This is a genomic window from Synergistetes bacterium HGW-Synergistetes-1, from assembly GCA_002839185.1.
Taxonomy (GTDB): Bacteria; Synergistota; Synergistia; order Synergistales; family Synergistaceae; genus Caenicola.
Genome location: PGXO01000011.1, coordinates 1 through 57,671, shown reverse-complemented (window position 1 = coordinate 57,671; position 57,671 = coordinate 1). Strand labels below are relative to the sequence as shown.

Annotated in this window: 55 protein-coding genes (1 of these 55 running past the window's edge); 30 read left to right on the top strand and 25 right to left on the bottom strand. The window is 47.5% G+C overall.

Features of this window, described 5'->3' with window-relative positions:
• The 10 genes from CVV54_09545 to CVV54_09500 all read right to left on the bottom strand — a co-directional run.
• Positions 1-847, bottom strand: the 5' portion of a protein-coding gene (locus CVV54_09545; protein ID PKL03711.1) for an EamA/RhaT family transporter. 68 nt of this gene lie to the left of the window's left edge; 847 of the gene's 915 nt are visible here — the first part of the coding sequence; it begins with the start codon at positions 845-847; the stop codon falls past the left edge of the window.
• Positions 835-2,109, bottom strand: coding sequence for an MFS transporter (locus CVV54_09540; protein PKL03710.1), 1,275 nt, complete (start codon positions 2,107-2,109; stop codon positions 835-837). The genes CVV54_09545 and CVV54_09540 overlap by 13 nt, the downstream gene beginning before the upstream one ends.
• An 8-nt stretch (positions 2,110-2,117) precedes the next feature.
• The gene (locus CVV54_09535) at positions 2,118-3,053 is read right to left on the bottom strand and encodes a hypothetical protein (protein ID PKL03709.1); all 936 of its coding nucleotides are present in this window, start codon (positions 3,051-3,053) and stop codon (positions 2,118-2,120) included.
• 147 nt (positions 3,054-3,200) lie between these two features.
• Entirely contained in the window at positions 3,201-4,520 is a 1,320-nt protein-coding gene (locus CVV54_09530; protein ID PKL03708.1) for a hypothetical protein, read from the bottom strand.
• Positions 4,521-4,733: 213 nt separating this feature from the next.
• A complete protein-coding gene (locus CVV54_09525; protein ID PKL03729.1) occupies positions 4,734-5,846 on the bottom strand; it encodes a glutaconyl-CoA decarboxylase subunit beta in 1,113 nt (370 codons plus the stop codon).
• Between the two features lie 137 nt (positions 5,847-5,983).
• Positions 5,984-8,128, bottom strand: a complete 2,145-nt coding sequence (locus tag CVV54_09520; GenBank protein PKL03707.1) for an acyl-[ACP]--phospholipid O-acyltransferase — start codon at positions 8,126-8,128, stop codon at positions 5,984-5,986.
• A gap of 204 nt (positions 8,129-8,332) precedes the next feature.
• The gene (locus CVV54_09515; protein PKL03706.1) at positions 8,333-8,827 is read right to left on the bottom strand and encodes a rubrerythrin; all 495 of its coding nucleotides are present in this window, start codon (positions 8,825-8,827) and stop codon (positions 8,333-8,335) included.
• A gap of 94 nt (positions 8,828-8,921) precedes the next feature.
• Positions 8,922-9,449 carry a cob(I)yrinic acid a,c-diamide adenosyltransferase gene (gene cobO, locus CVV54_09510; GenBank protein ID PKL03705.1) on the bottom strand — a complete coding sequence of 176 codons (528 nt, stop codon included), beginning with the start codon at positions 9,447-9,449 and terminating at the stop codon, positions 8,922-8,924.
• Positions 9,449-10,231 carry a peptidase M48 gene (locus CVV54_09505; GenBank protein PKL03728.1) on the bottom strand — a complete coding sequence of 261 codons (783 nt, stop codon included), beginning with the start codon at positions 10,229-10,231 and terminating at the stop codon, positions 9,449-9,451. Before CVV54_09505 ends, cobO begins: the two co-directional genes overlap by 1 nt.
• Before the next feature lie 115 nt (positions 10,232-10,346).
• The gene (locus tag CVV54_09500; GenBank protein PKL03704.1) at positions 10,347-11,144 is read right to left on the bottom strand and encodes an NAD(+) diphosphatase; all 798 of its coding nucleotides are present in this window, start codon (positions 11,142-11,144) and stop codon (positions 10,347-10,349) included.
• Between the two features lie 88 nt (positions 11,145-11,232).
• On the opposite strand from CVV54_09500, the gene CVV54_09495 reads away from it, so the two are divergent.
• Positions 11,233-11,553, top strand: a complete 321-nt coding sequence (locus CVV54_09495) for a hypothetical protein (GenBank protein PKL03727.1) — start codon at positions 11,233-11,235, stop codon at positions 11,551-11,553.
• 107 nt (positions 11,554-11,660) lie between these two features.
• Here the strand turns inward: CVV54_09495 and CVV54_09490 are convergent, their stop codons facing one another.
• Positions 11,661-12,962 (bottom strand): O-acetyl-L-homoserine sulfhydrolase, encoded by a 1,302-nt coding sequence (locus tag CVV54_09490; protein ID PKL03703.1) that lies wholly within the window; start codon positions 12,960-12,962, stop codon positions 11,661-11,663.
• A gap of 335 nt (positions 12,963-13,297) precedes the next feature.
• Between CVV54_09490 and CVV54_09485 the strand changes: the two genes are divergently transcribed.
• The 3 genes from CVV54_09485 (at position 13,298) to CVV54_09475 (ending at position 15,176) form a co-directional block, all read left to right on the top strand.
• Positions 13,298-13,699, top strand: a complete 402-nt coding sequence (locus tag CVV54_09485) for a hypothetical protein (protein PKL03702.1) — start codon at positions 13,298-13,300, stop codon at positions 13,697-13,699.
• Positions 13,700-13,810: 111 nt separating this feature from the next.
• On the top strand, positions 13,811-14,512 hold the full coding sequence (locus CVV54_09480; GenBank protein PKL03701.1) for a DUF554 domain-containing protein: 702 nt from the start codon (positions 13,811-13,813) through the stop codon (positions 14,510-14,512).
• A gap of 103 nt (positions 14,513-14,615) precedes the next feature.
• A complete protein-coding gene (locus CVV54_09475) occupies positions 14,616-15,176 on the top strand; it encodes a biotin transporter BioY (protein ID PKL03700.1) in 561 nt (186 codons plus the stop codon).
• On the opposite strand, the gene CVV54_09470 is transcribed toward CVV54_09475, so the two are convergent.
• Positions 15,177-15,563 (bottom strand): DtxR family transcriptional regulator, encoded by a 387-nt coding sequence (locus tag CVV54_09470; GenBank protein PKL03699.1) that lies wholly within the window; start codon positions 15,561-15,563, stop codon positions 15,177-15,179.
• A 16-nt stretch (positions 15,564-15,579) separates the two neighbouring features.
• Positions 15,580-16,401, bottom strand: a complete 822-nt coding sequence (locus tag CVV54_09465; GenBank protein ID PKL03698.1) for an MBL fold metallo-hydrolase — start codon at positions 16,399-16,401, stop codon at positions 15,580-15,582.
• Positions 16,402-16,448: 47 nt separating this feature from the next.
• On the opposite strand from CVV54_09465, the gene CVV54_09460 reads away from it, so the two are divergent.
• Together CVV54_09460 and CVV54_09455 are read left to right on the top strand one after the other, a co-directional pair.
• A complete protein-coding gene (locus tag CVV54_09460) occupies positions 16,449-17,207 on the top strand; it encodes an integrase (protein PKL03697.1) in 759 nt (252 codons plus the stop codon).
• Positions 17,194-19,482, top strand: a complete 2,289-nt coding sequence (locus CVV54_09455; GenBank protein ID PKL03696.1) for an ATP-dependent helicase — start codon at positions 17,194-17,196, stop codon at positions 19,480-19,482. The genes CVV54_09460 and CVV54_09455 overlap by 14 nt, the downstream gene beginning before the upstream one ends.
• Here CVV54_09455 and CVV54_09450 read toward each other — a convergent pair.
• The 4 genes from CVV54_09450 to CVV54_09435 are packed head-to-tail and all read right to left on the bottom strand — an operon-like array spanning position 19,479 to position 22,467.
• Positions 19,479-20,246, bottom strand: coding sequence for an energy-coupling factor transporter transmembrane protein EcfT (locus CVV54_09450; GenBank protein PKL03695.1), 768 nt, complete (start codon positions 20,244-20,246; stop codon positions 19,479-19,481). The two genes, CVV54_09455 and CVV54_09450, sit on opposite strands and share 4 nt — an antisense overlap.
• A complete protein-coding gene (locus CVV54_09445) occupies positions 20,246-21,052 on the bottom strand; it encodes an ABC transporter ATP-binding protein (protein PKL03694.1) in 807 nt (268 codons plus the stop codon). Before CVV54_09445 ends, CVV54_09450 begins: the two co-directional genes overlap by 1 nt.
• Positions 21,049-21,888 carry an energy-coupling factor ABC transporter ATP-binding protein gene (locus CVV54_09440; protein PKL03693.1) on the bottom strand — a complete coding sequence of 280 codons (840 nt, stop codon included), beginning with the start codon at positions 21,886-21,888 and terminating at the stop codon, positions 21,049-21,051. Before CVV54_09440 ends, CVV54_09445 begins: the two co-directional genes overlap by 4 nt.
• A 9-nt stretch (positions 21,889-21,897) precedes the next feature.
• Positions 21,898-22,467: a hypothetical protein gene (locus tag CVV54_09435; GenBank protein PKL03692.1), complete on the bottom strand. Its 570-nt coding sequence runs from the start codon at positions 22,465-22,467 to the stop codon at positions 21,898-21,900.
• Positions 22,468-22,995: 528 nt separating this feature from the next.
• Here CVV54_09435 and yqeC point away from each other — a divergent pair.
• The 11 genes from yqeC to CVV54_09380 all read left to right on the top strand — a co-directional run bounded on the left by yqeC (position 22,996) and on the right by CVV54_09380 (position 34,331).
• Positions 22,996-23,787, top strand: coding sequence for a putative selenium-dependent hydroxylase accessory protein YqeC (gene yqeC, locus CVV54_09430; GenBank protein ID PKL03691.1), 792 nt, complete (start codon positions 22,996-22,998; stop codon positions 23,785-23,787).
• On the top strand, positions 23,784-24,362 hold the full coding sequence (locus CVV54_09425; GenBank protein PKL03690.1) for a hypothetical protein: 579 nt from the start codon (positions 23,784-23,786) through the stop codon (positions 24,360-24,362). The genes yqeC and CVV54_09425 overlap by 4 nt, the downstream gene beginning before the upstream one ends.
• Before the next feature lie 103 nt (positions 24,363-24,465).
• Complete coding sequence (locus CVV54_09420; GenBank protein ID PKL03689.1) at positions 24,466-25,839, top strand: xanthine permease; 1,374 nt, start codon at positions 24,466-24,468, stop codon at positions 25,837-25,839.
• A 214-nt stretch (positions 25,840-26,053) separates the two neighbouring features.
• A complete protein-coding gene (locus tag CVV54_09415; GenBank protein PKL03688.1) occupies positions 26,054-27,715 on the top strand; it encodes a glycosyl transferase in 1,662 nt (553 codons plus the stop codon).
• Positions 27,716-27,717: 2 nt separating this feature from the next.
• Complete coding sequence (locus CVV54_09410; GenBank protein PKL03687.1) at positions 27,718-28,887, top strand: UDP-4-amino-4,6-dideoxy-N-acetyl-beta-L-altrosamine transaminase; 1,170 nt, start codon at positions 27,718-27,720, stop codon at positions 28,885-28,887.
• Positions 28,888-28,890: 3 nt separating this feature from the next.
• On the top strand, positions 28,891-29,829 hold the full coding sequence (locus CVV54_09405) for a glycosyltransferase (GenBank protein ID PKL03686.1): 939 nt from the start codon (positions 28,891-28,893) through the stop codon (positions 29,827-29,829).
• Positions 29,813-30,697 carry a formyltransferase gene (locus tag CVV54_09400; protein ID PKL03685.1) on the top strand — a complete coding sequence of 295 codons (885 nt, stop codon included), beginning with the start codon at positions 29,813-29,815 and terminating at the stop codon, positions 30,695-30,697. The genes CVV54_09405 and CVV54_09400 overlap by 17 nt, the downstream gene beginning before the upstream one ends.
• 3 nt (positions 30,698-30,700) lie before the next feature.
• Complete coding sequence (locus CVV54_09395) at positions 30,701-31,729, top strand: bifunctional UDP-4-keto-pentose/UDP-xylose synthase (GenBank protein PKL03684.1); 1,029 nt, start codon at positions 30,701-30,703, stop codon at positions 31,727-31,729.
• Positions 31,726-32,610, top strand: coding sequence for a 4-deoxy-4-formamido-L-arabinose-phosphoundecaprenol deformylase (locus CVV54_09390; protein ID PKL03683.1), 885 nt, complete (start codon positions 31,726-31,728; stop codon positions 32,608-32,610). Before CVV54_09395 ends, CVV54_09390 begins: the two co-directional genes overlap by 4 nt.
• A gap of 2 nt (positions 32,611-32,612) precedes the next feature.
• Positions 32,613-32,984 carry a hypothetical protein gene (locus CVV54_09385; GenBank protein PKL03682.1) on the top strand — a complete coding sequence of 124 codons (372 nt, stop codon included), beginning with the start codon at positions 32,613-32,615 and terminating at the stop codon, positions 32,982-32,984.
• A gap of 15 nt (positions 32,985-32,999) precedes the next feature.
• On the top strand, positions 33,000-34,331 hold the full coding sequence (locus CVV54_09380) for a UDP-glucose 6-dehydrogenase (protein ID PKL03681.1): 1,332 nt from the start codon (positions 33,000-33,002) through the stop codon (positions 34,329-34,331).
• Positions 34,332-34,529: 198 nt separating this feature from the next.
• On the opposite strand, the gene CVV54_09375 is transcribed toward CVV54_09380, so the two are convergent.
• The 4 genes from CVV54_09375 to CVV54_09360 all read right to left on the bottom strand — a co-directional run bounded on the left by CVV54_09375 (position 34,530) and on the right by CVV54_09360 (position 39,282).
• Positions 34,530-35,744: an alcohol dehydrogenase gene (locus CVV54_09375; protein ID PKL03680.1), complete on the bottom strand. Its 1,215-nt coding sequence runs from the start codon at positions 35,742-35,744 to the stop codon at positions 34,530-34,532.
• A 394-nt stretch (positions 35,745-36,138) separates the two neighbouring features.
• A complete protein-coding gene (locus CVV54_09370; GenBank protein ID PKL03679.1) occupies positions 36,139-37,314 on the bottom strand; it encodes a serine/threonine protein phosphatase in 1,176 nt (391 codons plus the stop codon).
• The gene (locus CVV54_09365; protein ID PKL03678.1) at positions 37,295-39,037 is read right to left on the bottom strand and encodes a histidine kinase; all 1,743 of its coding nucleotides are present in this window, start codon (positions 39,035-39,037) and stop codon (positions 37,295-37,297) included. Before CVV54_09365 ends, CVV54_09370 begins: the two co-directional genes overlap by 20 nt.
• On the bottom strand, positions 39,034-39,282 hold the full coding sequence (locus CVV54_09360) for a hypothetical protein (GenBank protein ID PKL03677.1): 249 nt from the start codon (positions 39,280-39,282) through the stop codon (positions 39,034-39,036). The genes CVV54_09365 and CVV54_09360 overlap by 4 nt, the downstream gene beginning before the upstream one ends.
• A 392-nt stretch (positions 39,283-39,674) precedes the next feature.
• Between CVV54_09360 and CVV54_09355 the strand changes: the two genes are divergently transcribed.
• The 6 genes from CVV54_09355 to CVV54_09330 all read left to right on the top strand — a co-directional run bounded on the left by CVV54_09355 (position 39,675) and on the right by CVV54_09330 (position 45,992).
• Positions 39,675-41,372 carry a dihydroxy-acid dehydratase gene (locus CVV54_09355; protein ID PKL03676.1) on the top strand — a complete coding sequence of 566 codons (1,698 nt, stop codon included), beginning with the start codon at positions 39,675-39,677 and terminating at the stop codon, positions 41,370-41,372.
• 164 nt (positions 41,373-41,536) lie between these two features.
• Positions 41,537-42,400, top strand: a complete 864-nt coding sequence (locus tag CVV54_09350; protein ID PKL03675.1) for a branched-chain amino acid ABC transporter permease — start codon at positions 41,537-41,539, stop codon at positions 42,398-42,400.
• A 13-nt stretch (positions 42,401-42,413) separates the two neighbouring features.
• A complete protein-coding gene (locus CVV54_09345; GenBank protein ID PKL03674.1) occupies positions 42,414-43,322 on the top strand; it encodes a branched-chain amino acid ABC transporter permease in 909 nt (302 codons plus the stop codon).
• Positions 43,312-44,079, top strand: coding sequence for an ABC transporter ATP-binding protein (locus CVV54_09340; GenBank protein PKL03673.1), 768 nt, complete (start codon positions 43,312-43,314; stop codon positions 44,077-44,079). Before CVV54_09345 ends, CVV54_09340 begins: the two co-directional genes overlap by 11 nt.
• Positions 44,069-44,773 (top strand): branched-chain amino acid ABC transporter ATP-binding protein, encoded by a 705-nt coding sequence (gene livF / locus CVV54_09335; protein PKL03672.1) that lies wholly within the window; start codon positions 44,069-44,071, stop codon positions 44,771-44,773. Before CVV54_09340 ends, livF begins: the two co-directional genes overlap by 11 nt.
• Before the next feature lie 61 nt (positions 44,774-44,834).
• Positions 44,835-45,992, top strand: coding sequence for an ABC transporter substrate-binding protein (locus CVV54_09330; protein PKL03671.1), 1,158 nt, complete (start codon positions 44,835-44,837; stop codon positions 45,990-45,992).
• Positions 45,993-46,048: 56 nt separating this feature from the next.
• Here CVV54_09330 and sdaAA read toward each other — a convergent pair whose 3' ends face one another.
• Together sdaAA and sdaAB are read right to left on the bottom strand one after the other, a co-directional pair.
• Positions 46,049-46,927 carry an L-serine ammonia-lyase, iron-sulfur-dependent, subunit alpha gene (gene sdaAA / locus CVV54_09325; protein PKL03670.1) on the bottom strand — a complete coding sequence of 293 codons (879 nt, stop codon included), beginning with the start codon at positions 46,925-46,927 and terminating at the stop codon, positions 46,049-46,051.
• Positions 46,924-47,592 carry an L-serine ammonia-lyase, iron-sulfur-dependent, subunit beta gene (gene sdaAB, locus CVV54_09320; GenBank protein PKL03669.1) on the bottom strand — a complete coding sequence of 223 codons (669 nt, stop codon included), beginning with the start codon at positions 47,590-47,592 and terminating at the stop codon, positions 46,924-46,926. The genes sdaAA and sdaAB overlap by 4 nt, the downstream gene beginning before the upstream one ends.
• Before the next feature lie 197 nt (positions 47,593-47,789).
• Here sdaAB and CVV54_09315 point away from each other — a divergent pair, with 197 nt between their 5' ends.
• The 7 genes from CVV54_09315 (at position 47,790) to CVV54_09285 (ending at position 54,917) form a co-directional block, all read left to right on the top strand.
• Entirely contained in the window at positions 47,790-49,223 is a 1,434-nt protein-coding gene (locus tag CVV54_09315) for a Fe-hydrogenase large subunit family protein (protein ID PKL03668.1), read from the top strand.
• A gap of 405 nt (positions 49,224-49,628) precedes the next feature.
• A complete protein-coding gene (gene lysW / locus CVV54_09310) occupies positions 49,629-49,796 on the top strand; it encodes a lysine biosynthesis protein LysW (GenBank protein PKL03667.1) in 168 nt (55 codons plus the stop codon).
• Between the two features lie 17 nt (positions 49,797-49,813).
• A complete protein-coding gene (locus CVV54_09305) occupies positions 49,814-50,641 on the top strand; it encodes an L-2-aminoadipate N-acetyltransferase (protein ID PKL03726.1) in 828 nt (275 codons plus the stop codon).
• 208 nt (positions 50,642-50,849) lie between these two features.
• A complete protein-coding gene (argC, locus tag CVV54_09300) occupies positions 50,850-51,899 on the top strand; it encodes an N-acetyl-gamma-glutamyl-phosphate reductase (protein PKL03666.1) in 1,050 nt (349 codons plus the stop codon).
• A gap of 57 nt (positions 51,900-51,956) precedes the next feature.
• Positions 51,957-52,769, top strand: a complete 813-nt coding sequence (locus CVV54_09295; GenBank protein PKL03665.1) for a uridylate kinase — start codon at positions 51,957-51,959, stop codon at positions 52,767-52,769.
• The gene (locus CVV54_09290; GenBank protein PKL03664.1) at positions 52,754-53,884 is read left to right on the top strand and encodes an aspartate aminotransferase family protein; all 1,131 of its coding nucleotides are present in this window, start codon (positions 52,754-52,756) and stop codon (positions 53,882-53,884) included. Before CVV54_09295 ends, CVV54_09290 begins: the two co-directional genes overlap by 16 nt.
• Before the next feature lies 1 nt (position 53,885).
• The gene (locus tag CVV54_09285) at positions 53,886-54,917 is read left to right on the top strand and encodes an acetyl-lysine deacetylase (GenBank protein ID PKL03663.1); all 1,032 of its coding nucleotides are present in this window, start codon (positions 53,886-53,888) and stop codon (positions 54,915-54,917) included.
• 275 nt (positions 54,918-55,192) lie between these two features.
• Here the strand turns inward: CVV54_09285 and fsa are convergent, their stop codons facing one another.
• Both fsa and CVV54_09275 read right to left on the bottom strand, forming a co-directional pair.
• Positions 55,193-55,849 (bottom strand): fructose-6-phosphate aldolase, encoded by a 657-nt coding sequence (gene fsa, locus CVV54_09280; GenBank protein ID PKL03662.1) that lies wholly within the window; start codon positions 55,847-55,849, stop codon positions 55,193-55,195.
• Positions 55,850-56,022: 173 nt separating this feature from the next.
• Positions 56,023-57,396 (bottom strand): oxaloacetate decarboxylase, encoded by a 1,374-nt coding sequence (locus CVV54_09275; GenBank protein PKL03725.1) that lies wholly within the window; start codon positions 57,394-57,396, stop codon positions 56,023-56,025.
• Positions 57,397-57,671: the final 275 nt, after the last annotated feature.

Here is a 57,671-nt window from a genome sequence, read left to right as displayed (position 1 = left end):
TGACCAGCATACCGCCAACCGCTCCCTGTAGGTGGAATGGATCTTGCCCGCTGAGCACGGCAACCATATAACCGAAAAGGCCCTCCAGTGAAAAGATGACCGCAACATGTGATTCAGGTGTGATCCTCTGAGCTTTGAACTGGATGATGAAACACAATATCGTGTTTCCCAGTGAAACACAGAGCAGGGTCGCCCAGATATTCAGACCGAATGACCCTATATCGGGCAGTGGTTCGAATATGCAGGCTAATATGGTCATGACCGCTGCAAGCATAATTATGTGAAGGGCAACAAGGCGATATGGCTCGACCCTACGGGCACCAAACCCTGCGGCAAGTACCTGGAACGCATAAAAGATCGCCATTATGAAAGAAAGAAAATCTCCAATGTTGAATTCCATCCCCGGAGTAAAACCCATTACGAGCAGCCCTGCGGTAGTTATGCCAGCGCCTGCAAAGATCCATAAACTTGGCTTCGTCTTATAGATTATCCAAACAAAGAGAGGCACAAGAACTACATTCAACCCTCCGATGAAGGCCTGTTTGCTTGCAGTGCTGTATACCAGGCCAAATGTCATGGAAATAAATACCCCTGTAAGAACAGCAGTGAGAACAGAAGATATCGCCCACTCCCGCCTCGTCGAGGTAATTATTTTCTTTGGAAACATCAATACGAGAAAAAAGGCAGCCATCAGCATCCTTAACGCGACGGCCCACAGAGGGGTTATGCTCCTTGCCAGAAGAGCGCTCATCGGGATGCCCGCTCCCCATATGAAGGCGACGAGCACCAGAAGCATATCTGCCATCAATATCTGCTTTGCGCTGAATTCTGTTTTTAGTTCTCCCATTGCACTGCCTCCGGATCCTCAAGAGCTTTTGATATCTGGTCTTTGATCCTGTCGATCTTCCTAAGAAAATAATACGCGATCACTGCGCTTATGGATCCGCATATAAAAAGTGCCCAGTCAGTTCCGAGATGATCAGCCAGCCTCCCTGAAAGCAAACTGCCAAATGGCGGGATTCCAAGGATCGCCATCGTATAAAGCGCCATTATCCTACTCCTGTTGCCGGCAGGGACCATAGACTGAAGAAGCGTATTGCACGAGATCGTGCTTGTTACCATACAGAACCCGACAGGGGCGGCAAGTGCTATGCCGGCGTAAATATTTCCTGAAAGCGAAAAAAAGACTACTGAAACTCCAAAAGCAAGACATGCCCTTGTGCACCACCAGTAAAGCCTGTCCGAAGATTTCAGTGAGGCCATTATAAATGATCCCGCAAGAGCTCCTATCGCTACTCCCATAAGCAGGAAGCCAAGTGTCTCCGAGGTCCCGCCGAGAACGCTTTTTGCCATTGCAGGCATAAGGACGATGCTTGGGAAGCAGAAGAATCCCGTACTTGCGATCAGCATAAGGAGATAGCGGCTCGGAGCAAAATTTCTGGCCATCCTGAACCCTTCGGCAGTATCTTTTAAGGGCTGTGACCGGCTGCCGTCGCTTTTGCCGATCGGAGGACGCTCCATCTTCATCTTTTTTACCGCAAAAAGCGTTGAAGAATAGGCAAAGCCGTTTATAAGAAAGCAGACTCCCTCTCCAACTGCGTGTATAGCAAAGCCGGCGATCGTCGGCCCGATCATCCTTGCCACGTTGAAATTCATGGAATTGAGGGCAACCCCGTTCGGGACATCCTCTCTTCTGTCTACCATGTAGGAGACAAGAGAATATCTGCACGGCAGTTCAAAAGCATCCAGAAGCCCAAGCAACAGGCTCATAAAGATGACCATGTGGAAAGTAACAAGACCGGTAAGGGTAAGAAAAGCAAGTATAAACGCTACCATCATGCATCCGGCCTGACAGCAGAACAAAGTCTTCCTAAGATCCCATCTCTCGATCAAAGCCCCTGCAAATGGTGCAAATATAAAGACCGAAATGGAGGCTGCGAAATCAATTATACCAAGAGCGCTGTTAAGGCCGGTAAGCCTGAACACCAGCCAGCCCATTGCAACTCGGTGCATCCAGAGGCCGGTCAGCGAAATAGCCTGGGCCATAAAGAAAAGTCTGTAATTCCTGCTTCGAAGGGCACGCAGTGAATCAGGGACAACTATCCGCATAACGGCCTCTATAAACTCACTGTCACAGAACCTGAAATTATCATTACTACGCCTGCCCACTGGAGCCTGCTCAGTTTCTCTTTAAGCACAAAGTGACCGAAAAGAGCTGCTATAAATGGACTAGTAGAGGTGATCGCCGTAACTACAGCTACCGGCATTGAGTTGATACAGACTGCGTAAAATATGGAGCCCAAAGCAAGACCTATGACTGCAGCTAGCAGAAAATAGGTCCAGCCTTTCAAAGGAACCCCACTTAACGGCATGATCGCTCCAGGCCGGCATTTTATAAGCAGAAACCTGTAAGACCATGCCATTATAAGAAACGCAAGCGCCCTGTAGAAAGTTAATTCTACCGGGTCAAGACCAGAGGCCACCATTGCCATTTTTGTCAGGGGAGCTCCTATCGCCCAGCAAAGGCCCGCGCCTATGGCAAAGAGAAAACCTTTCATAAGATTTGAAAGGCCTATCTCTTTTGGGATCAGTCCATCTTTATCCATATCCTGCCTGTCTCCTCCAAATCTCAGCAATAACAGCCCTGAGATCACGATCACTATGCCTGACACTATCTGCAGGGTTATAGGTTCTCCCAGCATCAGCCATGACGTCACTACGACAAGAATGGGGTATGCGTTAGAGACGGGCACAGCAAGGCTGATACCGATCTTCCTGATGGCAATAAAATAGAGTACGTCCCCAACCATATAGCCCAAAAACACGTTCCCTGCAATGTACAAGAGAGCTTTCGGAGAGGAGACTAAAGGAATGCTGCCCTTTGTATATATCAGCGCGACAGCTAAAGTGAAAACAAAAAATGAAATGGAGCGGATTGGATTTATCTCATTTGAGGTACATTTGGACAGAGCCATTCCACGCGCAACCATAATCGGCGACGCAGCCCACATTACCGCAGTAACAAAACTAAGCAGAAAACCCCATAAGGGCATGTCATCACCCCTTGCCAAACTGATATATTGTATACACTATTTCTGTTCAAGACAATAGAATTATTTTGCTGCCGAGTACGTAAGCTCAGGCACATCGGACATCAGGAGCTCCTTAAGGGTGCTGGTTTCTTCATATTTGTCTGCTTTTCAAGAAAAGAAGTATAAGGATAAGGGAACAAGTATGAACATAGACATAACAATGCGCATCAAATAAATCACTGTCATTTGCCAGAATGTTACAGGGATCGAAGAGTGCCATACATGTATTCCTATTTCAGTAAGATTTATCAGGCCTACCGTTGCAAGACATATACAAAGAAATCTGGCCGATTCTGAAAAGAGCATCTGTGCATAGGCAACAGCGAGGTATTGATCAATAAAGGCAAATATCGCAGCTCCCCCGAGTATCGGCGCTTCCGGCACGCCTATGATCTCCAACAGCCATGACAGAGGATAAGCAAGGATGTCCAGGATAGGGGTCAGGTCCGCTATTACAAGAAGTACGGTCCCGAAAGTTATCATTAAGGGAATGGTCCCGAACAAGAGGGGTATCGCTATGGAAAGTGTTTCATAGAAGTATGATCCTGCATTCATGTGTCTTGCTTTATTTATACCTCTTGAAAGTGCCCAGTCAAAGAGGGAGTGACCATGCCTCACTTCCTGCTGGGGAACATTATAATTGTCAATGCCTCCATGGTACTTTTCCGGAATAGTAGTCAAGGGCCATATCCTTGGAAAGATGAGGGCAAGCAGAAACATCGTAAAATATACTGAAAACACTATCTGGGGAAAAGCATATCTGAAATCAAGAAGTGTCGCTATAGCATATATGTTATATATGCCCGTAAGCGAAAAGCTTGTGACCATCACAACTGCTTCCCTGTCATTATAGTAACCGCAGTGGTGCATTTTTGCAGTGATCACGACTGCCATTGAACTGCTGCCCAGCCATGAAGCGATACAATCGACAGCGGAACGGCCCGGGACTTTAAAGAGAGGCCTCATTATGGGACTTGCGTATACCGCAACGAACTGAACCAGGCCAAAGTCAAGGAGCATCGGAGCAGTCAGGGCCATTATGAAAGTGAGCACTATCAGTTTAGGAACAAGGTTGAGCACTATCAGCTGCGCGTCTTTAAGCAAAAGTCCGAACATATCCGGGCTTCCCCAGACTGCTGCCATTGCAATGGGAATACTGGAAAATCTTGCTGTGAACCAGAAAGGGTTGCAAATAAGATTTTCTCTGAATATCTGGCTTCTCATTATCCATTCAGGTCGGACCGAAGTCGCAATAACACTAAGCATCATAGTCAGAATAGAAACTATCAACACCAGATTACCAAGTTGATCTTTCAATAAAGCAAGTAAATATTCCTTGCAGTGCCCAATAAGAGTATTGACAGCACCGTGCCATTCAAAGGGAAGCAAAAAAGCACAGATACCAATCGAGGAAGGAATAATAAACAACGAAATATTTCTAGGTGTCCGTGGGAATCGCTCCACCTCCTAAACTTGCATAAGTATAACAGAATAATCAGACGTAATAAATAAATAAAATTTACGTTTCAATAATAAATGTAATAAATTTCACGCCGTTTATACAGACAGAAATAAAGCCTGAAATTACAAACCAGACCGAAAGAGAAAACAAAAAGAGAGCAGTGGAACAGTCAGTGAACCTTAGCCGCCCAGATATGCGAGAAGAACTCCTCCTGCAAGCACAGATCCGATCTGGCCGGCGACATTGGCGCCAACAGCGTGCATAAGAAGGTAGTTTGATGGATCAGCCTTCTGTCCAAGTTTCTGTATAGTCCTTGCTGACATTGGAAAGGCTGAGATGCCGGCGGCACCTACCATAGGATTGACCTTCTTGCCTGCCGGAAGAAAAAGGTTCAGGGCTTTTGCAGTAAATACCCCGCCGGCAGTATCAAGAACAAAAGCCATAAGCCCCATAGCGATTATTACCAGGGTGCTCATGTTTACAAATTTCTCTCCGGTCATTGTAGCTGAAATCGAAAAACCCAGAAGAATAGTGACTATATTTGCCAGCTCATTCTGTGCAGCCTGTGAGAGGCGTTCGGTAACTCCGCTCTCTCTGAGAAGGTTCCCAAACATAACAAAACCCAGAAGTGATACAGAAGCCGGGGCTATTATCCCGCCAAGCATTGTTATAGCTATTGGGAAAAATATCTTCGCCCTTTTGGTCACCGTCCTCGTAGGAGCAGGCATTCTCATGCGGCGTTCTTTTTCGGTCGTGATCGCCATTATGACAGGGGGCTGGATCATCGGCACCAAAGCCATATATGTGTACGCGGCGACCGATATCGGCCCTAAAAGATGAGGTGCAAATCTGGTCGCTACATATATCGATGTGGGACCGTCGGCAGCACCGATTATTCCTATGGAAGCAGCCTCATATACGTTGAACCCCAGAAGGAGGGCGATCCCCATAGTTAGGAATATTCCCATCTGAGCGGCAAGCCCGAAAAGGAAAACTTTAGGGTTAGCAAGGAGCGGTCCGAAATCACACATTGCTCCCACCGCTATCAGAATAAGCAAAGGGAGTATCTCAGTTGCAATCCCCATCCTGAAGAGCATGGACAGTGCTCCTTCTACGACCTCCGTTCCTGCCATCTGATCGAGCGCTGATGAGAGTGGAAGGTTCACAAGAAGGGTACCGAACCCCATTGGCAAAAGCAGTGTGGGCTCGAAGTTTTTTTCAATTGCAAGGTAGAGCAGAAAAGCACCGACAAGCATCATTACCATGTTCTGCCAGGTAACTGCTGCGATCATATTTGAAAAGAGATCCAACAAGATGCACCTCCGAAAATTTCTTATAGTTCAGGACAAAAGGATTCTATACCTAATCTTGACTTTAGTATCGATAAAGATACTTATCTCATCTCGACCTGTGGATCATAAGCTTTTGATCAGGAATCCGCATCTGTATCCTTAAGGATCTCTTCAAGTGAGACATAATCTATCTTGCCTGTTGAGAGAAGGGGGATATCTTCCATAAGCAATACTTTTTTAGGTATCGCTATTTCTGCTACGCCAAGGTCAGACAGTTTCTGGCGCAATTCGTCACGCTTAAGGTCCGGCCTTGAGGTTACAAGCGACAGGGTTTCCCCTCTCGGGCCCCCCTTTATCATAACTACGGCATGCTTCTCTTCAGGCCATGCTTCAGAAAGAACTTCCTCTACGGCAGCCAGAGATATCATCTCTCCTCCGATCTTTGCAAATCTTTTTGCCCGGCCCAGTATCCTGACAAAACCATCCTCATCTACACTGACAATATCTCCTGTATCGTACCAGCCATCCTTGGGAGGTTCAATAACTCCCGGGTTTGTAGCCCTGAGATAGCCAAGCATTATGTTCGGGCCTTTGAGCCAGAGCCTTCCGCCCTCATGGACCCCTTCAACAGGCTCTATCCTGTACTGCATTCCCGCAACGAACTGCCCTACTGTCCCGCTTTTATGATGCGCGTAGTAATTATTCGAAACGACCGGAGATGCCTCAGTAACTCCGTATCCTTCTGTGATCCTGATGCTGAATCGTTCGAACCAAAGCTCCTGGGTCGAATGTTTCAGCTTCTCCCCTCCCTGGACGAGCATACGTATCGTAGCGAAGTCATAGTTGTCGGAAGCAGCTTTCGCATAACCTCCAAGGAAGGTATCCGTTGCGAAAAGAAATGTTATACGTTCATCATAGCAAATTGTGGATATCGTCTTGTAATGAAGGGGAGATGGATAGAAATAGACAAAAATTCCCAGCGTAACAGGCATAAACACCCCGCAAAGCCCGAATGAGTGAAAAATAGGCATTGTGTTCAAAATCCTGTCAGACCGGTAGAAGTCGACTCTCGTATACATCTGGGCATGGTTGGTGTGAAGGTTTTTGTAACTCAGGACAACACCCTTGGGAGCCCCCTCTGATCCTGATGTGAAAAGGATCACTGCAGGCTTGTCTGTCTCTCCCTCTATGACCGGGTTTGATTTTATAAAGATCGTCCTGATCGCAGCTGAGATCTTTTTAATTTTGGTTATTCCCGGTGCCAGGTCCTCAAGCCATACGACCCTCAGTCCTTCTTCTTCAACAGCAGTGACGAGCGCTTCCAGTTTTCCGAGCTCAATAAACTTTCTCGATGTCACAACTGTTTTGACAGATGCAGTCCTGCAGCAGTTCACAAGTGAGCGGCCACCCAGTGAAAAATTGAGCATTGCCGGTATCTTCCCCATTTTCTGGAGCGAGTACATGGAAACTACCCCGCCCAAAGAGGTTGGGAGAAGTACTCCTATGTTATCACCCTCCAAGTCTGCGTTTTTCAGTACATCTTCGATAAGAAGGACTCTTGTTATAAAGCCGTTATAGGTTATCGGCCTCTGCCCGTGGTCGCAGAAAAGCCTGAACTTGCCTCCGTACTGTTTTCTTGCGTCAAGAAGTACGTCAAAGAAGGGTTTCTCCTTGACCCTGGCCGCGAGAGAAGCCTCGTCCATTATCTTTTCGAGGGCTCTGCCCGCAGATGCGGCCCTTTTCGGACCTGAAAGGTCATCCGGGATATCTATTCCTGTCGCGGGAAGTATTGTTATGGTTACTTTCGAAAAGAATCGCAGGCCCGGTTTGTGCTGTATGCGTGAAAAGGGGGTAAGCTCCGTGCCTTTTATGTTTATGGGGAGTATCTTTGCTTTGGTGTGATCAGCTATCATAGCCACACCCTGGGATACTTTCATTGGGTTGCCAATAGTTGTGGGCTGGAGTTCCGGAAATATAACACATCTTCCGCCGTTTTTAAGCAAATTTAAGAAATATTTCAGTGTAAGGGGGGCGTCAGCGTCGAGGATATGCGTCTCTGCGAGGGGCAGAAACAGGCCGATGAATCGTTTCTTGGTAAGCCTTCTCTCTATTGCGAAGGGGACCTTTTCAGGAAGAAATACCGCCAGGATCAGAGGATCTATGAAGGATACATAGTTTGGAGCTATCAATACTCCCTCTCCTGCTTTTTTCCAGTTTTCCCATCCCTTTATCTCTATGCTGAAAAAAAGATTCAGAAAAAATTTAACGATCATAAACCACATCGACTATTCCCTCATTCCCGAAACAAAGATAATAACTTATTATAGCATGGACAACCTCGGCCCAAAACCTGTCCTGTCGAATGGTTTCAACGTTTGCCCGCCCTTTCTCTTTATTTGAAAAGGAAAATATTAAGGCCGCGGAAATAGATCTTTCCGCGGCCTTATAAGGTTCTGATCCTGTTGTTTTTTAGTTTAAATATTTAACTAGAATTTCTTGAATATTGAGGGTTTGGCTCCGCAGATCGGGCAGGGGCTTGTTGACTCTTTGCCCTTGTGAATATAGCCGCAGATCGGGCAGAGGTAGTAATCCTGACCCTCAGGCTCATTGCCGAGGTTTGAAAGTGCCTCGTCATAAAGGCGCGCATGCACTTTTTCTGCTTCGTTGGCATAATGGAAAATGCGTGCTGCTTCGTTGTTGCCTTCGGCCTTTGCATCTTCGATCATCGGCGGGTACATCTCAGTGAACTCGTATGTCTCTCCGTCTTTTGCTGCGGTAAGGTTTTCCGCCGTTGTGCCTATTCCGCCCTTCGCCTTGAATTCAGCAAATGCATGGATGGTCTCTGCTTCCGCTGTTGCACGGAAAAGGCGTGCTATACTGTTAAATCCCTCTTTCTCTGCCTGGGCCGCAAAGCAGAGATATTTCCTGTTGGCCTGTGATTCTCCTGCAAATGCTGTTGCAAGGTTTTCATTTGTCTTCATTGCTTTTCCTCCCTGACTATTTATATTATATTTTTTGTTTAAATGGTTTAATTTAAAACTATTTTAGTTTAACTTATATAACATTCGATGTCAACTAAAACTCTACGCCTTTTCTTGCTGTTATGCCTTCTTTAAACGGGTGCTTCACCTCTTGCATCTCTGTAACAAGGTCGGCAAGTTCAACGAGATCCCTGTGAGCGCCTCTTCCCGTGAGAACAAGTTCCATACCAAATGGTTTGTTCTTCACCATTTCCATAACTGAGCCAAGAGTTACCAGTCCGTATTCAAGCGCCACATTTATCTCATCCAGTATAAGCATGTCGCACTTCCCCGAATTCATAATGCGGAGTGCTGTTTCCATGCCTCTTTTTGCCTCTTCATAATCCTCAGGCTGCTCTTTGCCTTTATATACATAGTCAGGTCTTCCTGTCTGGATCATTTCAAATCCCTCAAGCTTTGAGGCGGTGATCAGTTCACCATAATCCTTCCAGCCTTTCATGAACTGTATCACCGTAACTTGGGCTCCATGTCCCAGGGCCCTCATAGCAAGCCCCAGAGATGAGGTAGTCTTTCCTTTGCCGTTTCCGGTATATACGTGGACCAGGCCCTTTTCTCCAAACATCAGCTGTTTTGCTCCTCAGCTTTTGCTTTTGCTGCCTCTTCCTTTTTCATTCGCTCAATTGCTGCGTCTATGTCATACCCGCCTTTTTGGGCAGTCGTATTCTCCGGTTCACCTACAGAATGCGACTGCGGCTGCTGAACAGCTCCTTTTTCCGAGCCGTCAGGAAATTTTGCCTTGGGATTCAGGCTGAGTATCTCGTTCCTTAAATGCAGCAGTCTTCTCTCATCGGGCGGGTGTGAGTTGAAGCCGCTTGGCTCGCCCCGTTTCCCGCTTTTAGAAAGTTTGAGAAGGGCGCTGTATAGGCCCACTGGATTTTCTCCCATCTTATGTGCCAGGTGTACAGAATAGTCATCTGCCTCGACTTCCTGTTCCCTGCTCCATCCGGCATAAGCAAGGTTTGCTCCGACGCCTGCCGCTGTTTCAGCAATACCTCCGCCGAATAATTTCCCAAATAACGCTGCTGCCACAGACAGGCCTACTCCCCTTTTCACCGTGTTTTCATAATGGTTAAGTTTAGCGTGTCCGGCTTCATGAGACAAAACCCCATACAATTCGGCCTGTGTGTCAAGGAGTTCAAGCAACCCTGTAGTTACAGTCACGGAACTGCCGTTCGCCACCCAGGCGTTAGGTATTGTTTCCTGCTTAACGGTAAAGGGGAGATCCGTCAGCTCTGTCGCTTTAGCTACCCTTGACCAAACGGCCTTCGCATCCTCAGAACTAAGTCTTGCTTCAGAAAGGCCGGGTATGAGCAGCAAAAGGGTCAGCACTGCGAAAAAAACCATAATTTTATTTTTGCCGGCTAATGCCATCGGTATCGCCTCCATATTGCATCAATACATTTGTGTACCTGTATTTAGTAATATTGTCATATATTGAGGCTATAACCGCATCGGTAGTTTACGAATGGTTTTTGATAAAATTCTCTATCAGCTTCCAGGAAATGCTGAGTCCTCGAAAAACTTCCGGGATCTTGTCCGGAGCAAACCAGGATGCTTCAGTCACTTCCCGACCGTCAACCTCTATCTCACCGCTCTCCCATTCTGCAGTAAAGCCCAGCATCAGTGAACGTGGGAATGGCCAGGGCTGGCTTCCGAAATATCTTATGTTTTTCACCTTTATTTTGGTTTCTTCATACACTTCTCTGCTGACACACTCTTCGAGGTTCTCCCCGGGTTCTACGAAGCCCGCCAGCACACTGAATCTTCCCGGAGGAAAATTCACGCCATGCCCCATAAGAAGTTTGCCTTCTCTTTCAACCGCAACTATTATTGCCGGAGAGATAACGGGATAATATATCTCCCCGCAGCAGGGACATCTCATTGCCCCCTCAGCATGGTCATACGAAGTCTGGCTTCCGCAGACCCCGCAATATCTGTTGGCCCTCTGCCAGTCCATGAGGTGAAAAGCCCTGCCTGCCCTGAAAAACTCCTTCTCTTCAAAGGTTGGCCATATTGACCTTCTCTCCAGAAGCACATACTTATCCGGCAGCTCTGATTCGGGATCGAGCTCTGCCCACCTGTCACATTCACAAGCTCCTCTGTCGACGTCTCCGCTTGCCTTAAAAAGAGACTCAAGCTCATTGTCTGATGAGGCGTCCGGCAGTTCGGAGCCTCCGTTTTTCAGCAGGATCTTCCCATTGCAGAAAATATAATATTTACTCAAGATGTTTCCCCCATAATGTTTTTGTCGTTTCAATCAAACTATTCCATTGTACTAGACGTATGTGCAAAATAACACTATCATAATCAGACATTCAATTTTATCAGGAGGTCGTAACCAGATGATAGAAAAGCTCGAAAATGTTACAGCTATTGCCAAGGCGAACGTATACTTTGACGGGAAAGTCGTCAGCCACACCATCTACACAGCAGACGGAGACCGCAAGACTCTCGGACTTTTCCTGCCCGGCGATTACGAATTTGGGACAGGCGATGCAGAGATCATGGATATCATCGATGGAGTATGTCAGGTACGCCTCCCCGGGACTACGGAATACATTGAGATCAAAGCAGGAGAGAGCTTCAACCTGCCGGGCAACAGCAAGTTCGGATTCCGCTGCTATGTCCCGGTCCAGTATGTCTGCTCATACATCCCGCTTATCTAAGACTGCATAAGTAATAATTTCTTTGAATTTTTTCGAAAAAAACTGAAGATATGCGGAATGATCTTATCCTGCTTATCTTCAGTTTTTTGCTTATCAAAACAATAAATTTATTTAACGGATGCAGATGAAAGCGCAGATGAAAGATCTTCAATTATGTCATCAAGGTCTTCCAGTCCTACGCTCAGCCTGATCAGCCCTTCCCCGATCCCCGCAGCTTCCCTCTGTTGAGGTGTGAGCTGGCTGTGAGTCGTGCTTGCAGGATGGATGACTATCGTCCTCGAGTCTCCCAGGTTAGCCATATGTCCAATGAGATCAAGGGCTTCGATGAATTTCTTTCCTGCTTCGATCCCGCCTTTAACAGAGAATGCGATCATCCCCCCGCAGCCATCTTTAAGATATACCTTTGCCATGTCATTCTGCGGATGGCTTGAAAGTCCAGGATATCTTACCCATTCAACTGAGGGGTGTCTTTCCAGGAACTGAGCTGTCTCCAGAGCATTCCTGCTGTGCCTCTCCATCCTGAGGGGCAGTGTTCCGAGTGATAGGTGGAGCAGATAAGCATCAAAAGGAGACTGGCATCCTCCAAGATCGCGGACCATTGCCATGTGGAGCTTCGCGTAAAGGGCTGAGCTTCCGAATTTTTCAGCAAAGACGATATTATGGTAAGCAGGGTCGGGCTTGGCTATCCCGGGGAATTTATCCGGATAGGCGGACCAGTCGAAATTGCCCCCGTCAACGATCGCCCCGCCTATCACATTCCCGTTGCCTGAGATATATTTCGTCGTAGAGTGTATGACCGCATTTGCACCCCACTCTATTGGTCTGCAAAGAACAGGAGAGGCAAAGGTATTATCAATTATCAAAGGTACCCCTTGCCGTTTTGCTATCCTGGCAAGCGCTTCGAGTGGTGCAACGTTCATGATCGGGTTGCCTATGGTTTCAGTTATGATCCCGCGAGTCTCATCATTTACCGCCTGCTCCACCTGACAAGGGTGGTCACTGTCAACAAGTATGGTGTTTATGCCGAACCTGGAAAAGACGTTCTGGAGCAGCGTGAGGGTCCCTCCGTATATTTTTTTTGATACGACCATGTTGTCGCCGCTGGAGCATAAAGCTGCTATCAGATGTGTAAACGCAGACTGCCCGGAAGAAAGAGCGACACAGCCGCTTCCGCCTTCAAGTGAATTAAGCCCCTCTTCAAAGGCAGATACTGTCGGGTTGGAAAGCCTGGAATAAATATGCCCCTCCTCAGATAGGCTGAACAGTCTCGCTGCATGGTCTGTGCTTTTAAATTGATATGCAGAGGTGATATAGATCGGCAGTCCCGATGCACCCGTAGCCGGGTCGTTTTTCCAGCCGCTGTGAAGGGCCCTTGTCATCATCCCAAAGTTTTTTTTCTCTTCTGACATATGCATTCCTCCCCAAATATAGTAAAAGGCCGGATCCTAAGCAGATCCGGCCCGGTGAAAACAACTAAACTTTCTCGCCTGCATCATCAGGAAGGATCCTCTTGTATAATACATCATCATGATATTCCAAAATGTTCTGAAAAATGATCCTCACACAGGCACTTCCTTCCGCTCAGACTTGAGCAGTATTAGCGGAAATTCTAATCTTCGCATATAATAATGTCAACAAACAGCAATATTATTCATAAAGATGGTGGTTTTTTACTATACAAGCAAAGAATTTAAGATTATAGTATTGGCCATTCGATTAACATTATTAACGGGAGGCGTTTCTTATGCAGGAAAAAGTTTGGGTAGTAACTCACATACAGGGGCTTGAAGTAACTGATGCCAGCGTTTTCAACAACGAAGCTGACGCAGCGAATTATGCCCAGGAAATGGCTGAAGTAAATACCGGCAATTACCAGGTAACTGGATCAGTCATGAACAGTCGCGAAGCTATGGAAGAAGACTCGGCCCGTTGGGCGGTGCTGCCTGAATTCGATGCAGATTGCCTTGAATGCCTTGTCGAGGAAGTTGCGGAAGACATCGAAGAAGAATTTGACGAAGCTGCCTGTGCAAAATTCTTTGAAGAAAAGAAAGACGAACTCCAGAAAAAAGCAGACGAGATCGTCCACGAATATCTCCGCAAAGAGCTTAAAGATTACATCAACAATGAACGCGTCATCTTAGGCTAAAGCACTCAGATATCAGGGAGGCCGGCTGAAGCAGCCGGCCTCCTTTCTATGTACACATAAAACCTTTGGTTGTAAAATCATGGATCATTTTGTAGAAAAGGAGAATTTTTTTTGGAATTCATGACTGCAATACCTCTGTTTGGTAGTATCGCCAACGCGGCATTTATAATTTGCGGCGCTTTAATAGGACTTGCAGTGAGAAAGAAACTGCCCGGGAAAATATTGGAGCTTCCTGTACAGGGAATGGCAATATTTGTAGTATCCCTGGGTCTCTCAATGTCAATTAAAACAGAACAGCCGCTGATAGTTATAGCCAGTATAGCTGTCGGCTCTGTCATTGGGGAGCTGCTTGACCTTGAAGGGAGACTTGAAAAGGGTTGTGCCTCTCTGGAAAGCAGGATCGGAGATAACGCAAAAGGTTTCTCAGCAGGTTTTATTGCGGCAAGCCTCATATACTGTACGGGATCAATGGCTGTGTTGGGTTCTTTTGAAGAGGGGCTTGGAGGATACCCTTCACTGCTTTTGGCAAAAGGCCTTATCGACGGACTTACCTCTATAGCAATAGCAGCTTCGCTTGGTTTCGGTGTCATTTTTGCGTCGGTCCCTGTCTTCCTCTATCAGGGAACGCTCACCCTTGCTGCAGGGTGGATACAGCCCTTTATGTCACAGCCTGCGATCATTGAAATGAGTGCGACAGGGGGCCTCATGCTTGTGGGGATCGGCATAAATCTTCTGGGGTTTATGAAGATCCGTGTGATGAACATGCTTCCGGGGCTGGTGATAGCAGTCGTCCTTGTACAGCTTTTTATCTGATCACATTTACTGACATTGCGATTGCTACTGACTGAGAACGATTTGTCAACTATTTTATTTTTTATGGTTGACAAACTGCCCCATTAACTATAGTATCTCTTCCATGAAAACCCGCAGGCTGATATACATATCAATTTTTGCCATACTTACTGCCGTTGGAGCAAGGATAGCTGTCCCTCTTCCGCTGGTACCCTTCACGCTGCAGACTATGTTCTGCATGCTCGCTGGGCTTCTTTTGGGACCAAAGTACGGAGCTGCTTCTCAGGCTTTTTACATGTTTATGGGGCTTCTGGGGGTTCCGGTATTTACGGGAGGCGGCGGACTCTCCTCTATTTTCATGCCTTCTTTTGGATACGTCATCGGATTTGTGGCATGTGCATGGATCACAGGAACGATCTCCCAAAAGATATCCGACACAGGAAGGATCCCAAGGATCAGGGATTATCTGGCGGCTTCTCTTGCAGGGGTTGCCGGAGTCTATATATTTGGGCTACTGCATCTTTATCTGATAGTCAATTTTTGGATGCCGGGCAACGGAATGCCTCTCATGAAGGTCCTCTCCATAGGTTTTATCAGTACTATCGGCGGGGATATCCTGAAGGCGTTCCTCTCGTCGGTGATAGCTCTCAGGATCAGGAAGACATCTGTATTTTCAGGAATATGATCACCGGCTGCCCTCAGAACGGTCGGCTTTTCCATTTACAAATTCCTTGATCTTATTGAAGCTTGTTTCGCTTATCACATGTTCTATTCGGCAGGCGTCAATGTCGGCAGATGATTTGTCCACACCAAGTATGTCTACGAAAAATTTAGAGATTATCTTGTGTCTCTCATAGATCGCATTTGCCATATCAAGACCCTTCTCTGTAAGCACAAGTTCTCCGTTATGCTCCATAATGATGAGTCCATTTTTTTCAAGAAGCTTCACAGCCCTGCTGACACTTGGCTTAGCGTATCCAAGTTGATTTGCGATATCGATCGAACGTACTATTCCCTTCTTCTCCCTGAGGATCAGTATCGTTTCGAGATAATTTTCGCCTGATTCCTGCATGATCTTTCCACCTCTTTTATTCATAGTTGAGCTCGAACCCCGTACCAACTTCTTCAATTTTAAAAGATGCTCCAAGGTTGATTTTAGCCTCCAGGTCAGTACAATGGCAAGGGTGCATCAGATCCGGTGCTATCTTTTTTAGTTCCCTAACCGTATTTTCCATCTGATCATGTCCGGCATTTTGCAAATGAAAGCCGCCTATCACATCGACCACCCTATCAATGCCTGTCAATTTTTTTGCATGGTCGATCATGTTGCATATCCCCGAGTGGGAGCAGCCGGTTATTATTACCAAACCATTTTTTGCCTCATATGCGAGCGCTGAATCATCAAGACAGCAGTCATCAGTCCACTGGTCGTTGATCAGCGTTTTTCCAACAGGTTTGATTTCCCCGGTTTTTCTTGGAATCTCTCCCAGCCAAAGCAATTTTTCTGTAATCCGGACCGGACCTATGCATTTTGAGACCTTGAAATACTCTACTATCACATCTTCCCTGAGGATCATCCCTATTTCAAGTTTGTCGCAGCGTTTTCTTTTGAATGCGCCGGGATGCGCGATCATTTCAGGCCGATCTTTTTTCATCGTCCTGTCAAAGTGCTGGACCAGATGGTTCAGTCCCCAGGTATGATCATTATGGCCATGAGAAAGTACTGTCATATCGGCATCGTTTACATTGATGCCCATGATCGCGGCATTTTTAATAAATATATCTGAATAGCCGGTATCAAATAGTATCCTTCTTCCATCAGACTCTATCCAGAAACTCAAACCCGGTTCAGCTGTAAAATATCTGTCTATGAGTGTATTATTGTCTACCAGAACTCTTAACTTTAGCAAATCATCCACCCCCTGATGATTTTACATGATACGGAGGTCTCCTGCTTGTGGAAATGAATACTGCCTTTACGCTTCTCCTGATAATGCTTACAGGATTAGTCGCCGGATTTTTGAACGTGACAGCCGGCGGTGGGACCATACTTACCCTTCCCATCCTGAATTTCATAGGGTTGGATCTCGGTGTCGCAAACGCTACGAACAGGGTTTCGATCCTCTTTCAAAACCTCTCGGCAATCAGGCACTACCATCAAAACGGAAAAATAGACTGGAGAGAAGCCGCCACCTACATATTCCCTGCGATTGCAGGAGCCATCCTGGGAACTCTTTCCGCTGTTTACATGCCGCCGAGGGTCTTCCGTATCATTGCAGCTATTTCAATTTTTTCCATGGGGATCCTATTGGTAGCAAAACCCAAAATGTGGGATGCTCCCCAAGGCGAACCTCTTTCTCTGCCCAAAAGGATAGCCGCACTTTTCCTCGTTGGGATATACGGCGGGTTCCTTCAGGCCGGAGTAGGTTTTCTGCTTATCTGGGCTATTTCAGGGGGCTGTAAAAAAAACCTCCGAGAGGCCAATGTGCTTAAAATAACAATTGTTGCCTTCTATACGATGGCAAGCCTTGCTCTTTTTGCATCTTTCGGAATGGTAAACTGGACAGCTGCATTTGCTCTTGCTTTAGGCTCGGTCATTGGAGGCAATGCAGGAGCAAGGTTCAACTTAAAAGCCAACGATCGCGTTATAAGATGGATCCTGACTGGCGTAGTTTTGATCAGCTCGATCAAAATGATGATAGATGCCTTCCGTTGATATGTGGCGATATTTATTCAGGAGAAAAAAATTTGGAGTAAAAGAATATTTAAAGTGGCTTCGCAGACAGGACGGGGACATTGCGTTATTTCACCGCATAAAACCAAAAGATGCCCGTTACGGACCTTTCGGGGATCTTGATCCGGAAATCATCAATTCTCTGAAAAACAGAGGTATAGAAAGGCTCTACTCTCACCAAAGCCTGGCTTTTACCCTGGCATCGGGAGGGAAGGATATCGTTGTGGTAACTCCGACGGCGTCTGGCAAAACCTTATGCTATAACCTGCCCGTCCTAAACTCCATAGTTAAAGATCCCTCAGGAAGAGCTATGTATCTTTTCCCGACCAAGGCCCTGGCACAGGATCAGCTTAATGAAATACATGAATTGAGTCGGTTTCTTAAGAGTGAGATAAAGTCTTTCACCTATGACGGAGATACTCCCCCATCAAAAAGAAAAGATATAAAAAGAGACGCAAATATAGTTATCACAAATCCGGACATGCTCAACACAGCCATACTGCCCCACCATTCTGGCTGGGCGGATTATTTCAGAAACCTTGACTTCATCGTAGTTGACGAACTTCACACTTACAGGGGCGTGCTTGGTTCCCACCTTGCAAATATCTTTGTCAGGCTGCTGCGAATATGCAGACATTATGGCTCTGACCCTGTATTTATCTGCTGTTCCGCCACTATTGCAAACCCGTCTGAACATGCGGAACTGCTGACAGGAAAACCTGCAGTGCTTATTGATGAAAACGGCGCACCATCAGCAGAAAAGGAGCTTGTAATTTATAACCCCAGGATGATAAACACCCGAAACGGGATAAGATTATCCTCACTTTATGAGGCCGGCAGGCTGGAGTACAAAGCTGTCTCATGCGGCATCAGTTCGATACTGTTTACCCGGTCAAGAGTAAATGTGGAATTACTTCTCAAAAGCCTCATGCAGCAGCTCTCGAAAGACGGCAAAGATCCAGGCTCGGTAAGAGGCTACCGGTCAGGATATCTGCCAGCCGAAAGGCGGGAGACTGAAAAAAACCTGAGAAACGGGAAACTGAAAGCAGTTATAAGCACAAACGCACTTGAACTGGGCATAGACATCGGCTCTCTTGACCTTGCTTTGATCCATGGTTTTCCCGGAAGCATAGCTTCTGTGTGGCAGCAGGTCGGAAGGGCAGGAAGAAGGAACAGCCTTTCTGCAGCGGTGCTCATTCCATCTGATCTGCCTGTTGACCAATTTCTTGCAGAAAAACCCGGCTGGCTGCTCGGAGCATCTCCGGAAACTGCAAGGATAGATCCTCTCAACCCCTATATAAGGCTTGAGCATATCAAATGTTCAATATTTGAGCTGCCGTTCAGGGCAAATGAGACTTTTGGGGGAGAAAATATTACGGACATCCTCGAATTTCTCTTTAAACATGGGATGCTTGATGCGTTCGGAAATTCAGATGACCGCACATATTCGTGGAACTCAGTAGATTATCCGGCAGCGTCCTTTTCGATCAGGAGCGCTTCAGGAGAGAAATACGATATATACGACGTTACTTCTCACCAAAGACCCAGGCTGATAGGAACCATGGACAAACATTCAGCGTCTGCCCTTATTTTCCCGGGAGCTGTATATTCCCACAATGGAAAGAGCTATTCTGTTGAGGAGATCGACCTTGAAAACAGAAAATGTTTCGTAAAAAAATCTCTTTCGAATACTTATACAGAAGCAAAGGTCTCCTCCAGAACAAACATAGTAAGTCAGGAAGAATGTTCGGGGCTTTTTGCGTGGGGAGAGACGAAAGTCTCTGCTGCGGCCGGAATGTACAAGGTCATCGACATCAACACCCGTAAAGTTGTTGGACATGGGGTGGTAAATCTCCCCGAAAACCGGCTAAATACGACATCGCTTTGGATAAAGATGCCTGAGAGAGCACAATTAAGACCCGGTCTTTTACCTGCTATGGAGGGGCTTGCAAACCTCATGAAAAATCTGGCCCCGCTTTTCCTTATGTGCGACAGAAGCGATATTTATGTAAGCACTGCCTTGGGTGAACCCAGTCTAAAGCAGCCGGCCCTCTTTCTCTCCGATGCCATCCCCGGAGGGGTCGGACTTGCAGAAGGAGCCTACGATTCCATCAAAGTGATCTTGAAGGCATGCAGCGAACAGCTTGATTCATGCAGGTGCAGGGACGGATGTCCCTCATGCATCGGGGCCGGAAACATTGGCATAAAAGCAAAAGACCTGACCAGGAAACTGCTTGACGATATCCTCTGCCCTTAAAACGGCACAAAAGCCCCGGCTGCTGCCAATGTCAATGCAAATATCGAGACCCCGATATCAGCCGTTCTGAATGGGTAGCTCTTGTAGCCGCTCTCCCTTTTTCTGCAGTTGAAACCGCGAAGCTCTGCGGAGATCGCTGCACCCTCTATCTTTCTTACGGATGTTATCAAAAGAGGTACACAGAGCGGAAAGATCAGGCCGATCTTTTTGAATATGTTTTTTGTGTCAAAAGCCACTCCCCTGGCTGTCTGCGCCTCAATTATCCCTGCCATCTCCGCAGTGAAAACAGGAATGAACCTAATAGCTGTAGTCAATGAAAAAGCATATTTATAGGGTATCCCCATTCTTCCCACAAGAACATTGGAAAGGTCGTTCATCTTTGTAATAGACAGCATAAGGGCAAGAGGAAGCGTGGCACCAATAAGACGGAGCACCATCATCAGTGAAAACATGAACCCCTTATCCGTAACGTAAATATTAAATGGCAGAGAAAGAAGGATGCTGCCCTCCTTAATGAAAAAAATCTGTATCAAAAATAGGAATGCGCAAAATTTGATCAGGGTCCTCAGCATTGCCAGCGCTCTTGAAGATATACCGGCAACTGCGGCCATGGCGATATTCAGTAAAATGATCATAAGACAAAAGACTGAACTGTCGGTCACAAAGCATGAGACGCAGAGCATCAGTGATAAAAAGATCTTAGCAAGAGGGTTTAGCCTGTGAAGGAAAGAATCCCCGGGGGAATAGTCAAGGAAGCCGCCCATCACTCTGCACCTCCTCTCTTTTTCTTAACAGCCGATACCATGTCATCTACGGTAACGACATTTTCATATCCCTCTCCGAGCCTCAGGGCAAGTTCTGTTATCTGTGGCGGCAGAAGTGAGGCGCTTGCAAGAAGCGGTTCGTTCCTTATGATAACCTTTGTACTGCCATGTGCAAGCAGCTCTCCGTCATTCAAAACCATTACCTCTCGTGCGAAATCCTGCACTATCTCCATGTCGTGGGATATCATAAGCACTGTCGCTCCTTTTCTGTTTATTGAGCTTATGCATTCCATGATGTGCATGCATTCCCTGTAGTCAAGACCTGTAGTCGGCTCATCCAAAAGCAGCAACTCCGGTTCTGTCGCTAATATCGAGGCCAGGACAAGCCTCTGCCGCTCCCCTCTGCTCATGCTGAACGGATCTCTCTCCCCGTCAAGGGAAAATTCTCTAAGAGTCCTCTCGCATCTCATCTCTATCTCTGCTCTGTCTTCCATCACGCACTCCAGGCTGAACCGTATCTCATCGCGCACCCTGTTTTTGCATATCTGCCTGTCTGGATTCTGGAAGAGGAAACCTGTAAATTTTGCTATCCGGCTTGTCCTGACCAAAGCCGTATCAAAACCGCCTACATTTACAGCGCCGCGGCAGGGTTTCAATAGTCCGTTGCAAAGTCTGGCAAGAGTGGACTTTCCTGCTCCGTTCGCTCCAATGAGTGCGGTGAAATCGCCTTTTTTTAGCTCAAAAGAGACATCATTTATTATCTTTATTCCGTTAGTCGAGTAGGACACGTTATCAAAGCGGATCATAACGTTATGCTCCTTACCATCTTTTCCGCCTCTGAAATATTGACGGGTACCGGCCCCATATAGAGATTTTCATCCCTTAGCCTGTCAGCAAGGGTTACGACCCTTGGACAGTTTACACCGGCGCTCTCCATCTCCCTGCTGCTTTTAAGCACCTCGGAGACCGGCCCGTTCAGGATGACCCTTCCCCTGTCCATAACTGCCAGGTTACCGGCGAATTCGCAAAGAAGCATAATTTTCTGTTCTACCACAACGATAGTGATCCCATGTTTTTCGTTCAGTTCTCTCAGAAGCTGGAATATCTGGCGGCTGCTCTGCGGATCCAGCTCTCCTGTCGGCTCATCCAGGACAAGTACATCGGGCATAAGCGCTATGATCGCTGATATTGCCACTTTCTGCTTCTGCCCTCCGCTGAGGGTAGCTATGTTCCTCTCCCTTAGATTTCTGATGCCGGTTTTATCCAGGGCATCTGTCATCCTTTTTTCTATCTCATCGCGCGGAACTGAGAAATTTTCAAGTCCAAACAGTATCTCATCCTCGACCACAGACGAGACCATCTGGCTCTCGAAATCCTGGCGGACACTTCCGACCGTCCCGGCAAGCTGCTCCGGCTTATTATCGACCGTGTCAGAACCGTTAACTTCAACTGAACCGTAATAATCGCCGTGGAAATGATGGGGGATGATGCCGTTGATCGCATGCAGCAGGGTCGTCTTGCCTGCTCCGCTGCTCCCTATGACACCTAAGAAATCCCCCCTGCATACTGTCATATCAATATTTTTCAGGGCTTCTTCCCTTCCGCCGTCATATTTAAAAGACAGTCCGCTTATCCTGATCATTTTCTTTGATCAGTTTCTTTTCAAAGCAAGCTTCAATGGCACATAGAGGATCTGCACTATCACTGAATTTATCGCAGCAGTTCCAAATATTATGCCCATGAAAATAGCCAGCGGCACCGGCTTGACATCAGCTCCTGCGTAGAAAATAAGGTACATTACCGCAATGAATGTAAAACCGCTCGCCAATGTGCTGATAAATGTGCTGATTACCGGGATCGGTGAAAATTTACCCTGCTTGATAGGAATATACATAAAAGCTGCCATCACAAGAGCACCTACAAGTTCACTCATGAAATTAATGTACGGAGTTCCCGGGAAGAACTGGCAGATCGCCCCTGCAAGAAGGCCTATAACTGCTGCCTCTTTGAATCTCGGCCTTATGATAAGTATTGAAAGGCAGTACATCGCGATAATAAAATTCGGTTTCATGCCCATCGAAAACATGGAACCGACAAAAAACTTGAGGACTGCCCCCGCTGCAAGCAGCACTCCCACAAGAAGCACATCTGATATTGAAAGGCCCTCTCTCTTCTCAACTGCTACAACTCTCTGCTCTCTTACTGCTGCTCTCTGCTCCATAATTACCAACCCTTTCTCGTCTTGGCTGCTCTCTCTTCTCTTCTTTGCTCTCTGATTTTTCACGCTCTAAGACATTTATGTATAAAAAAATCTGCCCTTTGAATTCTCAAAGGACAGATATATTCCATCTGCGGTACCACCTTAGTTGATCCGAACCGGACCCTCTTTAACGGATGTGCAGTCACACACCCTGCCGTTTACGCCGGCATACGTCTCGGATACTCGGCTTTCGCCTTTAGCCTCGCCCTCTGTGGTCCATTTGCCGATCTGCTTTTCCGCAGGGTTCTCATCATCCCCCGCTCTCTGTAGGCGCATGAAACGGTTTGATCTCCACTTCATCGGTTTGAATATTTATAATATTGGAGTGAAAATTACCATCAAAACCTTTTATTGTCAATACCACGATAAACATATCTCTCATTATGATAATAAAACAAAAATCAACAAATTATATTTCTTGATAAATAATCCTCCACATCCCGCTTATCTCTGTTATCATTTATGCTTGAATAAGGGGAAGTGATACATTTGAGTGAACTGTTGACAGGAGAGAAATTGATCAGGGCTGTAGATGACAGTCTGGAAATAATGAAATATAAAGTTATTTCTATCACAGGCGGCGGCGGCAAAACCTCTCTGATGTTCGCGCTGGGACGATATTCTGCAGAGAATGTTTTTACACTGCTGACCACTACCACAAAGATCTTCCCTCCCGAAAAGAATGAATGCCCTTTCGAGATAATTGCCGGACCGGATGACCTTATCAAAACATTAGAAGGATCAGTACGCCTGCCTTCCATGGTAACTGCCGCGAAAGAGAGAAGCGGAGAAAAACTTTCCGGTTATACAACTGAGGATATCGCAGAGATAGTTTCAAAAAGCAGTGTTGGAAGAACGATCGTTGAAGCAGACGGTTCAAGGGGACTTTCCCTGAAGGCTTACGAAGAGTGGGAACCGCCTGTGCCTGCTGTTTCAGATTGTCATTTTGTAGTCATGGGCGCTGATATATTCACTGCCCCGCTCTCTCCGTTGAACGTCTTTCGTTTTGACATCCTAAGGGATAAATTTGCGATCCAGCCGGGTGAATGCCTTTCTTTCGCCAATTGTGCCGCAACGCTCTCAAACAGGGACGAATACCTGAAAAACTCTCCTGAAAGTGCCTGCAGGATCCTTTTTATCAACAAATGCGACCTTTTGACCGACGACATGCTGTCTGAGATATCAGAAAAGTTCCCGCCTCTTCTGAAAAGTTATGATCACATGATCATGGGATCGATAAAAATGGACAAACTCTACCGTATCACGGACCTGGCAAGATGAACGCGATATTGTTGGCTGCAGGACTTTCAAAAAGGATGGGGGTCCAGAAGCTGTTGCTTCCGTTCGCAGGAAGCACGGTGATCGAGACCGTGATCAAAAATATGTATGTAGGAGGCCTGTGCCCCATTATCGCAGTATTTTCCCGGGAGGTGGCTGACGAGGTGCAGGAAAGGCCCGAATGGCTTCGCATCGGAATAAATAATGCCCCCGAGAGAGGACAGTCAAGTTCCCTGGCCATTGCCCTGGATATGCTGCCGGATGATGAGGATTTCTGCATAATGCTGGGAGACCTGCCCTTCGTAGGTCAGAAAGAGATCAAAACGCTGCGGGAATGTTTTTCTTCTATCCCCGCAGACAAAACTGTTTTCACGCCATGCAGAAACGGGGTATTCGGCCACCCTATGTTTTACCGTGCGATTTGGAAAAATAGGTTCAAAACTGCACAGGGAGACGCGGGAGGAAGAAACATCCTGATGGACTACAAAGACGAGATAATCACATCAGAAACCCCTGACTGTCATTTCCGCGACATAGACACCCCTGACGATTACAAAAATTTAGTAAAGAAAAACTGATTTATCTCTGGATTTTTAACAACAATCAGCTTATAATATTCCCGAAGGTTTTTTGCAACCGATTGCAGAGACGTCTCTCTGCTAAATTCCCTGGAGGTGTATCATGGCAAAAAAACAGTTAGTTTACGGTATCGACGATCGCCCGCCGACACCAATACTTATTCTTGCCGGCGCTCAGCATGTCCTGACACTGTTTGGAGCAACGACACTCGTGCCGCTGATCTTCGGACCGGCTATGGGTATGACTACCCAGCAAATAGGCGCTTTTATCGGATGTGTTTATTTTTCAATGGGTATCGCGACTTTGATCCAGACCCACCCCAAACTTGGATCCGGGCTTCCTATAGTACAGGGCTCAAGTTTCAGCTTCATCCCCCCAATAATGACTATCATAGGAGCATACAAGGCTTTGGGACCGGATGTGGTAATGCAGTACATCGGAGGGTCTCTCCTGATAGGAGGTCTCGTGCTTTCCCTCCTCGGATACAGCAAACTGATCGGACACGTCAGAAAGTTCATCACACCCGTAGTTATCGGTCCGACGATCATGGCGATAGGCTTCACACTTGCGCCTGTTGCAATCCAGTTCAACGCAGCAAACTACTGGCCGATATCACTTCTTGTTGTTGCTCTCGTTTTCTTTTTTAGCCTCTGCAGCAAGAACAAATACTGCAATATTTTTGCAGTCCTCGGCTCAATAACGATTGCTTACCTTATATGCCTTTCACTCTCTTTGGCAGGAATATTCCAGGAAGGACACGCAGCTTATGTCAACCTCAGCAATATAGCGGCGGCACCCTGGATCCGCTATAAACTCTTCATGCCGTGGGGAGTCCCCAAGTTCTCAGGGCTGGCGATCGGAGCTATCTCCGCAGGATTTTTCTGCGTAATGATCGAATCGATCGGAGATTACCATAACTGTTCCTTTGCTGCTGGAATAGATGACCCGACTCCCGATCAGATAAACAAAGGCATCGGGGCAGAAGGCATAGGATGTGCCCTCTCAGGAGTGCTTGGCTCGGTCGGCACGACCTCCTATACTGAAAACATCGGCCTTATCGGCCTTACAGGCGTAGCAAGCAGGCATGTGGTACGGGCCGGAGCAGTTATACTCATACTTCTTTCGCTGGTCGGCAAGCTGGGCGCATTGATCGCGACCATGCCCTCACCTGTTATCGGCGGAGCATACATTACCCTCTTCGGTACCATCGGAGCTCTTGGTATCCAGAACCTCATGAGAGCAGACATGGGAAGCCAGAGAAATGTTCTTATAGTTGGTTTCTCCTTCCTCATGGCACTGGGACTCCCGGGCTGGGTCGAGCCCAACCAGGCTATCTTTACTGGCGCCCTTGGAAATACTTTCGGCGGGATGATATGGGCGATAATGAAGACCCCGATGGCTGTAGCGGGTATCCTTGCTGCGGTCTGTGACAATATTATCCCCGGTACTGACGAAGAGCGCGGAATAAAAAAGTAATTCAAAAAAGCAGATAATATATATGTAGTCATTGCGGGATCTCTTAAACAGGGGATCCCTATTTTTATCATCCGATGTTTTATTTGTCAGGTGTTTAAACTATAATTGGTGATCAGGCCTGTTGTATTGCCAACAGCTTTGATTTTAGTGTTGATTTTTACCAGACCTTATAGATTTTTTGTCAAATTTATTCCGGAAGGTGCTGCCGCAGACAATGGATGCCTCTTATAAAAAGAAAAAACTGATCGTTCTAGCGATCGCCGCTCTTATTCTTATGGTCTATTTTGTTCCGCTGGGATGGCACGGACTTCTTGAACCTGATGAGGGAAGATATTCCGAGATCCCCAGGGAAATGGTTGAAACGGGTGATTTTGTAACACCCCGACTTAATTACGTAAAATATTTTGAAAAACCAGTACTTCTTTATTGGATGAATGCAGCCAGTTTTATGGCTTTTGGCGAGAACGAGTTCGCGGCACGCTTTCCGACGGCTCTCAGCGGGGTCCTGGGGGCACTCATAACTGCCCTTCTCTGTGCTTCGGTATTTGGCAAAAGGGCCGGTGCTATTGCAGGAGCAGTGACGGCACTCTCCCTTTTGTATTTTGCCATTGGGACTATTACGCTTACCGACATGCCTCTATCGCTTTTTTTAACTGCGGCACTTTCTGCCTTTTATTATGGGCACATCAAAAACGACAGAAGGTGGTTCCTCGCCTTTTACGCATCTGTGGCATTGGGATTGCTTGCAAAAGGCCTGGTCGCGATAGTCCTTCCGGGAGGGATAATTTTCTGGTACATCATTTTTACAAAAAAATGGCGCCTCATCCTTGATGCCCTTTACCTCCCGGGAATAGCGCTTTTTTTCATAATAGCGTTCCCCTGGTTTTACATGGTCAGCCGTGAAAACCCTGATTTTCTCTATTTCTTCTTTGTAAGGGAACATTTCCTGCGCTATGCCACAAAAATACACAGCCGCTATGAGCCATTCTGGTTTTTCATACCGATGATCCCTTTAGGACTTATGCCCTGGACCGGTTTTTTCTTCTCTCTTTTCAGCCGTGAAAGTGTTCTGAGATCCCCTGCAGACAAGAATACGAAGGATGCTAATATTTATCTGCTTTCATGGTTCACTGTCATTTTTGTGTTTTTCTCACTTTCAAGTTCAAAACTTATTCCCTACATCGTCCCCTGCTTCCCTCCTCTTGCTATACTCATAGCATCTGATATCGACAGGATGATAGAACGCGGGAAATGGCACGGGAAAGCGCTGATTTTCGCCATTGTCTCAGGAGGCCTCTTTTCTGCCGCTTTGATCGTATATACGTTTGTCGGAGGAAGGGTGGATCCATACGAGGCGCTCCCGGTAGCTCTTGCGATTTCTGCAGGCCTGCTCATAGGACCGCTCCTTGCCCTATTTATGACAAGAAAGGGAGACCGGACTTCCTACGAAAAAGCTGTAACAGCTCTGTGCCTCTCTGCACTGGTCTACATTGCAGCACACTACGGCATATACGATATGATGGGACATTCCCGTTCCACCAAAGGCATCTCGGAAGTGATAATGAAAGAAAAACTCCCTGATGAGACCATCGCAGTTTACGGTGAGATCCTTCAGGGTATACCCTTTTATACAAAACAGCGTGTTATGCTGATAGACAGCATGGGAGAACTTGAGTTCGGCGCAGGAAAACCTGAAGGTAAAGGGTGGTTCCCCACCGCTGAAGAGTTCCTGCCTGAATGGAAGTCTAAAGACCGCGAATTTGTACTTGTAATAGAAAAAGAGAGACTCCCTGGTCTTTTTGAAGATGGGAAGACCTATGAAACAAAAAAAATCGAGCATGATGACTATATTATTCTTTTCAACAGGAGGCCCTAATAATGAGAAATGATTTCCTCCCTTTTGCAAAACCGTCTATAGCAGAAGATGCAATAAATGAGGTAGTGGAGTCTATACGTTCAGGCTGGCTGGCAATGGGTCCCAAAACCATACGTTTCGAAGAAAACTTTTCAAAATACACCGGCGCTTCGTGGTCCCTGTCGGTAAATTCAGCCACAGCCGGACTTCACACAGTCTTGCTTGCCCTTGGCATAGGACCGGGCGACGAGGTGATAACCACCCCGATGACGTTCGCGGCTACAGTGAACACGATAATGTTTGTTGGAGCAAAACCCGTTCTGGCAGACATCGACAGGAACACACTCAACATTGACCCTGACAGGATCGAAAAGGCTGTTACTAAAAATACAAAGGCGATAATACCTGTCCATTTCGCGGGAATGCCGTGCGACATGGACAGGATAGAAGCAATTGCAGAAAAATATGACCTCGCTGTGATAGAAGACGCCGCACATGCCCTGGGAGCATCTTACAAGGGCAGAATGATCGGTGCAGACAGGGGAAAACGCAGGGCATCGGTATTCAGCTTCCACCCCACCAAAAACATAACCACAGGCGAAGGCGGCATGATTTGCACCGGAGACGATACCATAGCTGAAAAGGCTGCCGTACTGAGGCAGAACGGTATGTCCAAGGGAGCCTGGAACAGGTATGCGGCAAAGGGAAGCGCTAACTACGACATATTTTTCCCGGGCCTGAAATATACGATGATGGACATCCAGGCGGCGATAGGCGATTCGCAGCTGAGGGAGCTCGGGGCATTTAATTCAAGAAGAAAAGAAATAGTCTCTTTCTATATGGAAGAACTTCCAAAAGCCAACGGACTGATCCTTCCAAAGCCTGCACCATGGGAGCATGAACACAGCTGGCACATCTTCACGCCCCTCATAGACATCGAGATGCTGGGGATGTCCAGGGACGATTTCATGGCTGAGATGAAGAAGAGAAACATCGGTACGGCCCTCCACTATCAGGCCATACACCTTTTCACCTGCTACAGGGAAGCCACCGGACTCGACAGGGGGAGCCTGCCTGAGTCTGAGTACGTCTCCGACAGGATCGTTTCGCTCCCGCTCTTCCCTGCCATGACAGATGAAGACGCCATGGACGTTGTCGAGGCCATTTTCGAAGTCTGCGGAAAGAAGATCTGATATATGAAACCTGAGATATCAATAGTCATACCTGCCTATAACGAAGAAGAATCGCTCCATCCCCTCTTTGAGAGCCTCTATCCTGTCATGACGGGAATGGGACGGCCCTTCGAGATAATTTTTATAAACGACGGCAGCAAGGACTCCACCCTTGGAATACTATACGACCTCTACAATTCACATCCCGAAGTCAGGGTGATAGACCTCAACGGAAATTTCGGCCAGCACATGGCTATTATGGCAGGGTTCGAGCATGTGAAGGGAGATATTATCATCACACTTGACGCAGACCTGCAGAATCCCCCTGAAGAGATCCCCAATATCGTAGCTAAAATGGACGAAGGGCATGACCTTGTCGGAACGTACAGGAAGGGAAGACAGGATCCCCTCTTCAGAAAAGTTGCATCCAAAATGGTCAACAGGATCACCAACAGGATCGCCAAACTGAATATCCGTGACTACGGCTGCATGCTCAGAGGATACAGCAAAAGGATAGTTGAAATAATAAATATAAGCAGGGAATCGACCACCTTTATCCCCGCGCTGGGGCAGAAATTCGCTGCCAACCCCATAGAGATACCGGTGGCACACAGAGAGAGGGAGATGGGCACATCAAAATACGGCATTTTTCAGCTTATAAGGCTGAATTTTGACTTGATGACAAGTTTTTCGATAGTCCCGCTCCAGTTCGTTACGATGGCAGGGATGCTCATCTCGATCCTATCGTCCCTCCTGGTCCTTTACATGCTGCTGAGACGTCTCTTCATCGGACCTGAGGCCGAAGGACTCTTCACACTTATGGCGATACAGTTCATGCTTACCGGTATCACGCTCTTCAGCCTTGGAATAACAGGCGAATATGTCGGCAGGATATACAGGGAAGTTAGCCGGAGACCAAGATACTCTGTCAGGAAGATATTTGAGCATGAAGCGGGAGAATAAGAGCAGACCCCGGATAGCGGTGTTTGCATACAGCGAGGTCGGAAGTGCCTGTCTTGATGACCTTATAAGAGACGATGCAAATGTTGTTGTCGTTTATACGCACGAGGACGACCCCAGCGAAGAGATATGGTTCCGCTCGGTAAAGGATACTGCCCTTAATAATTCGATAGAAGTCCGCACTCCTTCAACGATCGACAGTAAGGAGACTGAGCATTTGAGGCAGATAGGGCCAGACCTTATCTTCTCTTTCTACTACAGGGCGATGATCCCCAAAGAGGTGCTGGATATCCCCGAACTTGGGGCTTACAATATCCACGGCGCTCTCCTCCCGAAATACAGAGGGCGGGCCTGCGTGAACTGGGCAGTTATAAACGGAGAAAAGGAAACAGGAGCTACCCTCCACGTGATGACAGAATTTGCGGACAGGGGAGAGATCATAGCGCAAAAGTCTGTCCCAATTAATTTTGAGGACACGGCTCACGATGTTTTTCTTAAGGTGACAGAGGCCTCCAGGGAGATACTGCTCTCCTCCCTTCCATCACTTGAAAACGGAACTGCAAAGAGATATCCCCAGGACGAGTCAAAAGCGACAAAATTCGGACGGCGCCGGCCTGAAGACGGGGATATTGACTGGAAGAGATCCGCCGATGAAATTTACAACTTCGTGAGAGCGCTGACCCATCCCTTCCCAGGAGCATTTACCAGCTGGGAAGGCAAAAAGTTTTTTATCTGGAAAGCTCTCCCGGCCGAAGGCACTTTTGAGCCGGGTAAAATAAAATCTGAATCGCCGATGCTTGTGGGAACTGGCAGCGGACTCCTGAGGGTAATTAGGATACAGCCTGAAGGCGAACCTGAAAGGGATGCATAAAATATGAAGAAAATACTTATCACCGGGGTAAACGGCTTTATAGGAACTCATCTGATGGAGGCTCTCTGCAAAGACAACAGGTGGGATATACAGGGTTTTGACCTCATGTCTGACAACCTCCGACCTTTCATCGGCTGTCCAAATTTCAAATTCACAACCGGAGACATATTCAAAGACGGGAAATGGCTCGAAGAGCAGGTCGAATCGTCAGACATCGTACTGCCGCTTGCCGGCATTGCAAAACCCGCCTACTACCTACAGAAACCGATCTGGACATTCGAACTCGATTTTGAGCAGAACCTCAAAATGGTGAGGCTCTGTTCAAAATATAAAAAGAGGATAATCTTTCCCTCTACATCCGAGGTCTACGGCATGAGCGGAGACAGCAGTCTGAAAGAGGATGAAAGCCAGCTCATAACAGGCCCGATAAACAAAATGAGATGGATATACAGCTGCAGCAAACAGATGATGGACAGGCTCATTTTCGCATACGGACAGGAGGAAGGACTCAGTTTCACCCTCTTCCGCCCCTTCAACTGGGTGGGCCCGAGGCTGGACACGTTCAGGGACGCAAGCGAGAACAAAGCCCGTTCCGTTACACAGATGATATACAACGTGCTCAACAGCGGAAAGATCTCCCTTGTCAACGGCGGTGAGCAGAGAAGGAGCTTCACCTGGGTGGGCGACGGGATAGAAGGACTTACCGCGATAATAGAAAATAAGGATAATAAGGCGGAAGGCCAGATATTCAACATCGGCAACCCTGGCAACAACTACTCCATAAGGGAACTTGCCGAGATGCTTATCGAAGAGATGCAAAAATTCCCGGTCTACCGTGAAAAAGCCGAAAAGGCAGAGCTTGAGATCATATCGGCCGATTCCTACTACGGAAAGACATACGATGACATGCAGAACCGTCTTCCTTCAGTGGAAAAAATGGAGACCATCCTTGACTGGAAACCGCGAACCGGAATGCGCGAGCTGCTGAACAGGACTATAAACTGGTACGCAACTAAGGAGAAGCTGGATTGAAAAAACTTGCGATCAAGGTCGACATTGATACATTGCGGGGATACCGGGAAGGTGTCCCGCAGATGCTTGACCTTTTTAACAGACATGGGATCAGGGCATCGATATTTTTCTCATTTGGACCGGACAATTCTGGCAAAGCGATAAGAAGGATATTCCGAAAGGGCTTTATTTCGAAAATGATGAGGACAAAAGCCCCTTCGACCTACGGCATCAAAACGCTGATGTACGGAACTCTTCTCCCCGCGCCAATGATAGTCCCGTCTGCTCCCGGTATCTTTGTACGTGCCGTTGATGAAGGGCATGACTGCGGTGTGCACGCGTGGGATCACGTCTATGTGCAGGATGAGCTCCCCGGGATAACAAAAAATGAATTCCTCTCGCTGTTTGAAAGGTCCGCAGATATGTTTGAAAGACTCTCGGGAAGCAAGCCACTCTCCTGCGCAGCTCCGGGATGGCAGATTTCCTCGGTGAGCCTTGAAGTGCAGGAGGAAGCCGGACTTAAATACTGCAGCGACACGAGGGGACGCTCTCCCTTCATCCCTATTTTCAAAGGAAGATCATATTCGCCGGTGCAGATCCCTACCACACTTCCTACGATGGACGAGATACTCGGACTTCCCGGCATAGACGATGATTCCATAGGTGACGTATGGCTGAAGGGCATGGATAATGAGTGGAACGTTCTCACTGTACACGCTGAGATGGAAGGGCTTTCAAAGATAGATGTCTTTGAGAAATTTATTGTCAAGGCAAAGGAAAACGGAACAGTATTCTATACCCTTGCTGACTACGCAAGAGACTCGGCCCCAACGGAACAAAACATCAGGATAGGCAGTATGACCGGACGGGCAGGCACTCTCGCACTACAGGAGGAGAAATAAAAATGGACAGGATAAGCCTTTTGCTCCTGATCGCCTCAGCAATGACAAACGCTCTTGGCAGCACTGTCATGAAACATGCTTACGGAGGCGACTCATCGATAGTCTCTTCCGGACTGATCGCAGGAATACTTAAAATACTTCTTAACCCCTGGATAATACTCGGACTCGGCATGTTCGGGATCTCGTTCTTTTTTATGGCAGCCGCCCTTTCAAGGACAGACCTGACTCTGGCATACCCAATGATGTCCGGGCTGGTCTATCTTATCCTCCTTTTCGTCGGTTTCTTTATCTTTAAGGAAAAGATAACGATGATGAGGATAATGGGCATAGGGGCGATCCTTATTGGGATCACAATGCTGACAATGAAAAGCTGAGGGGGACCATCAGATATGAGGATCTGTTTTGTAGGCACCGGATATGTGGGTCTCGTAACGGGGACCTGTTTTGCAGAAAAAGGCAACGATGTATGCTGCGTAGACATCGATAATAAAAGGATCGAAGACCTGAACAGTGGCATAATACCGATATACGAACCGGGACTTGAAGAACTGGTCAAAAAAAACAGGGAGGCCGGAAGGCTCTCTTTTTCTACTGAGATCAAAGAGGGGATCAAAAATGCCCAGCTTTGCTTCATAGCAGTCGGTACCCCACCCTCCAGCAATGGCAGCGCGGACCTTGCACAGGTACTCAACGCACTGGACAGCATAGGCTCATGCATAGACCATTCATGCTTCATTGTAGTCAAATCCACAGTGCCTGTCGGCACAGGGACACTGCTCTGGAAGCGCATAAGGGCGCACATGCACGAGAGAGGGCTTGAGAAGATAAACCTCGAAGTCCTTTCAAACCCCGAATTCCTCAAAGAGGGAATGGCGATAGAAGACTGCCTCAATCCCGACAGGGTCGTAGTAGGAGCAGTCTCCGACGAAGCCCGTTCAATAATGCGCGAGCTCTATGCCCCATTTGTTTCCGAAGAGAGGATCTTCTTCATGGACCCATCCTCGGCAGAGATCACAAAATATGCCGCAAACGCTATGCTTGCCTCCAGAATCAGCTTCATGAACGAAATCGCACAGCTTTGCGACAAGGTGGGCGCAGATGTTCTTTCTGTCAAGGAAGGCATCGCCTCTGACAGGCGCATAGGGAGCTTTTTTCTGAACGCCGGCTGCGGCTACGGAGGCTCATGCTTCCCAAAAGACGTCCAGGCCCTTTGCCACATCGGAGAGGGACAGGGACTTGATATGACGATGGCCTCTGCAATAGACAAGGTAAACCGCAAGCAGAAAGAACTGCTGCAGATAATGGTAAGGGAAAAATTCGGCAACAGCATGGAAGGTCTCACTATCGCTGTCATGGGACTTGCTTTTAAACCTCATACCGACGATATGAGAGAGGCCCCATCCATATCCCTTATAAGGGGACTTCTCGACTGCGGTGCCTCAGTAAAGGCTTACGACCCCATTGCAATGGATCAGGCCGGGATGATCCTTCCCAAGGATGTCAGATATTCTGGCAGCATAGAAGAACTGCTCGAGGGAGCCGATTCTGCTGTTCTGGTAACAGAGTGGCCTGAGTTCAGATGTCTTGACTGGGAAAAACTGCGCCCGCTGATGAAAAGCATGATCCTTTTTGACGGCAGGAACATTTATGACCCATCGGAAATGCAGAAACTGGGTTTCGAATATTACTGCATAGGCAGGAACAGACGCCCTGCAAAATAACGTCAAATATCAAATATATAAAGACAGGCTTCGTAGTTCCGGAAAGCCTGTCTTTTTATTTAGTAAAAGCCTCTATGGAAACATACATAAAATTCAATACATAACAAAGAGAAGCGCGACCGCCGTACAAATAATACATGCGCAGTCGCCCTCTCTTTGTAAGAAAATTTATTTTAGATCCACCTTGTCTTCACAGGCTTACTCAGATTTAAAGAACATTGAGTCGCGGTAAATCTTCTCAATAACCTTATCATCCACTTCTATTGGTGCAAGTGAAAGCAGAAGTCCGAGTGAGGGAGTGTTCTGTGCAAGGTTCACAAGATGCATGATATCTTCTTCCTTGAAGCCTTCGTCAGAAAGCTTCTCTTTTGTCCCCATACTCACAAGCCATTTTTCAACTCCTGCGGCAGCTTTTGATGCTTCTTCAGGAACTCCCTTCAGCCCTGGAACTATCGCAGTAAGTATATCTGCAAATATTTTAGGAACTGCAGGGTAAGAAACTTCCACCACTGCAGGAAGTATCATTGCGAGTCCAAGGCCATGTGTAAGTTCAGGTTTTACACCCGAAAGGGGATGTTCCAGCGCATGGGTAAGATGCAGCATCCCGTTGTCAAATGCTATCCCGCCTATCATTGATGCATAGAGCAGATAATAACGTGCTTCGAGGTCATCAGGATCCTGCATTGCCTTAGGGAGCCATTCGTCGACTAACCTTATAGTTTCTTGTGCAAGAAGAATAGTGTAAGGTGATGCAACTTTTGATGTCGCAGCTTCAATAACATGGTTCACCGCATCTATAGAAACAAACTTAGTCTGTTCCGGCGATAGTTTTGTCATAAGAGCTGGATCGTCTATTGCATAGAGCGGATATATACAGTCATAAGCAATAGCCGGTTTGTAATCCTTCTCAGGAAGACTGACAACAGCAAATCGATTGACTTCAGAGCCTGTACCATGAGTCAGGTTAATAGCAACGATCGGAGCGGCTCTCTCTGGTGTGAATTTATACTCGTAAAGCTGCCTTGCATCATATTTAGGGTTCTCCATTAGTATTGCAACACTCTTACCCGTGTCTATGGGGCTTCCGCCACCTATAGCAATGACTGCTTGTGCACGGAACTCCCTGGCCAACGCTGTTGCCTCATCGACGGAATCAACAGTCGGGTTAGGCGTGACTTTATCGTAAAGCACATAGTCAATTTTGTTTACGTTAAATGCTTTTTTTACGACATCCCATGCACCGGTTTTTTTATATGATCCTCTCCCGCTTACAACAATTACTTTCGATATACCTTTTTTCTTAAGATCACCTAATATTTCAACTATTTTGTTGATCGCACCAACACCAAGATATGCAATAGTACGGCAGCGTATTTCGCGAACCTCATTAATTTTATTTTCTTTTTCCCACATAAGGAACACCTCCTGATTTTTTTAAATCACTAGATTGTGATTCAAGTAACTTTATGTTGTACAGATAGTACTTTATTTCACGTTGTTTGTCAAATGCGTATTTTTACTCATTTTTATTTATTATAATTTGTATAAATACAATTTATAGCATTTATAACTTGCATGTAGAAATTTTTGTATTCTATATATAAATACAGAACTGAGTAACTATTATTTACTCAACTTTCCCATCCATTGTTATTAGCGGATCCAAAACCTCTATTGTCCGTTTTTCTGCATGTTTTTGATCGGAAATGAAGTGAGAAAGTTGAGTTATTCAGAACAAGATGGACCGGTAAAATCAATCTCCGGTCCATCATAATTAACAGCATTCACCCTGCTGATCAATATTTAGTTAGTAATAACGCTTTTCTACCCTGCGGCCAAGCTTTAACATCGAAGCTGCCAAACTCTCCATAAGATACCATTTAACACGCAGTCCCGGCGGGAAATTCTGATTTTGATGCGCAGGATTGACAGCTTTGCCAATGAATAAATTAAGATCAGTACACTGTTCAATAAGTATTTTGGCCAATTTTGAAGTACCGTTTGAGGAATCAAGTTCATCTGTTATTTCCTGAGAAACAGGATCAAGAATATATTTATCGATTATCTCCAGTGTGTTCTTTATAGTCATGACACCTTCAGTTACAAGATCCATGCCCTTTATGTAAGCAGTAGGAGGAAAATCTGATTTTTCGCAATCAATATTTACAACCAAATCACGCTCCAGCTCACGTGCGAGTATCTCTGAGCTTGTACCCCCGCATACAATATGGATAGCATCCGTAGCAACAAAGTCTGAAACTATTCGGGCATCATCATTAGGGTCCTTTGGCGGGCCGGAAAAAATTGAAACATTCTGATGTTTCATTATATGTACAATTGAAACCGTAGTATCATCTCCGGGCTTACCTAAATAGAGATCTTTACATACACTTAAAACATTTTGAATTATTCTGGGCGGGGAAAGTTCTTTAACGCAAAGATTGCTTATATATTCTGCCAATGCATCCAGTCCCCAGCCGAAGCTAAGCGTTTCTCCCATTCCTGCCTGAGTCACTCCGTCACTTACGATAAAAAAATAATCACCTGAATATACGTCAAAATGGCTCTCTCGAACAGGTTTTCCCCCTATATTTTTCTCTACATAATCCAAAGAAACCTTTTCTCCGTTACGCACAAGTATACAAGGCGGGTTATCATATTCAACCAGATATCCTATGCCGTTATTTGATATTTGAAGGATCATAAACGTCGAATATGCAAGCCCTCTCTCTTTACAGACAGGCAGAGTGTGTGCAATAGTGTCGACAGTATCCTCTATAGCAGCACCCCTACTTATCATAGTAGAAATTATCTTTGAAGTGAGCGTTGAAAGAATATTGGCCTTTACACCGCTGCCCAATCCGTCAGAAAGAACCAGCAAAGCACTGTCTGCATTGTTTACCAACTGCACTCTATCGCCGCATAACTCCTCGTCCTTCTTATTAAGACTACTGTAGTAAGTCTCAATGCATAGTTTTTCCATTATTCTCTTTGCCTTCGTATATGATCAAATCTTTAAGCTTAGTAAGTGTTACCTTTGTCTCAGCTGTAGTTTCTCCGAGAAGACTTGCTATTTCCTGCGCTACTGTCATTTGTTTATCAATAACAGTCTGTGCCATATCCATGGTATCAAGCTTCATCTTATTGAGCAATTCATCTTCCCGCTCTTCACTTGTAATATCCTTAAGAAAGGCCACTGCAATATCTTGTTCAGGAATATAAACAATAGCCTGATTTACAATTATCCCCTGCCTGTCATAATGCACCTTGCAAAGCGGCTGCGATTCTTTGTTTCCGATTGCAACCGCAAAATCTACCGGATCAAGAAATTCATCTATACGACTGCCGACAATATCGTTTCTCGTTAGATTAAACAATCTCTGCGCGGCAAGGTTGCATTCAAGTATCATTAATTTATTGTCTATTGCTATAATATAATCTGGACTAACAGAAAGAGTAACATTAGAAAGTGTTTCGGAAATTTGCGTCATATACGGCATGCACATATTGAGCTCAGCCTTTTTCTGATATACGGCAATTGCCTTTTCACGGCAAGTTCGGTATCCGCAGCTTCCGCAGTTTAATTCTTGTTCAGGAGTATTTTTACCTATCTGCGCAAGAATATTACGTATTGTCTTCTCATCCGGGATATCCTGATGAAGTGCGTCCGGTTCAATTTCCCTGTTAAAAACGATGCCATCTATTGGAGGCTGTTTCTCTTTTTCCATCTTTTTTATATAACGACGCATTTCTAAGCTGAGACTAATCGGCTGGTAATCTGAGTCGGGTTTTTCCGGACCATTTATACAGCTTCCGTAACAGGTGCTGGCCTCTATAAAACAGTTATGTATCTTTCCATTATCCATCTCCTGAAGGAGTTCTGTAAGATCTTTTGTCCCCTGTACACTAATAAAAGTGTATTTTTCTTCCGCCAATGAACCTGGGCTAAGGTTCGATTTCACATCGTCAATAATCCCCCCATAAACAGGATATATTGAGGATGCTGTCGGAACATTTCCGAAATAGCCGTCTTCAAGGTCGGAAAGTAAAATGTCCTTTTCGCTTAGCCATGCAGCAAGTTGTTTAAATGTAACAACATGGTCTATATAGTGGGGCAATGAAATTCTTGCTTCTTCAATTTTTGATATACATGGTCCAAAGAACACTACAGATACATCTTCCCCCCACTCCTTAAATATCATCTGTCCGTGTGTTTCCATAGGAGAAAGGACTGGAGCGAGCTGTTTTGTCAGATTAGGAAAATATTTTTGAACCAAAAAAACTGTCGAAGGACAGCAAGTGGTTATCATGTTATCCATTATGCCTTCTTCAAGAATACGTGCATATTCCAGTGTAACAACATGTGCACCAACAGCAGTTTCTTCAACACCGTCAAAGCCAAGCTTTAGCAGTGCAGCTGCAAGTTTTAATCTATTTTCTGAACCAAACGATGATACATACGAGGGGGCAAGTGCGGCAACTTTTTTTATGGTTTTATCTTCCAGCAACTCTTTTACAATAGTAATATCGTTAATAAGAGATTTCGCCTTTTGAGGACAATTACGTATGCATCTGCCGCATAAAATACAGGCATCTTCAATCACTTCCACGTGATTTTCACTATATTTGATAGACTTGACCGGGCAAACCTTGAGACATTTATAGCAATTTTTACAGTTAGCTTTTGCAACATTGATATACTTCATGATTCAAGCCACCTCTTTATTTTGGTCTCAAAGAACTCAGCAATTTCATTGGGATTTACGGAGAACATATCATCTGCTATCTTTATCGAAACTTCTTCAGAAGGACACATACCCATGCAGAAAGATCCGCGGAGTTTGACTTGATTTTCAAGACATCGTTGTTTAATCAGAGAGTTAAGGACCACAACAATGTTGTTTGCCCACTTAAAATAGCAAAAACTTCCTAAAGATATAGCCACATCCAAATTACTCAGCTCCTAAAAGCAAAACCTTTCGTAAATATTATTATTGTGAACAAATTCACACAATGACATTATTGCTTATTTAACTTTCACTTCAGACAATACATTAAGAAATCTTTATCTCACCTGGCCCTACAGCAAAATTTTGTTGGCATCAAGAATTTTTATTACAGTTAAGAATAAGCTTCCATTTGCCTTTACCGTATATCTGGTAAATTTTGGACCAGTCAGCCTGGCACGGTTTAAATTTGCATTACCAAATAACAGACAAAGATAATATAATATAGAAATCGGCTGATATATCATGAATATCTTTAAACCATTTATTACTGGCAGTTGCAGTTTCAGGGAGTTACCGACTGCCGTATAAAAATAAGAAAGGATTGATACAACTTATGACATACAGATCTAAAGAACTTGGGTTATTCTCAGGTAAAGGTTCATCATCACGCCGCGCGATATATAAGGGCTGCGGCTATGACGACGTTGATCTCAGCAAGCCTCTTATAGGAATAGTAAATACGGCCAATGACGCAGGACTCGGGCATGTGCATCTCGACAAGCTCGCAAACCGTGTCAGGTCAGGGATTTTACAGGCTGGAGGAACTCCTTTCGAATTCGGAACTATCGCTACTTGCGGCGCAGTACCTATCGGTATGCCCCATTTCAGGTATGAGCTCGTAATAAGAGATGTAATTGCATCTTCAGTTGAAATAATGACCGGTGTACAACTCCTGGACGGACTTGTACTTCTTGCATCATGTGACAGCATAATTCCGGGCGTGCTCATCGGAGGCATCAGGGCTGACGTGCCCTGCATAATGCTGACAGGCGGCCCACAGGAAGTTTTCAAAAGTAAAGGACGCAGCATAGTCATGAGCGAGCTTGATCAGCTCGTTTTCGGAGCGGACTATGCTAACGACGAGGCACGCGAGAAGATCCGTTACCTAGAGGACCACGTATGCCCCGGACCCGGTGCATGTTCCCTAATGGGAACTGCAAACACGATGCAGATACTTGCGGAAGGCCTTGGCATGGCACTTATCGGTTCTTCAACAGTCCCCGCAATGTCCGCTGAAAAAGAACGATACGCCACTCAGACAGGAAGACACATCGTCGAACTCGTAAAAAACAACATCAAACCTAAAGACATACTTACAAGGGAAGCACTCCTCAACGGAGTGATACTGACCATGGCGATCGCAGGTTCTACAAATGCAGTTCTCCATCTCCTCAGCATAGCCAGGGAAGTCGGAGTCAAACTTACACTGGATGATTTTGAAAAACTTTCAGAAACGATCCCTGTCATCAGCCGCGTGATACCTACAGGAAAAGCAACTGTCATCGACCTCTACAACGCAGGCGGAGTCCCGGCTGTAATGGGTGAGATGAGTGATTACCTAAACAGAGAGGCTATTACAGTTTCAGGGCATACTGTCGGAGAAATATGTGAAATGAGGAGATCATCTGACCATTCCACTCTTACAACAGTTAAAGATCCCGTTTTCGCAAACGGTGGAATAGCCGTTATCAAAGGCAACATCTCTCCAAACGGCGCTATATGCAGAACTACCACTATCTCTCAGAAGATCAGGGTCTTTGAAGGACCGGCCAGGGTCTTCCATTCGGATGAGGAAGCTCATTCTGCGGTCGTTTCAGGCAGGATCAAAAAGGGAGATGTCGTCGTGATCAGGTATGAGGGCCCAAGGGGAGCTCCAGGCATGAGAGAGATGATGATGACTACAGACGCACTTGTCGGTATTGGAATGGGGCAGGACGTTTTCGTTCTCACAGACGGACGTTTCTCAGGATTCACAGAGGGCGCGGCAATAGGCCACATCTCGCCTGAAGCTGCCGTAGGTGGCGTGATCGCAGTAGTTGAAGAGGGAGACAAGATCAAGATTGATATCCCTGCTCGTACTGTCAATCTTGATGTTCCTGGAGCGACAATAAAAGAGCGCCTTGCAAAATGGAAACTGCCTCTTAAAAAATCACGGGGAATACTTAGCATATACGCAAAAACAGCATTACAGGCACATGAAGGAGCTATGATAGATGACATAGTCGGATCGGAAGATCAGGTGACAGGATAACTCCCCTGTCACCTGATCTATTTTTTTTGAAAGGCGAAACAACTTTCCATGTTAAATTGCACTCCTTTGTTTTAAAAATACCTACAAAGGAATCATTTTACAACTTAACAAAAGGGAACTAAAATTATTAAGTTGAAACAAACCTTCTGAGAGGGATTGATGTAATGCAGCTTTTCATAGAACAGCTTCTGAACGGACTCGCTGCCGGATCCATGTACGCTCTTATCACTCTGGGGCTGGCACTCATATATGGAGTGATGAAGATACTTCATGTTGCCCATGCTTCTGTCTATACAGCCGGAGCATATATGGGGCTCTTCATATACACCTCAACAGGCAGCATGCTTCTGGCATTTATCGGATCCATGATATTCTGCGCCATCATCGGCGTATTGATAGAACGGCTGATCTACTACCCACTTTTAAAATATCCTCCATACGTGCCCCTTATAAGCAGCATTGCGCTGCTCATAGCTATTGAAGAGCTATGCAGGCTCGTTGCAGGCCCAGAGGTACGAACATTCTCTGCCGATCTGCCCTTCCCCTCTTTATCAATATGGGGTGTGACCATCTCCTCCACTCTGGTAGCCGTATATTGTATTTCTTTTACAGTGCTGGTGCTGCTGTGGCTGCTTATGACAAAAACTGAACTGGGGCTTGCGATGAGGGCAGTATCGCAGGACATGGAAACAGCATCTTCCTTTGGTGTGAACACTCAGTTGACCATAGCTCTCACATTTGTTATCGGATCGGCTATCGCAGCAGTGGCAGGGATCCTTATCGGCATCTACTATAACCAGGTCTATCCGATGATGGGGCAGGTCCCCGCATATAAGACACTTGCCTTTATAGTAGTCGGCGGCATGGGGTCCGCTCCGGGAGCCGTACTTGCCTCAATGCTGCTGGGTCTTGCCGAGACATTCCTTATCGGTTACGCAAACATCCCGATGCCAAGGGATGCACTTGCTTTTATCGCCATGATAATTATTCTTATGTGGCGTCCCACCGGACTTATGGGAAAGAGATAGGGGAGGCGATATCATGAGTATCTACATGATAAATGTCGCAACACAGATAATCATCCAGGCCATTGCAGCCTGCGGCCTGAACATAATCGTAGGCCACGCCGGTCAGATATCACTGGGGCATGCAGCATTTGTGGGGATCGGAGCCTATTCGAATGCTATGCTCACGACTGCGGGCGGACTGACTTTCTGGCAGGCACTTCCCATATCACTTCTGATCGTTGGACTGATAGGACTCCTCTGCGGCCTTCCCAGTCTCCGTGTCAAAGAAGACTTTCTTGCAATTACGACCATCGGCATAAATTTCATCGTAGTTGCCATTTTCCAGTACACACCGGCATTGGGCGGAGCCCTCGGCATAGGTGGGATCCCAAATGTGGCGTTCTTTGGTTATGAACTTAAGGCCAGGGCCTTCTTCTGGTTCTGCCTCCTCTGTCTGTTGGCAGTACTGGCTATAAGCTGGTTTTTCACAAAATCCTGGCTTGGTCTTTCATGCTTCGCTATAAGGGAAGAAGAGACGGCCGCTTCAAGCATGGGGGTATCCCCCGTAAGGGCAAAACTTTCTGCTTTTGTGTTGGGGACCCTGATGGCAGGACTTTCAGGGATCTTATATGCCCACTACATGAAATTTATCAGCGCTGATTCATTCACCTTTCCATTTTCTGTAACATTGCTTTCCATAGCAGTGGTCGGCGGTCTGGGAACACTTTTGGGACCTGTTGTCGGGGCTGTTGTACTGGGTATCCTTCCTGAGGTGTTCAGGCCCCTGGTCGATTACAGGATGTTCCTTTACGCCGCTCTCCTGCTCATGATGATAAGATTCCTGCCCGGCGGACTTCTGGGCGGTTCAGACCTTCTCTCAGTAAAGAACCTCAGAAAAAGAAAAGCCGCAGCAACTAAAGGAGGTGGCAAAATTGACCGATAAGATCCTTTCAGTCAAAGACCTCTCTATTAATTTCGGAGGACTGAAAGCACTCGACAATGTCAGTTTTGATATCGGCCGGAAGGAGATCCTTGGACTGCTCGGACCTAACGGAGCAGGCAAGACCACCTGTTTCAATATGATCTCAGGAGTTTACAAACCTACATCAGGCGAGATATACCTTAACGGAAAAAGGACAGACGGTATGTCTCCACACCAGATGGCCGCATTGGGAGTAGGAAGGACATTTCAGGTCGTAAAGCCTTTCAGCGGGCTAACTGTTGAAGAAAATGTGATCGTATCGCTTGGGATGCCTCAATACAACAAATTCATAAAATCGTGGAAATTCTGGAACACTCTGGCCAATAAAAAAGCTGCCGAAAATATATTAAAAACCGTAGGTCTGGATGGAGAGGCCTCTGTTAAAGCAGGATTGCTCCCATTGGGCAATCTTCGCAAACTTGAGATAGCAAGAGCCCTCGCTCTTGACCCCACCCTCCTGCTTCTTGACGAATGCTTCTCAGGGCTGAGGCATGAAGAGATCCAGATCGTTGAAGATCTGATCAGGCGGATCAGGGAACAGGGAGTCTCTATCCTTCTCATCGAACACAATATGCGTGTTGCTATGGGGATCTCTGACCGTGTCGTCGTTCTCGATCACGGGAGGAAACTAGCCGAAGGCACTCCTTCCGAAGTCTCCGCTGATCCGGCAGTGATAGAGGCATATCTGGGGAAAGGAGAGACTGCTGATGTTGCTTGAAGTAAGTGATCTCTCAGTTTCATACGGAGACATTGAAGCCGTTCACGGAATAAGTTTCCATGTTGAAAATGGGGAATTTGTGTCAATAATCGGAGCTAACGGCGCGGGGAAAACAACTACTCTCAGGGCTCTTATGGGGCTGCAGAACGTTAAGTCAGGCAAAATACTGTTTGATGGAACTGATATTACAGATATGCCCGCGCATAAAAGAGCGAACCTAGGGATAAGGATAGTTCCGGAGAGAGCAAGGTGTTTTCCGCAGCTCACAGTATATGAGAACCTGAGGATGGGTGTATACGGAAAATCCTCATCGCTGAAGAATGAGCTCGGAAGCATATATGAACTTTTCCCGATACTTAAGGAGAGAAGCGATCAATATGCCAACACACTTTCAGGGGGAGAACAGCAGCAGCTGGCCATAGCACGTGCCCTGGTCTCGTCTCCTAGGCTGCTTCTCGTCGACGAAGTATCGATGGGACTTATGCCGAAACTGGCAACACAGGTATTTGAGGTCCTCAGATCACTGAATAAAGATAAAGGACTTACAATCCTTCTTGTTGAACAGAATGCCCTCTCCTCATTGAAAATTTCAGACAGGGGATACGTCCTGGAAACAGGAAATATCGAGATTGAGGGGCTCTCGTCAGACCTCATAAATGACGACAGGGTCAGGGAAGCATATCTGGGTTCATAAAATTTGTGCGTTTCGGCAGGTCATTCGTGATCTGCCTGATCAATTTAAAGGGGGAGTCATAATGAGTAAATTTTTCAAATCTATCGCACTTGTTTCATGTCTTGCAATTCTTTGCTTCTGCGGGACTGCATTTGCAGCAGAGACAGTAAAGATCGGTATGCTCGCTCCACTGACGGGATTCGCAGCTGCTGACGGGTTCAGTGCATATGAATCAGTCAAGCTGGCAGTTGAAAAAGTCAACGCCGAGGGCGGAGTTCTTGGGAAAAAGGTCGAACTGATCTGCTATGATGACGCTGCAGACCCAAAGCAGTCAGTGCCTCTCGCACACAAACTTATCGGGCAGGACAGGGTCGTAGCATTCGTAGCCGGCTCATACAGCCTTCCCACACGCGCTGTATCCGCTATTTTCAACGACTCCGAGATACCGCTGGTATCAGCTTATGCGCTCCATCCTGACATCACCAAGGGAGACTTTACATTCAGGAACGGCTTCCTCGGCACAGTTGAGGGAAAGGGCGCCGCTTACACTGCAGTAACTATGCTCAAGGCTAAGAAAATAGCTCTCATAGTCAGCGACAACGACTTCGGAACGACACTCACACAGGGTTTTGAAGAGTTCATGAAGGATCATCCCGAAGCGAAGATCGTATCTCTCCAGAAATATCCGATGAGTGAAAAGGATTTCAAACCTTATCTTTCAAAGATGAAGGCTGCCGAGCCCGATGCGGTATTCTTCAGCGGATACTATTTCCAGGTCGGTCCCGCAATGAAACAGGCCAAAGAGATGGGCATAAAAGTCCAGTTTATTGGAGAAGAGGGCGCTGACTCTCCCAAAACGATCGAGATCGCCGGTAACGCCGCCGAAGGTTTCATAATGGTCACAAACCTTAACAGGGATGACAAACGCCCATTCGTCCAGGAATTCCTGAAGGCATACCGCAATCGTCACAAGATCGAACCCGACATGGTCGGAGCCTCTGCCTATGACGGATTTATGCTTCTCGTAAACGCGATCAAACAGGCAAAGACAACTGATGGGCCTGCTGTGGCAAAAGCCCTGGCGAAGACAGCAAATTATGACGGCCTCACAGGACTCATCAAGGGCTTCACTCCTGAAGGCGAAGTTGTAAAGCCGGTCCAGGTGCAGACCGTCAAGAACGGCCTGTTCCGTTACTACGGCGTAATTACAGATCCCAAACTCATCACGCCAAGCAAATAGAATTTAACATTGCATTAAGCAAAGAGCCGGTCTCTCTTTTGAGACCGGCCCTATTTTTATATTTTCTTTGCTCCGAGACCTTTGACAAGCGCCTTTGCGGTCGGTGTAACTGCCAGGCCGCCCTTTGACGTCTCCCTCAGCGAGGGAGGGATAGATCTTCCTATCTGCCCCATCGCGTCAATGACTTCGTCAGCGGGTATCAGCGAAGTTATCCCGGCAAGTGCCATGTCAGCCGCCAGTGCGCCGACAGCAACAAGGAGACCGTTCCTCTTGATGCAGGGAGACTCAACAAGCCCTCCGACAGGATCACAGACCAACCCAAGTACGGACTTCAGGGTCAGGGCGACGGCATTCGATACCGCTTCGCATGATCCTCCCTGAAGATATACAAGCGCGGCAGACCCCATTGCGGCAGCAGCTCCGCACTCTGCCTGGCATCCGCCCTCCGCACCGGCAAGTGTGGCTCTGTTGGCGATTATCTCACCGACAGCTCCGGCAACTATGAGAGCGCGGGTAATTTCTTTATCGGTATTTTCATGTCCGCCCCCGTAATATTCCTCCCATGCAAAGAGCATACCGGGCAGTATGCCACAGCTTCCTGCAGTAGGGGCCGCAACTATCCTTCCCATGGAGGCGTTGTACGTTGCAACTTCAAGTGAAATGGCAGAGGCCCTGAGAATGAAACCTCCGCACATGCCACCTTTTTCGGAATACGCCCTTATGAGCGGACCGGTCTTCGGCACCAGCCTGCATGGGTTGTTGCTGCAGCTCGCCTCTTCGGCGGAGCGGCGCATGTCTTTGAGCCTTGAGGATATCATTTCGAATATCTGGTCTGCGGGAACTCCGGTCGCCTCGGAGTCGGCGGCGAGAACTGTCTCGTAAAGGGGGATCCCCCGCTCATCGGCCAGCTTCATCAGGTCCTGCAATGATCTCATAATGCCACCCCCGGTATAGAAATTACCCTTACTATTGCATCGTGCACTCCTTTGACCTCTTCAGGCCTCACTGCTGATTCGTTGCTGTCGAGCTCAAGGACCATTGTGGCCAGGCCGCCCCTTGAATCCCTATGGAGCTTCATAGTCGCTATGTTTATGCCGTGCGAGGAAAGGTACGTCGTCACTGCTCCCACAACTCCTTGTACATCCCTGTTCATGATTATTATCACTGGCAGCAGGCATGATACATCCACCTCGAACCCGTCCAGCTCCTGGAGCGATACTGCTCCTCCTCCAAGGGAAGCCGCTGTTGCATCCATCTTCCTTCCATTCTCATCCCATATCTCTATCCTTACCGAGTTTGGATGGGCTCCTTCAGGATCTTCTTCATAAAAATTAAATTTCATTCCCGACCTCAGCGCAAGTTCCCTTCCGTCCCGGACTTCGGGGTCGTCGGGTGCATACCCAAGCAGGCCGGCCAGGAGCGCCCTGTCTGTGCCGTGTCCCTCACCGGTGGTGGCAAAGCTCCCCCTCATGTAGATGTTTGCGTTTTTGACCTCTCCGCCCCAGCAGAGCCTCACGATCCTTCCGATGCGTACGGCACCGGCTGTATGGCTCGAAGAAGGTCCTATCATTACAGGGCCGATAATATCCCAAACAGGCATGCATACTCCCCCTGTCAAAAGTGATCTTGATGACAGCACTAATTGTATCAGCAGATGTGCAAACATGTGAAAGATAACGCTTCTGACAATTTACACTTTTCCGTCTCTTTTCAAAATAAGCGGAACCATATTGCGCTTTGTCATGTTTGGGTATAGGATTCTGCGAATGTTTGCAAACCAAACGGAGGGATTGTGAATTGAAGAATCATCTCGTCAACACCAAAAGATGGATAATCAGGAAAATAGCAGAATCCTTTTGGGGGGATAATTTCAGGCAGGGCATCAAGCGTCTCCCTTTTGAAAGGATTCCGCCCGGCTCGGAGGCTAAATACCGCTGCTGCGTCTATAAGGAGCGTGCTGTAGTAAGGTCAAGGGTCCTTGCGGGACTCGGATTCAGCGTCGAAGCTGACGATGAGATGACATCCCTTCTTGAATATGCCGATGCTGCATTTAAAAGAAGACGCATAGAAGGGCCCCCTCTGACGATAATCGATATCGCATGCAAGGGATGCGTCAACTCAAGATTTTATGTTACGGAACTCTGCCAGGGCTGCCTCGCCAGACCCTGCGAAACCTTATGTCCATTCGGAGCCATCACAGTAAAAGAGGGACATTCATCAATAGACATAAAAAAATGCAGGAACTGCGGTAAGTGTAAAGATGCGTGCCCTTATCACGCGATATCAAAAATATCTGTCCCCTGTGAGGAAAGTTGTCCGGTGGATGCCATCACAAAGGGAGAACATGGAGTCGCGGTCATCGATTTCACAAAATGCATAAGCTGCGGCTGCTGCGTTGCGGCATGTCCTTTCGGAGCGGTCCTTGAGAGAAGCCAGATCGTCGACATACTGCGGGCTCTTAAAAGCGGGAGAAGAGTTGCCGCTGTCACAGCTCCGGCCCTTGTAGGACAGTTCAGCGCGCCTTTGCGCAAACTGGTAACTGCCATGAAAAAACTTGGATTTTCAGAAGTTGTGGAAGTGGCAAGGGGTGCAGAGAGGACTGCAAAGGAAGAGGCTGAAGAACTCATGGAAAGATTGTCTGCAAACGGGTCATTCATGACGACCTCATGCTGTCCTGCATATATCCAGACTGTGCGCAGACACATGCCTGAGATGCTGCCGCACATCTCGGACACGCCAACACCGATGCACTATACCGGTGAAATGATCAAATCAAAAGACCCGCGGACTTTGACAGTATTCATAGGACCCTGTGTTGCAAAGAGAAGAGAGGCAATGGAAGATTCATGCGTTGATTACATCATGACCTTCGAAGAACTTGCTTCTGTCTTCGAAGCAGCGGGAATAGACCCAGCGGCATGTGAAGACGACACGGAACTTCCGGAAGCATCTGCTGAAGGAAGGGGTTTCGCACTGAGCGGCGGTGTAGCAGCAGCAGTAAAAAGCGTCATTGGGAGCGAAAGAGAAATAAGGACTGCCTGCATAAACGGAACAAGCAAATCCGAGATCACAAGGATGAGAGCCTACGCGAAGAACGGAGGACCTTTCGATCTGCTTGAAGTGATGACATGCGCCGGAGGATGCGTAAACGGCGCAGGAGTTATCAATAGAGATCTAAAAGCCAGGGAAGAGATACTAAAACTGGTATCGGAAAGCAAAAAATTGAATTAAGCGAATGCTGAACGTCTGACATCACACAAAATTACATATCACGCAAAGGGCCGGTGACCGTTAAGGGTGCCGGCCCTCTGCGTGCATTTATATCTGTAGTTATTGAAAATGCTCCCTCAAACAGGCGTGATATAAAAATTTTTGTAATACCGTTTTGTAATACAAGACAAACTTTTTCTTTAAGCTATTGACACTTCTAAAATAAGTAGTATGATTCCACAGCATATAATTAATCAAATTTATATTATTTGATTCACAACGTTCATTTATAGACCCGAAATTGAACTTTTTTAGTAATTTAGAAAAAGATAAATATTTAACAAGCTATATTTTCTGAATATTTATTGATATAAATCAACGAATGTTGATTTATTAATAAAAAACTAAACCATAGGAGGTAATATTATGACTGCTACATGTACTGTTTGCGAAGCACAGGTGGCTCTGCCAAATGACTGCTGCGAAGGTGAGCTTCTTATCTGCGGGGACTGCGGGACTGAACTTGAGGTGATCGCCCTTGATCCCATCACTGTAGAAGAGGCTCCTCAGGTCCAGGAGGATTGGGGAGAGTAGCCTTGCCGACACTGCGTATACTATTTACAAGGCTTAGGGTCGAAGAAAAACTTCTGCGTGAAGCGGCGGAAAAGCAAAACATTCCCTGCGAACTGATGAACGTCTCCGACGTATGGTACGGTGAGAAGCCTTTCTGCGGCACTGATGATGTCGTCCTTGCCAGGTGCGTCTCCCACAACCAGAATGAAGCCGTAGCACAGATACTGGAATCACAGGGGATCAGGGTGGTAAATCCCTCATCTGTAATGGCGGTCTGCGGAAACAAGCTGACCACAAGTATAGCCCTTGCAAAAGCCGGAATCAGCCAGCCTAAGTTCAGAACAGCATTTTCTCCCGAGGCAGCGGTCGAGGCCCTTGAAGACCTTGGATACCCGGCGGTATGCAAGCCCGTAAGCGGAAGCTGGGGAAGGCTGCTGGCAAAGATCAACGACCGCGAGGCAGCAGAGGCGGTATTTGAGCACAAGTCGATGCTCGGGGCGATCCACAACACATTTTATATTCAGGAGTACATAGAAAAGGGCGATTATGACGTCAGGGCATTCGTTGTAAACGGAGATCCGATTTGCGCCATAACCAGAAAGAGCGCCCACTGGATCACAAATACGGCAAGAGGCGGAGCAGCTTCGAACCTTCCACTGAATGATGAGATAAGCTCCGTTCTGAGATCGGTGCACAAAGCGATCGGCGGGGAATTTCTGGCTGTGGATCTCTTCAGAAAAGAAGGGGAATGGCTGGTCAATGAGGTCAACGACGGCGGAGAGTTCAGAAATTCCATCGAACCCACAGGAACAGACATACCTGCGGCAGTGGTAAAGGCCGCATGGGAGAGGAGACCTTCCCGATGATAAATTTGATGACCGCAGAACTTATTGATCCTAAACAGGTGTCGGCAAATAAATGCAAGCACGGGATAAAGCGTGGTTGCACAATGGGCCGTTTGCTTTTGCAGTTTAGTCAGTAACAGTGATTTGTGACATTCTGTAAAGACCGGCCCGCTGCCTGAAGAGGAGCGGGTTTTTTGTTGCCGTAAATTTAAAATGGGAGGAACCGTAAATGAATAGGAAGATACCTGTCATCATATGGGGAGCAACGGGATTCACTGGAGGAGAACTGCTGAGGATAATCGCACGCCACCCTTACATGGAAGTTGCCGGAGCCGTTTCAAGAAGCAAAGCCGGAACACCGATCGGAGCCATACATCCGCACCTGCGTTTCGCATATCAGGATGTGAATTTCATCTCACCGGAGGAAGGCGGAGAGACCCACGCCGAACTGGTTTTTCTGGCACTGCCACACAAAGCTGCGGCAGAGACGGCAAAGAAAAGGCTTTCAGCCGGACAGAAAGTCGTCGACCTATCCGCCGACTTCAGACTCAGAGACCATGAACAATACAAAAGGTGGTACGAAACAGAGCATCCATGCCCCGAACTGCTGGAGGGGGCAGTCTACGGCCTTCCTGAGCTGCACAGGCAGGAAATGGCGGGTGCAAAGCTGATCTCCGGCGTCGGATGCAACGCAACATCAGCCATCTTTGCACTTCACCCTCTTGCAAAAGCGGGCCTTATTGAAAATGCCAGGATCGAATGCCGTGTCGGCTCTTCCGAGGGAGGGGCTGAAGCCAAAGAAGGAAGCTCCCATTCGCTCAGAAGCAGGTCACTCAGAGTGGTCTCCCCTTTCCTCCACAGGCACATGGCGGAAGTCATCCAGGAGCTCGCACTCCCCGAAGAGAACATCAGCATGACTGTAACGGCCGTTGAGCTTGTAAGGGGAATACAGTGCATAGCGCATGTAACACTCAACAGGACATTAAAGGAAGCAGACATTTGGAAGCTCTTCCGCGCTCAATGGTCAAATGAGCCGTTTGTATCAGTTTCACCTGCCAAACCGGCTCATTTGCGCATACCTGATCCAAGGTTCGTACTTGGAAGCAACAGGGTCCTCACGGGATTTGCCCTTGCCGAAGACGGACGCCGCGCGATAGCGGCCTCGGCAATTGACAACCTGCTCAAGGGCGCAGCGGGATCCGCGGTACAGTCCGCAAACATAATGTGCGGTGCAGAGGAAACAGCCGGGCTCGAAATGATGCCCCTCTACCCTGCTTAACATACGGGATGTTTTTTAGGATCGGCATAGAGATCGGGAAGAAACGGAGGAGAGGTCATGATCGGAGTGGTTAAGATCGGGGGCGCCGAGGGCAACGAGCTTGGATCGCTCATGTCAGAACTGGCGATGAGGGTCACCGGTGGTCAGAAATGGGTGCTCGTACATGGTGCAAGCGGAATAATGGACGGGCTCTGCAGGGAACGTGGGGTCAAAATCAGGATGGTAACAAGTCCTTCAGGTTACAGAAGCCGTTACGTCGGAGAAAGTGAAATAAAACTCTTCAGGGAGGCAGCCCTCACATACGGGGACAAAATCAAAAATACACTTGCAGATTTCGGGGCTTCTGCCGAATTTCTTGATCCGGAAACGACAGAAGGCGTGTTCGCGGACCGAAAGGATATACTCAGGGAGTATTCGGGAGGAAGGACCCGTATTCTCCGCGGCAATTACAGCGGGACTATTTCCTCAGTCAGTGGAGAAAAGATCATTTCGGTCATAAACAGAGGACTGATCCCCATCCTGCCCCCACTGGGGCTGGACAGCAACTCAGGGTTATCGCTCAACATCGACGGAGACAGACTTGCCGCCTCTGCAGCCAAAGCGGTGAATGCGGATATCCTTGTGATCCTGTCAAACGTTCCGGGGCTGATGAAGGACATAAATGACCCGGAATCACTGATAAAAAGCCGTTCTTCGCTGGGTGCCTGGGAAAAGCTCGAAGAATTCGCAGTCGGAAATATGAAAAGAAAACTTCTCGCCTGCCGTGAAGCATTTGACCTGGGGGTCCCCAACATCCACCTTGCAGACGGAAGGGTCGCAGAACCGCTTAAAAACGCAGAAATGGGGAACGGAACATGCCTGACTCACTAAGCTCACTTTACGGCGGACGGGGGATCGCGCTCACTCACGGAGTTGGCAGCCATGTCTTCGATTCCGCTGACCGCGGATACATAGATTTTTTCAACGGACACGGCGCTTCGCTCTTCGGGCATTCCCATCCGCTGCTGACAGAAGCACTGGCAAGGGCGGCAAAGGGAATATGGACCAGCGGAGCCGGATTTGAATCGCCCGTCCGTGAAAAGCTGGCGGATGAGCTTGGTCTGATGCTTGGAGAGGGCAGGGTCTTTCTCTGCAACAGCGGCACGGAAGCCATCGAAGCCGCACTCAAGCTTGTTCTCACACTGAGAAAGGGACGCGGGCGCATACTGGCATGCAGAAGGGGATTCCATGGACGTACCTGCGGAGCTCTCTCAATAACCTTCAACCCCAAATACAGGGAACCTTTCATGCCGCTGGTAGGTAAGGCGGAACACTTTTCCATGGTCGACATCGCTGACAATATCGACGATGATACGGCAGCTGTCTTTATAGAACCGGTACAGGGAGAGGGAGGAATCTTTGCACTTCCTGCCAAAACAGGAAATAAAATTACCGAAGCGTGCAGAAAACACTCTGCCCTTCTCGTATCCGATGAGATACAGAGCGGCCTCGGAAGGTGCGGTGCGCCTCTTGCAAGCAGCCTTACAGGACTGGATCCCGACATGGTCTGCCTGGCAAAGGGCCTTGCGGGCGGGATACCTGCCGGGGCACTGGTATGGAAAAAAGAGCTCGGAGACTTTTTACCCCACAGCCATGGCTCCACATACGGAGGAAACGAGCTGGCCGCGACAGTTTCTCTGGCTGTCCTTTCAATGGTCATGCACAGTGAACTTCCTCAAAAAGCAGCCAGATCGGGAGAGTTTTTCAGATCCCGAATATCTGCTATAGAAAGCACACACATAAAGGATGTCCGCGGCATGGGACTTCTTAATGGCATAGAGCTGGACATTCCCTCCGTCGGAGTGGTCAAAGCCCTGCAGGAGAACGGTCTCCTCTCCCTCACCGCAGGTCCCCGGACTTTAAGGTTCCTGCCCTCATTTGCCGCTGAGGAAAAGGACTTTGAAGATGCGGCCCTGATCCTGGCAAGAACTCTGGAGGCATTTTGACATGGGACTCCCTGAATCAGCCAGGCTCCTGGCAGATCTTGTAGCTGTCCCCAGTCCGACCAGACACGAAGCTGATGCTGCAAGGATGCTGGCAGACAGGCTCCCCCGCTTTGGATGGAGCGGCTCGCACCTTGACGGAGCAGGCAGTGTTGTTGCAGAACGGGGAACAGGAGATAAGGAGCTTGTCCTGCTGAGCCACATCGATACCGTACCAGGAGGCCCGGAAGTTATCATCAACGAACAGGTGATCCAGGGACGAGGAAGCGTTGACGCAAAAGGTCCGTGCTGTGCAATGGCTGTAGCGGGAGGTGCTGTTCCAGTACCGGAGGGATGGAGGATCACCTTTGTCGCAGCGGTAGGAGAAGAGATCGACTCAAAGGGAGCAAGGTTCCGCATGCCCCTTCACTCCCCCGAGGCATGCGTCATAGGCGAGCCCACTGGGAGCGACGGCGTAGCGATCTCCTATAGGGGCAGGATCCTATTTGACATTAAGGGCGAAGACGATGGGGCGCACAGGTCCGGAAGTCCGGGGCCAATAACTGATTCAGTCATGGCAGCATCTTCCATAATAGATATAACCAGAAACATGGGGAAGGGCTGGTCTGTGGCGATAATGGAAATGGAAGGACATGAGGCAGGCAAAAGAAGCGCCAGCATCACAATGGACCTCAGGACTCCTCTGGGGGCCGATCAGGAAGAGCTCGAACTTATGATAAGAGAGACCGCAGCGGCCTTCGGGGTAAGATCCGAAATTATAGAATATGTGCCTCCCTACGGGGTCCATAAGTCCGATCCCGTAATACGGGCCTTCAGGAACGCTATACGGGACTGCGGTGAGACTCCGAGAGTGCTGGCCAAGCAGGGGACATGCGATTTCAACGTTCTGTCACCCTGGGGCTGCCACATGGGAGCATACGGGCCCGGCAACTCCTTATACGACCACAGTTCCAATGAACAGATCCCCGTATCCGAATATCTGAAGGGGATAGAAGTCCTGAAACTCGCCCTTCCGAGAATAATGTCCTCCATTTGAGCAGCGGGCGGAGAATACGTCCGCCGGGGAATTTGCAGCCTTTGGCTGCGGAGAATTTGCGACTTTCGTCGCTGGAGAATTTGCATCGCTTCGCATCGCGGGGAATTTGCCTGACCCTGTCAGGCGGAGAATTCAGGATTTATGATTTAAGGGCCGATTCAACGCTGAATGGATCATTCAGCAAATTCTCCGCGAGTGCTTCTCTCGCAAATTCACCGCGGTGGTGACACCGCAAATTCTCCGCAGCGCAGACGCTGCAAATTCTCCAAGGGTGGTTATTTCTTAGCTCCCAGATACTTTTCCCAGTCCTTGTTGAACTGGTCTATCCCCTTCGCTGTCAGAGGATGGTCAAACATCATTTTGAGAACTTTGAACGGGACTGTCGCAATATGCGCCCCGGCCTTTGCTGATTCAAAGACATGAGCCGGATGGCGAAGGCTGGCTGCGATTATTTGCGTCTCTATCCCGTAGATATCGAATATCTCTGCTATATCCCTGACAAGCTGCATCCCGTCTTCACCGATGTCATCCAGGCGTCCGACAAAGGGACTTACATAAGTTGCACCCGCAGCAGCCGCCAGAATAGCCTGGTTCGCTGAAAAAATAAGGGTCACGTTGGTTTTGATACCCTCTTTTGAAAGCTCCCTTACAGCTCCAAGTCCATCCGGACAGAGCGGGATCTTTACTACTACATTAGGATCTATCTTAGCGATCACTCTTGCTTCCTCGATCAGCTTATCTTTTTCGAGCGACACTGCTTCAGCGCTGACAGGCCCCTTAACAGTCTCCGCTATCTCACGTACTCGGGTGTGAAAATCCACGCTGCCCTCTTTTGATACAAGAGTAGGATTGGTGGTCGCTCCTGCGATAATGCCCCATGAACAGGCTGTCCTTACTTCATCGATATTTGCGGTGTCGATAAAAAATTTCATTATTTTCATCCTTTCCTGATGTTTGGCATCACATTTGGGTCTGAAAAATAATCTTTCTAATTTAGAATTGTATCCTATTTTTCATATCTGAGAGAAATAAAATAGGGGCCTCCGGGTAATTGGTTTTAGAGGCCCCTTTGAGTCATTATTCGGTTATTTCGTCTATCCGCCTGCTATATCGCGTATGCTTCCGGAGATGCCTGTTCTTCAAGACCAATGTCAACGCAGTTTTCCTTTGCAAACTTTTTGGGCAGGAAGTCTTTGGCGACCTGCGGGAAGAGAACGTAGCTCAGAACATCCTCAGGCTGTGTCATCCAAACGCCCATCTCTTTTTTGGCGGCCTCAAGCTCAGGCTCGATCTTTTCTCCGGGTCTGCAGGTGATCGGGATCTCGTCGCCAAGCACCTTCTTCTGGATCAATGGATCGACAGGAGCCGGAGTTGTTCCATAGTAACCCCTGAAGTACTGATATACTTCCTTGGACACCATCTTCCAGCGTTCTCCTGAAATAACGTTCATGGCTGCCTGAGTACCTACAAGCTGGCTGGTCGGGGTAACAAGCGGAGGATAACCCATCTCTTTGCGGACCCTCGGGACTTCCTCCATGACCTCTTTGAACTTATGTAAGGCATTCCCCTCCTTAAGCTGGCTCTGAAGGTTTGAATACATCCCTCCTGGTACCTGATAGAGCAGTATGTTGATATCTACTCCGCTTACTCCCATAATTATGTCGCTGTACTTTTTCTTCAGGCCCTCATAGTACTCTGCAACAGGCAGGAGTTTCTCAAGAGAGAGATGCGTGTCCAGCGGACCGCCTTTAAGTGCAGCCACCATTGCTTCTGTTGCAGGCTGGCTCGTTCCCATAGCAAACGGGGATATTGCGCAGTCGATAACGTCAGCCCCGGCCTCAAGTCCCGCAAGATAACTCATTGCGGCCATTCCGCTGGTGTAGTGGCTGTGGAGCTGCACCGGCAGGTTTACCTTCTTTTTGATAGCCTTAACAAGTTCGGAAGCGGCAACCGGAGACATAAGTCCTGCCATGTCTTTTATACATATCGAGTCGGCCCCCATGTCCGCCATGTCTTTAGCCTGCTTGGCAAAAAGATCAAGGGTATGGACGGGTGAAATGGTGTAAGAGATGGACATCTGCAGTTCTCCGCCCTCTTTTTTGACGGCTTCAGCTGCAATGGACATGTTGCGCAGGTCATTGAGCGCATCGAATATCCTTACGATATCTATCCCGTTGCCTATCGCCCGCTTTACAAATTCACGGACTGTCTCGTCGGAGTAATGCCTGTACCCAACCAGATTCTGCCCTCTGAGCAGCATCTGGGTCTTTGTCTTCTTCATCCGTTTCTTGATCTGCCGGAGTCTGTCCCATGGGTCTTCGTTCAGGAAACGCATTGCAGAATCAAAGGTAGCTCCCCCCCACATCTCCACTGAATGGTAACCGACCTCGTCCATTATCTCGCAAATAGGGAGCATGTCGTCTGTCCTCAGTCTCGTTGCCATTATGGACTGGTGGGCATCGCGGAAAGCAGTCTCCATTATTCCGACTCTCGGTCTGGGGGCGGCGGCAATTTTCTCCGGTTTGGATGCCTCTTTCACTTCGATAACAGTTTTTTCTGTCTCTTCAGCAACGCACTCTTTCACCGTTTCCGCAGCCTCCTTTCCATTGCAGTCAGCAGAGCAGTTCACTTTTGTAGCTATCACGCGGCCCTTGATATCCTTGATCTCCTGCTTTACTTCATTTTTTTCCATTTACTGCTAGTCCTCCATTTTCATGGCGGCCATATGGCTGAAATAACGCCAGCGCGCCTTTA

Excerpts from the sequence above, each read along its gene's own strand:
- lysW (PKL03667.1), top strand. The coding sequence starts at position 49,629 with ATGACTGCTACATGTACTGTTTGCGAAGCACAGGTGGCTCTGCCAAAT.
- CVV54_09275 (PKL03725.1), bottom strand. The coding sequence starts at position 57,396 with ATGGAGACTGCTTTCCGCGATGCCCACCAGTCCATAATGGCAACGAGA.
- CVV54_09380 (PKL03681.1), top strand. The coding sequence starts at position 33,000 with ATGAGGATCTGTTTTGTAGGCACCGGATATGTGGGTCTCGTAACGGGG.
- CVV54_09420 (PKL03689.1), top strand. The coding sequence starts at position 24,466 with ATGGCAAAAAAACAGTTAGTTTACGGTATCGACGATCGCCCGCCGACA.
- CVV54_09455 (PKL03696.1), top strand. The coding sequence starts at position 17,194 with ATGCCTTCCGTTGATATGTGGCGATATTTATTCAGGAGAAAAAAATTT.
- CVV54_09350 (PKL03675.1), top strand. The coding sequence starts at position 41,537 with ATGCAGCTTTTCATAGAACAGCTTCTGAACGGACTCGCTGCCGGATCC.
- CVV54_09370 (PKL03679.1), bottom strand. The coding sequence starts at position 37,314 with ATGGAAAAACTATGCATTGAGACTTACTACAGTAGTCTTAATAAGAAG.
- CVV54_09400 (PKL03685.1), top strand. The coding sequence starts at position 29,813 with ATGAAGCGGGAGAATAAGAGCAGACCCCGGATAGCGGTGTTTGCATAC.
- CVV54_09290 (PKL03664.1), top strand. The coding sequence starts at position 52,754 with ATGCCTGACTCACTAAGCTCACTTTACGGCGGACGGGGGATCGCGCTC.
- CVV54_09515 (PKL03706.1), bottom strand. The coding sequence starts at position 8,827 with ATGAAGACAAATGAAAACCTTGCAACAGCATTTGCAGGAGAATCACAG.
- livF (PKL03672.1), top strand. The coding sequence starts at position 44,069 with ATGTTGCTTGAAGTAAGTGATCTCTCAGTTTCATACGGAGACATTGAA.
- CVV54_09415 (PKL03688.1), top strand. The coding sequence starts at position 26,054 with ATGGATGCCTCTTATAAAAAGAAAAAACTGATCGTTCTAGCGATCGCC.
- CVV54_09345 (PKL03674.1), top strand. The coding sequence starts at position 42,414 with ATGAGTATCTACATGATAAATGTCGCAACACAGATAATCATCCAGGCC.
- CVV54_09395 (PKL03684.1), top strand. The coding sequence starts at position 30,701 with ATGAAGAAAATACTTATCACCGGGGTAAACGGCTTTATAGGAACTCAT.
- CVV54_09425 (PKL03690.1), top strand. The coding sequence starts at position 23,784 with ATGAACGCGATATTGTTGGCTGCAGGACTTTCAAAAAGGATGGGGGTC.
- CVV54_09485 (PKL03702.1), top strand. The coding sequence starts at position 13,298 with ATGCAGGAAAAAGTTTGGGTAGTAACTCACATACAGGGGCTTGAAGTA.
- CVV54_09445 (PKL03694.1), bottom strand. The coding sequence starts at position 21,052 with ATGATCCGCTTTGATAACGTGTCCTACTCGACTAACGGAATAAAGATA.
- CVV54_09490 (PKL03703.1), bottom strand. The coding sequence starts at position 12,962 with ATGTCAGAAGAGAAAAAAAACTTTGGGATGATGACAAGGGCCCTTCAC.
- CVV54_09475 (PKL03700.1), top strand. The coding sequence starts at position 14,616 with ATGAAAACCCGCAGGCTGATATACATATCAATTTTTGCCATACTTACT.
- CVV54_09535 (PKL03709.1), bottom strand. The coding sequence starts at position 3,053 with ATGCCCTTATGGGGTTTTCTGCTTAGTTTTGTTACTGCGGTAATGTGG.
- cobO (PKL03705.1), bottom strand. The coding sequence starts at position 9,449 with ATGTTTGGAGAAAAGGGCCTGGTCCACGTATATACCGGAAACGGCAAA.
- sdaAB (PKL03669.1), bottom strand. The coding sequence starts at position 47,592 with ATGCCTGTTTGGGATATTATCGGCCCTGTAATGATAGGACCTTCTTCG.
- CVV54_09405 (PKL03686.1), top strand. The coding sequence starts at position 28,891 with ATGAAACCTGAGATATCAATAGTCATACCTGCCTATAACGAAGAAGAA.
- sdaAA (PKL03670.1), bottom strand. The coding sequence starts at position 46,927 with ATGAGATCATTGCAGGACCTGATGAAGCTGGCCGATGAGCGGGGGATC.
- CVV54_09520 (PKL03707.1), bottom strand. The coding sequence starts at position 8,128 with ATGTGGTTTATGATCGTTAAATTTTTTCTGAATCTTTTTTTCAGCATA.
- CVV54_09285 (PKL03663.1), top strand. The coding sequence starts at position 53,886 with ATGGGACTCCCTGAATCAGCCAGGCTCCTGGCAGATCTTGTAGCTGTC.
- CVV54_09375 (PKL03680.1), bottom strand. The coding sequence starts at position 35,744 with ATGTGGGAAAAAGAAAATAAAATTAATGAGGTTCGCGAAATACGCTGC.
- CVV54_09435 (PKL03692.1), bottom strand. The coding sequence starts at position 22,467 with ATGGAGCAGAGAGCAGCAGTAAGAGAGCAGAGAGTTGTAGCAGTTGAG.
- CVV54_09450 (PKL03695.1), bottom strand. The coding sequence starts at position 20,246 with ATGGGCGGCTTCCTTGACTATTCCCCCGGGGATTCTTTCCTTCACAGG.
- CVV54_09505 (PKL03728.1), bottom strand. The coding sequence starts at position 10,231 with ATGGTTTTTTTCGCAGTGCTGACCCTTTTGCTGCTCATACCCGGCCTT.
- CVV54_09410 (PKL03687.1), top strand. The coding sequence starts at position 27,718 with ATGAGAAATGATTTCCTCCCTTTTGCAAAACCGTCTATAGCAGAAGAT.
- argC (PKL03666.1), top strand. The coding sequence starts at position 50,850 with ATGAATAGGAAGATACCTGTCATCATATGGGGAGCAACGGGATTCACT.
- CVV54_09470 (PKL03699.1), bottom strand. The coding sequence starts at position 15,563 with ATGCAGGAATCAGGCGAAAATTATCTCGAAACGATACTGATCCTCAGG.
- CVV54_09330 (PKL03671.1), top strand. The coding sequence starts at position 44,835 with ATGAGTAAATTTTTCAAATCTATCGCACTTGTTTCATGTCTTGCAATT.
- CVV54_09385 (PKL03682.1), top strand. The coding sequence starts at position 32,613 with ATGGACAGGATAAGCCTTTTGCTCCTGATCGCCTCAGCAATGACAAAC.
- CVV54_09525 (PKL03729.1), bottom strand. The coding sequence starts at position 5,846 with ATGATCGCAGCAGTTACCTGGCAGAACATGGTAATGATGCTTGTCGGT.
- CVV54_09440 (PKL03693.1), bottom strand. The coding sequence starts at position 21,888 with ATGATCAGGATAAGCGGACTGTCTTTTAAATATGACGGCGGAAGGGAA.
- CVV54_09355 (PKL03676.1), top strand. The coding sequence starts at position 39,675 with ATGACATACAGATCTAAAGAACTTGGGTTATTCTCAGGTAAAGGTTCA.
- fsa (PKL03662.1), bottom strand. The coding sequence starts at position 55,849 with ATGAAATTTTTTATCGACACCGCAAATATCGATGAAGTAAGGACAGCC.
- CVV54_09365 (PKL03678.1), bottom strand. The coding sequence starts at position 39,037 with ATGAAGTATATCAATGTTGCAAAAGCTAACTGTAAAAATTGCTATAAA.
- CVV54_09295 (PKL03665.1), top strand. The coding sequence starts at position 51,957 with ATGATCGGAGTGGTTAAGATCGGGGGCGCCGAGGGCAACGAGCTTGGA.
- CVV54_09540 (PKL03710.1), bottom strand. The coding sequence starts at position 2,109 with ATGCGGATAGTTGTCCCTGATTCACTGCGTGCCCTTCGAAGCAGGAAT.